At 68.9% G+C, this 55,949-nt stretch carries 53 protein-coding genes and 2 tRNA genes (1 of these 55 running past the window's edge); 33 read left to right on the top strand and 22 right to left on the bottom strand.

Features of this window, described 5'->3' with window-relative positions; genetic code table 11:
* Positions 1–567, bottom strand: partial view of a phosphate signaling complex protein PhoU gene (phoU, locus tag BLW00_RS00410; protein ID WP_092547685.1) — the 5' portion only. It extends 90 nt beyond the left edge of the window; 567 of the gene's 657 nt are visible here — the first part of the coding sequence; the start codon lies at positions 565–567; its stop codon lies off the left edge, out of view.
* A 223-nt stretch (positions 568–790) separates the two neighbouring features.
* Between phoU and BLW00_RS00405 the strand changes: the two genes are divergently transcribed.
* Both BLW00_RS00405 and BLW00_RS00400 read left to right on the top strand, forming a co-directional pair.
* On the top strand, positions 791–1,867 hold the full coding sequence (locus BLW00_RS00405) for a sensor histidine kinase (protein ID WP_322788321.1): 1,077 nt from the start codon (positions 791–793) through the stop codon (positions 1,865–1,867).
* Positions 1,864–2,544 (top strand): response regulator transcription factor, encoded by a 681-nt coding sequence (locus tag BLW00_RS00400; protein WP_092547680.1) that lies wholly within the window; start codon positions 1,864–1,866, stop codon positions 2,542–2,544. The genes BLW00_RS00405 and BLW00_RS00400 overlap by 4 nt, the downstream gene beginning before the upstream one ends.
* A 250-nt stretch (positions 2,545–2,794) precedes the next feature.
* On the opposite strand, the gene BLW00_RS00395 is transcribed toward BLW00_RS00400, so the two are convergent.
* Positions 2,795–3,385 (bottom strand): hypothetical protein, encoded by a 591-nt coding sequence (locus BLW00_RS00395; protein WP_092547677.1) that lies wholly within the window; start codon positions 3,383–3,385, stop codon positions 2,795–2,797.
* Between the two features lie 126 nt (positions 3,386–3,511).
* Here BLW00_RS00395 and BLW00_RS00390 point away from each other — a divergent pair, with 126 nt between their 5' ends.
* The 5 genes from BLW00_RS00390 (at position 3,512) to rlmB (ending at position 8,616) form a co-directional block, all read left to right on the top strand.
* The gene (locus BLW00_RS00390; protein WP_066040922.1) at positions 3,512–3,994 is read left to right on the top strand and encodes a CarD family transcriptional regulator; all 483 of its coding nucleotides are present in this window, start codon (positions 3,512–3,514) and stop codon (positions 3,992–3,994) included.
* Between the two features lie 34 nt (positions 3,995–4,028).
* Positions 4,029–5,210, top strand: a complete 1,182-nt coding sequence (ispD, locus tag BLW00_RS00385; protein ID WP_175494067.1) for a 2-C-methyl-D-erythritol 4-phosphate cytidylyltransferase — start codon at positions 4,029–4,031, stop codon at positions 5,208–5,210.
* Positions 5,211–5,256: 46 nt separating this feature from the next.
* A complete protein-coding gene (locus BLW00_RS00380) occupies positions 5,257–6,093 on the top strand; it encodes an alpha/beta fold hydrolase (protein WP_092547675.1) in 837 nt (278 codons plus the stop codon).
* A 62-nt stretch (positions 6,094–6,155) separates the two neighbouring features.
* Positions 6,156–7,589 (top strand): cysteine--tRNA ligase, encoded by a 1,434-nt coding sequence (gene cysS, locus BLW00_RS00375; RefSeq protein WP_092547674.1) that lies wholly within the window; start codon positions 6,156–6,158, stop codon positions 7,587–7,589.
* Positions 7,582–8,616, top strand: coding sequence for a 23S rRNA (guanosine(2251)-2'-O)-methyltransferase RlmB (rlmB, locus tag BLW00_RS00370; RefSeq protein ID WP_092547672.1), 1,035 nt, complete (start codon positions 7,582–7,584; stop codon positions 8,614–8,616). Before cysS ends, rlmB begins: the two co-directional genes overlap by 8 nt.
* A 93-nt stretch (positions 8,617–8,709) precedes the next feature.
* On the opposite strand, the gene BLW00_RS00365 is transcribed toward rlmB, so the two are convergent.
* Both BLW00_RS00365 and BLW00_RS00360 read right to left on the bottom strand, forming a co-directional pair.
* Entirely contained in the window at positions 8,710–9,990 is a 1,281-nt protein-coding gene (locus tag BLW00_RS00365) for a DUF4032 domain-containing protein (RefSeq protein ID WP_092547670.1), read from the bottom strand.
* Positions 9,991–10,083: 93 nt separating this feature from the next.
* Positions 10,084–11,184 carry an ABC transporter ATP-binding protein gene (locus BLW00_RS00360; protein ID WP_092547667.1) on the bottom strand — a complete coding sequence of 367 codons (1,101 nt, stop codon included), beginning with the start codon at positions 11,182–11,184 and terminating at the stop codon, positions 10,084–10,086.
* Between the two features lie 278 nt (positions 11,185–11,462).
* Here BLW00_RS00360 and BLW00_RS00355 point away from each other — a divergent pair, with 278 nt between their 5' ends.
* Both BLW00_RS00355 and BLW00_RS00350 read left to right on the top strand, forming a co-directional pair.
* Positions 11,463–12,374: a DsbA family protein gene (locus tag BLW00_RS00355; RefSeq protein ID WP_092547659.1), complete on the top strand. Its 912-nt coding sequence runs from the start codon at positions 11,463–11,465 to the stop codon at positions 12,372–12,374.
* Positions 12,375–12,434: 60 nt separating this feature from the next.
* Positions 12,435–12,510 (top strand) — tRNA-Thr (locus BLW00_RS00350).
* A 117-nt stretch (positions 12,511–12,627) separates the two neighbouring features.
* Here BLW00_RS00350 and BLW00_RS00345 read toward each other — a convergent pair.
* From BLW00_RS00345 to sigJ, 4 genes are all read right to left on the bottom strand, one after another.
* A complete protein-coding gene (locus tag BLW00_RS00345; protein ID WP_217634258.1) occupies positions 12,628–12,921 on the bottom strand; it encodes a TM2 domain-containing protein in 294 nt (97 codons plus the stop codon).
* Positions 12,922–12,983: 62 nt separating this feature from the next.
* Complete coding sequence (locus tag BLW00_RS00340) at positions 12,984–13,448, bottom strand: GNAT family N-acetyltransferase (RefSeq protein ID WP_092547657.1); 465 nt, start codon at positions 13,446–13,448, stop codon at positions 12,984–12,986.
* Between the two features lie 9 nt (positions 13,449–13,457).
* A complete protein-coding gene (locus BLW00_RS00335) occupies positions 13,458–14,669 on the bottom strand; it encodes an MFS transporter (RefSeq protein ID WP_245741386.1) in 1,212 nt (403 codons plus the stop codon).
* Between the two features lie 133 nt (positions 14,670–14,802).
* Positions 14,803–15,723, bottom strand: a complete 921-nt coding sequence (sigJ, locus tag BLW00_RS00330) for an RNA polymerase sigma factor SigJ (RefSeq protein WP_092547655.1) — start codon at positions 15,721–15,723, stop codon at positions 14,803–14,805.
* Positions 15,724–15,848: 125 nt separating this feature from the next.
* Between sigJ and BLW00_RS00325 the strand changes: the two genes are divergently transcribed.
* Both BLW00_RS00325 and BLW00_RS00320 read left to right on the top strand, forming a co-directional pair.
* Entirely contained in the window at positions 15,849–16,364 is a 516-nt protein-coding gene (locus BLW00_RS00325; RefSeq protein ID WP_175494066.1) for a hypothetical protein, read from the top strand.
* An 8-nt stretch (positions 16,365–16,372) separates the two neighbouring features.
* A complete protein-coding gene (locus BLW00_RS00320) occupies positions 16,373–17,152 on the top strand; it encodes an SDR family oxidoreductase (protein WP_322788320.1) in 780 nt (259 codons plus the stop codon).
* 92 nt (positions 17,153–17,244) lie between these two features.
* Here the strand turns inward: BLW00_RS00320 and BLW00_RS00315 are convergent, their stop codons facing one another.
* Both BLW00_RS00315 and msrB read right to left on the bottom strand, forming a co-directional pair.
* Positions 17,245–17,775 carry a nitroreductase family protein gene (locus tag BLW00_RS00315; protein WP_092551711.1) on the bottom strand — a complete coding sequence of 177 codons (531 nt, stop codon included), beginning with the start codon at positions 17,773–17,775 and terminating at the stop codon, positions 17,245–17,247.
* A 23-nt stretch (positions 17,776–17,798) separates the two neighbouring features.
* The gene (msrB, locus tag BLW00_RS00310; RefSeq protein ID WP_092547649.1) at positions 17,799–18,200 is read right to left on the bottom strand and encodes a peptide-methionine (R)-S-oxide reductase MsrB; all 402 of its coding nucleotides are present in this window, start codon (positions 18,198–18,200) and stop codon (positions 17,799–17,801) included.
* 59 nt (positions 18,201–18,259) lie between these two features.
* On the opposite strand from msrB, the gene BLW00_RS00305 reads away from it, so the two are divergent.
* From BLW00_RS00305 to groL, 6 genes are all read left to right on the top strand, one after another.
* Entirely contained in the window at positions 18,260–18,733 is a 474-nt protein-coding gene (locus BLW00_RS00305) for a GNAT family N-acetyltransferase (RefSeq protein WP_092547646.1), read from the top strand.
* A 104-nt stretch (positions 18,734–18,837) separates the two neighbouring features.
* Positions 18,838–19,128 carry a DUF3263 domain-containing protein gene (locus BLW00_RS00300; RefSeq protein ID WP_092547643.1) on the top strand — a complete coding sequence of 97 codons (291 nt, stop codon included), beginning with the start codon at positions 18,838–18,840 and terminating at the stop codon, positions 19,126–19,128.
* Positions 19,129–19,143: 15 nt separating this feature from the next.
* Positions 19,144–19,752 (top strand): LytR C-terminal domain-containing protein, encoded by a 609-nt coding sequence (locus BLW00_RS00295; RefSeq protein ID WP_092547641.1) that lies wholly within the window; start codon positions 19,144–19,146, stop codon positions 19,750–19,752.
* 186 nt (positions 19,753–19,938) lie between these two features.
* On the top strand, positions 19,939–20,142 hold the full coding sequence (locus BLW00_RS00290) for a cold-shock protein (RefSeq protein WP_092547639.1): 204 nt from the start codon (positions 19,939–19,941) through the stop codon (positions 20,140–20,142).
* A 72-nt stretch (positions 20,143–20,214) separates the two neighbouring features.
* A complete protein-coding gene (locus tag BLW00_RS00285; RefSeq protein WP_175494065.1) occupies positions 20,215–21,279 on the top strand; it encodes a DUF3048 domain-containing protein in 1,065 nt (354 codons plus the stop codon).
* A 111-nt stretch (positions 21,280–21,390) separates the two neighbouring features.
* Positions 21,391–23,010 (top strand): chaperonin GroEL, encoded by a 1,620-nt coding sequence (groL, locus tag BLW00_RS00280; protein ID WP_092547635.1) that lies wholly within the window; start codon positions 21,391–21,393, stop codon positions 23,008–23,010.
* Between the two features lies 1 nt (position 23,011).
* On the opposite strand, the gene BLW00_RS23900 is transcribed toward groL, so the two are convergent.
* Positions 23,012–23,335: a DUF6194 family protein gene (locus BLW00_RS23900; RefSeq protein ID WP_245741385.1), complete on the bottom strand. Its 324-nt coding sequence runs from the start codon at positions 23,333–23,335 to the stop codon at positions 23,012–23,014.
* Between the two features lie 32 nt (positions 23,336–23,367).
* On the opposite strand from BLW00_RS23900, the gene BLW00_RS23220 reads away from it, so the two are divergent.
* Positions 23,368–23,523, top strand: coding sequence for a hypothetical protein (locus BLW00_RS23220; RefSeq protein WP_175494064.1), 156 nt, complete (start codon positions 23,368–23,370; stop codon positions 23,521–23,523).
* Between the two features lie 168 nt (positions 23,524–23,691).
* Here BLW00_RS23220 and BLW00_RS00275 read toward each other — a convergent pair whose 3' ends face one another.
* The 5 genes from BLW00_RS00275 to BLW00_RS00255 all read right to left on the bottom strand — a co-directional run bounded on the left by BLW00_RS00275 (position 23,692) and on the right by BLW00_RS00255 (position 30,237).
* The gene (locus BLW00_RS00275; protein ID WP_092547631.1) at positions 23,692–25,440 is read right to left on the bottom strand and encodes a sensor histidine kinase; all 1,749 of its coding nucleotides are present in this window, start codon (positions 25,438–25,440) and stop codon (positions 23,692–23,694) included.
* A 12-nt stretch (positions 25,441–25,452) separates the two neighbouring features.
* Positions 25,453–26,142 carry a response regulator transcription factor gene (locus BLW00_RS00270; RefSeq protein ID WP_022897448.1) on the bottom strand — a complete coding sequence of 230 codons (690 nt, stop codon included), beginning with the start codon at positions 26,140–26,142 and terminating at the stop codon, positions 25,453–25,455.
* A gap of 98 nt (positions 26,143–26,240) precedes the next feature.
* Positions 26,241–27,881: a DNA repair helicase XPB gene (locus BLW00_RS00265; RefSeq protein ID WP_092547628.1), complete on the bottom strand. Its 1,641-nt coding sequence runs from the start codon at positions 27,879–27,881 to the stop codon at positions 26,241–26,243.
* A 35-nt stretch (positions 27,882–27,916) separates the two neighbouring features.
* A complete protein-coding gene (locus tag BLW00_RS00260) occupies positions 27,917–29,977 on the bottom strand; it encodes a helicase-associated domain-containing protein (protein WP_092547625.1) in 2,061 nt (686 codons plus the stop codon).
* Positions 29,974–30,237, bottom strand: coding sequence for a hypothetical protein (locus BLW00_RS00255; protein WP_092547623.1), 264 nt, complete (start codon positions 30,235–30,237; stop codon positions 29,974–29,976). The genes BLW00_RS00260 and BLW00_RS00255 overlap by 4 nt, the downstream gene beginning before the upstream one ends.
* A 79-nt stretch (positions 30,238–30,316) precedes the next feature.
* Here BLW00_RS00255 and BLW00_RS00250 point away from each other — a divergent pair, with 79 nt between their 5' ends.
* Both BLW00_RS00250 and BLW00_RS00245 read left to right on the top strand, forming a co-directional pair.
* The gene (locus BLW00_RS00250) at positions 30,317–30,697 is read left to right on the top strand and encodes a cold-shock protein (RefSeq protein ID WP_092547621.1); all 381 of its coding nucleotides are present in this window, start codon (positions 30,317–30,319) and stop codon (positions 30,695–30,697) included.
* Positions 30,697–31,392, top strand: coding sequence for a DUF3027 domain-containing protein (locus tag BLW00_RS00245; protein ID WP_245741169.1), 696 nt, complete (start codon positions 30,697–30,699; stop codon positions 31,390–31,392). Before BLW00_RS00250 ends, BLW00_RS00245 begins: the two co-directional genes overlap by 1 nt.
* Before the next feature lie 84 nt (positions 31,393–31,476).
* Here the strand turns inward: BLW00_RS00245 and serC are convergent, their stop codons facing one another.
* Positions 31,477–32,595 (bottom strand): phosphoserine transaminase, encoded by a 1,119-nt coding sequence (serC, locus tag BLW00_RS00240; RefSeq protein ID WP_092547619.1) that lies wholly within the window; start codon positions 32,593–32,595, stop codon positions 31,477–31,479.
* A 91-nt stretch (positions 32,596–32,686) separates the two neighbouring features.
* Between serC and BLW00_RS00235 the strand changes: the two genes are divergently transcribed.
* From BLW00_RS00235 to BLW00_RS00220, 4 genes are all read left to right on the top strand, one after another.
* The gene (locus BLW00_RS00235) at positions 32,687–33,379 is read left to right on the top strand and encodes a metal-dependent transcriptional regulator (protein ID WP_092547617.1); all 693 of its coding nucleotides are present in this window, start codon (positions 32,687–32,689) and stop codon (positions 33,377–33,379) included.
* A 374-nt stretch (positions 33,380–33,753) separates the two neighbouring features.
* The gene (locus BLW00_RS00230) at positions 33,754–34,677 is read left to right on the top strand and encodes a C40 family peptidase (RefSeq protein WP_092547608.1); all 924 of its coding nucleotides are present in this window, start codon (positions 33,754–33,756) and stop codon (positions 34,675–34,677) included.
* A 331-nt stretch (positions 34,678–35,008) separates the two neighbouring features.
* Positions 35,009–35,506, top strand: a complete 498-nt coding sequence (locus tag BLW00_RS00225) for an HNH endonuclease (RefSeq protein WP_092547605.1) — start codon at positions 35,009–35,011, stop codon at positions 35,504–35,506.
* A gap of 33 nt (positions 35,507–35,539) precedes the next feature.
* A tRNA-Arg gene (locus BLW00_RS00220) sits at positions 35,540–35,611 on the top strand.
* Between the two features lie 25 nt (positions 35,612–35,636).
* Here BLW00_RS00220 and BLW00_RS00215 read toward each other — a convergent pair.
* On the bottom strand, positions 35,637–36,143 hold the full coding sequence (locus tag BLW00_RS00215) for an Lrp/AsnC family transcriptional regulator (RefSeq protein ID WP_092547602.1): 507 nt from the start codon (positions 36,141–36,143) through the stop codon (positions 35,637–35,639).
* A gap of 97 nt (positions 36,144–36,240) precedes the next feature.
* Here BLW00_RS00215 and BLW00_RS00210 point away from each other — a divergent pair, with 97 nt between their 5' ends.
* Positions 36,241–38,580: a transketolase-like TK C-terminal-containing protein gene (locus BLW00_RS00210; RefSeq protein ID WP_217634257.1), complete on the top strand. Its 2,340-nt coding sequence runs from the start codon at positions 36,241–36,243 to the stop codon at positions 38,578–38,580.
* Between the two features lie 49 nt (positions 38,581–38,629).
* Positions 38,630–38,914 carry a GNAT family N-acetyltransferase gene (locus BLW00_RS00205; RefSeq protein WP_092547596.1) on the top strand — a complete coding sequence of 95 codons (285 nt, stop codon included), beginning with the start codon at positions 38,630–38,632 and terminating at the stop codon, positions 38,912–38,914.
* 98 nt (positions 38,915–39,012) lie between these two features.
* On the opposite strand, the gene BLW00_RS00200 is transcribed toward BLW00_RS00205, so the two are convergent.
* Positions 39,013–39,435, bottom strand: coding sequence for a nitroreductase family deazaflavin-dependent oxidoreductase (locus BLW00_RS00200; RefSeq protein WP_092551705.1), 423 nt, complete (start codon positions 39,433–39,435; stop codon positions 39,013–39,015).
* A 43-nt stretch (positions 39,436–39,478) separates the two neighbouring features.
* Here BLW00_RS00200 and BLW00_RS00195 point away from each other — a divergent pair, with 43 nt between their 5' ends.
* Complete coding sequence (locus BLW00_RS00195) at positions 39,479–40,765, top strand: GNAT family N-acetyltransferase (protein ID WP_092547585.1); 1,287 nt, start codon at positions 39,479–39,481, stop codon at positions 40,763–40,765.
* 165 nt (positions 40,766–40,930) lie between these two features.
* Here the strand turns inward: BLW00_RS00195 and BLW00_RS00190 are convergent, their stop codons facing one another.
* The gene (locus tag BLW00_RS00190) at positions 40,931–41,515 is read right to left on the bottom strand and encodes a TetR/AcrR family transcriptional regulator (RefSeq protein WP_092547580.1); all 585 of its coding nucleotides are present in this window, start codon (positions 41,513–41,515) and stop codon (positions 40,931–40,933) included.
* 217 nt (positions 41,516–41,732) lie between these two features.
* On the opposite strand from BLW00_RS00190, the gene BLW00_RS00185 reads away from it, so the two are divergent.
* Positions 41,733–45,680, top strand: a complete 3,948-nt coding sequence (locus tag BLW00_RS00185; RefSeq protein WP_092551702.1) for a Pls/PosA family non-ribosomal peptide synthetase — start codon at positions 41,733–41,735, stop codon at positions 45,678–45,680.
* Positions 45,681–45,688: 8 nt separating this feature from the next.
* Positions 45,689–47,020 carry a M1 family metallopeptidase gene (locus tag BLW00_RS00180; RefSeq protein WP_092547578.1) on the top strand — a complete coding sequence of 444 codons (1,332 nt, stop codon included), beginning with the start codon at positions 45,689–45,691 and terminating at the stop codon, positions 47,018–47,020.
* A 37-nt stretch (positions 47,021–47,057) separates the two neighbouring features.
* Here BLW00_RS00180 and BLW00_RS00175 read toward each other — a convergent pair whose 3' ends face one another.
* Entirely contained in the window at positions 47,058–47,774 is a 717-nt protein-coding gene (locus BLW00_RS00175) for a 4'-phosphopantetheinyl transferase family protein (protein ID WP_092547576.1), read from the bottom strand.
* Positions 47,775–47,883: 109 nt separating this feature from the next.
* Here BLW00_RS00175 and BLW00_RS00170 point away from each other — a divergent pair, with 109 nt between their 5' ends.
* Positions 47,884–49,698 (top strand): cell wall-binding repeat-containing protein, encoded by a 1,815-nt coding sequence (locus BLW00_RS00170; protein WP_092547574.1) that lies wholly within the window; start codon positions 47,884–47,886, stop codon positions 49,696–49,698.
* 58 nt (positions 49,699–49,756) lie between these two features.
* Positions 49,757–50,491 (top strand): VIT1/CCC1 transporter family protein, encoded by a 735-nt coding sequence (locus BLW00_RS00165; RefSeq protein ID WP_092547572.1) that lies wholly within the window; start codon positions 49,757–49,759, stop codon positions 50,489–50,491.
* A 103-nt stretch (positions 50,492–50,594) separates the two neighbouring features.
* Here the strand turns inward: BLW00_RS00165 and BLW00_RS00160 are convergent, their stop codons facing one another.
* Entirely contained in the window at positions 50,595–51,692 is a 1,098-nt protein-coding gene (locus BLW00_RS00160; protein ID WP_092547570.1) for an LLM class flavin-dependent oxidoreductase, read from the bottom strand.
* 247 nt (positions 51,693–51,939) lie between these two features.
* Here BLW00_RS00160 and BLW00_RS23715 point away from each other — a divergent pair, with 247 nt between their 5' ends.
* Positions 51,940–54,174 (top strand): purple acid phosphatase family protein, encoded by a 2,235-nt coding sequence (locus tag BLW00_RS23715; protein ID WP_217634255.1) that lies wholly within the window; start codon positions 51,940–51,942, stop codon positions 54,172–54,174.
* 62 nt (positions 54,175–54,236) lie between these two features.
* Positions 54,237–55,949, top strand: a 1,713-nt coding sequence (locus BLW00_RS00145) for a purple acid phosphatase family protein (protein WP_175494063.1), incomplete at its 3' end; no start/stop codon positions are given.

Genomic DNA, 55,949 nt, shown 5'->3' with positions numbered 1-55,949 from the left:
GTAGCGGCTGGCCAGCGTGACGTCGACCGTGTCGACCGCCTCGCCCTTCCAGTGCGAACCGAGCACCGCGTCGAAGACGCTCACGTGCAGCTCGTCGATCTTGTCGTCGTCGTTGCGCATCTCGTCGGCGAGAGCGATGTCCTCGGTCTGCAGCAGCACCGTGAGCTTCTTCGCGATCTCGACGTCGAGACGGCCCATCTCGGCGAAGGTCTGGCGCAGGCTCTTCTTCACGACCTTGTCGGGGTAGCGGTAGCGTGCGAGCTGGGCGATGTGCTCGGCGATGTCGCCCATCCGCTCGAGGGAGGAGCTCACCCGAAGGGCCGTCACCACGATGCGCAGGTCGCGGGCGACCGGCTGCTGCAGGGCGAGGATGTTGATCGCCAACTCGTCGAGGCTCGACGCGAGGGCGTCGATCTTCGAGTCCTCGGCGATCACCATCTCGGCGAGGGTGACGTTGGACTCGTTGAACGCCTCGGTGGCGTTCGTGATGGCCACGGTGACGAGTTCGGAGATCTCGACGAGACGCTCCTGGACTTCGCGCAGCTCTTGCTGGAATACCTCACGCATGCGTGCAGGGTCCTTTCTTCGGTGATGCAATCCTTCCCGGGGCAGGTTAACGCGAGGTGCCGGGAAGTTGAACAGTCCAGGAAGCAACGGCTCCGCCATGGGATACCGGGCCTCGGGCCCAGGGGGACTCACTAGTGTAGTGGCTATGGAAACAGGCTGGTTGGTGCTGTTGTCTGTGGCACTCGGCCTCGCTGTGGGAGCGGGATTCGTCATCTTGCTCCACATGGCTGAACGGCGGGGAAACAACGCGGTCACCGTCGTCTCCTCCGCGGTGCCCGACGGGGTGGATCAGGTGATCGACGCCCTCGACTCCGCCGGCCTCGTGCTCGACCCGTCGAACAACGTGGTCAAGTCCTCGGCGAAGGCCTATACCTACGGACTCGTGGTGAACCAGCTGCTGGTGCACGAGGAGATCCTCGAGATCGTGGCCCGCGTGCGCAGCACCGGCGAGTCGGTGAGCGAGGAGGTGACGCTCGCCCGGGGACCGTTCGGCGAGGCGAGCATCCATCTCGACGTGCAGGCCGCGCGGCTCGGCAGCCGTTACGTGCTCGTGCTGGCGGAGGACCGCACCGATGCCTACCGCCTCGAAGAGGTGCGCCGTGACTTCATCGCGAACATCAGTCACGAGCTGAAGACGCCGATCGGCGCCATCGCCCTGCTCGCCGAGGCTCTCGACCCGGCCTCCGACGACCCGGAGCAGGTGCGTCGCTTCGCGAAGCGGATGGGCACCGAGGCCACCCGCCTCTCGCAGATCACCCGGGAGATCATCGAGCTCTCGCGACTGCAGTCCACCGACATCCTGGCGGCGGCCGTGCGCATCGACCTCGACGAGGTGGTGGCCTCCGCCGTCGACCAGAACCACGTGGTGGCGGACGCGCGGGGGATGACGCTCGCCGTCGGCGGCGCCAAGCACGTGCAGGTGATGGGCGACGAAGCGCTGCTCACCCTCGCCATCAACAACCTGATCGCCAACGCCGTGCAGTACTCGCCCGACGGATCGCGCGTCGGCATCGGCGTGCACCACGACGAGGGTGTCGTGGAGCTCGTGGTGACCGACCAGGGGATCGGCATCCCCGACGAAGATCTCCCGCGCGTGTTCGAGCGGTTCTTCCGCGTCGACCAGGCGCGGTCGCGCAACACGGGTGGAACCGGACTCGGGCTCAGCATCGTGAAGCACGTCGTGCAGAACCACGGTGGAGACATCCGCGCCTGGTCGCAGATCGGCCAGGGCTCGACGTTCACCATCCGGCTTCCGGAGGCGCCCCCCGCCTCGGCACTTCCTCAAGGAGAGAAACGATGACCCACATCCTGCTGGTCGAAGACGAAGCCGCGCTGAGCGAACCGCTCAGCTACCTGCTCCGCCGCGAGGGCTACGGCGTGACCGTTGCGCCCGACGGGCCGAGCGCCATCAGCGAGTTCGACCGCGGCGGGGTCGACATCATCCTGCTCGACCTGATGATCCCGGGCATCCCCGGCACGGAAGTGTGCCGCGAGATCCGCACCCGGTCGTCGGTGCCGATCATCATGCTCACCGCCAAGGACTCCGAGATCGACATCGTGGTGGGCCTCGAGCTCGGCGCCGACGACTACGTCACGAAGCCGTATTCGACGCGCGAGCTGCTCGCGCGGATCCGGGCCGTGCTGCGGCGTCAGCTGGAGGTGCTGGATGCCGCCGAGCCGCAGCTCGTGGCCGGTCCGGTGTCGATGGACGTCGAGCGGCACACCGTGGCCGTGAACGGCAAAGAGGTGGCCATGCCTCTGAAGGAATTCGAACTGCTCGAGCTGCTGCTGCGGAACGCGGGGCGTGTGCTGACCCGCGGTCAGCTGATCGACCGGGTCTGGGGTTCCGACTACTTCGGCGACACCAAGACCCTCGACGTGCACATCAAGCGCATCCGCTCGAAGATCGAGAAGCTGCCCTCGGAGCCCACCCTGCTGGTGACGGTGCGGGGGTTGGGGTACCGCTTCGAAGGCTGAGTGAAGCACGGCGGTATCGCCGAAACAGGCGTACCGCCATCTCGTTTCCCGACGACTTAGGTGCGGCACCGCACGCAACAGGCCTTTGTCGACGACCCAGGGTGAGCGCGAGGCCGCGAAGCGACCTCACGCGAACATGTCGCGCGGCGCCGGGCAAGGACCGGCGACGCCCGAGGAGGCCGCGCGAAGCACGGCCCCCTCGGCAGCCAGCACAGCTCGGTTGCCGGGCCCGAGCAACGGGCGGAATCTCTTAGCCGGCGGGAGTCTCGGTGGGAGTCGGCTCGCCGGTGGACGGCGCCTGGCCGTCGTGAGGCGTCTCGACGAGCGTCGGCGGCGGCGACTGGAGGAGCGTCATGGTGGGGGTCGGTGTCGGCGCCAGGCCGTCATACTCCGGCAGGCTCGTGTTGAGCACGGGCACGAGCACCTGCTTGCCCTCGACGTCGCCGTACTGGAAGTAGACCGGGAAGAGGCTGCCCGGCTTCGAGACGTTGTTGAGCAGGATCTGCTCGCCGCCGTCGGCGCCGAAGCTCGTGATGGCGCTCTCGCCGGGCACGGTGACCTGCTGGCTGGCGCGCTCGCCGGTGGCGCCGTCTTCATACTGCACGGTGAGCTTCTGGCTGTCGTCGCCGGAGTTCACGAATGACACGAGCATGCTCGCGAGGGTGCCGTCTTCGCTGATCAGTGTGGCGTTGCGCACGTGGACCTGCCCGATCGTGGCGTTGACGCCGTCGGAGGTCTCGACGATGTTCGTGGTGGCCTGCGGGGTGATGAACGCACACCCGGCAGTGCCGAAGCCGACGAGGGCGACCACCAGAACGGATGCCGCGAACCGAGCTCTCACAAGACCCTCCAGAGTCGTAAACGCTTTGGCTCGAGCTTACAACGAGCGGGCCTCCGTGGGCTGGTTAGGACACCCTAACTACATACCCCCTGTGGTATCCTGGTAGCCACGGAAGGACATCCATTCATGCTTTTTGAGGTTGGCGAAACAGTCGTTTACCCCCACCACGGAGCCGCAACGATTTCCGAGGTGAAGACCCGGGTCATCAAGGGCGAAGAGAAAATCTACCTCAAACTCCGTGTGACGCAGGGTGACCTGACGATCGAGGTACCCGCCGACAACGTCGACCTGGTCGGCGTGCGTGACGTCATCGGCCGCGAGGGCCTCGACAAGGTGTTCGAAGTGCTGCGCGCCCCCTTCACAGAAGAGCCCACGAACTGGTCGCGCCGCTACAAGGCGAACCTCGAGAAGCTCGCGTCGGGCGACGTCATCAAGGTGAGCGAGGTCGTGCGCGACCTGTGGCGCCGCGACCAAGACCGCGGTCTCTCCGCCGGTGAGAAGCGCATGCTCGCGAAGGCCCGTCAGATCCTGATCTCCGAGCTCGCTCTCGCCGAGAAGACCGACGAGGAGAAGGCCTCGCTGGTGCTCGACGAGGTGCTGGCCTCCTAGCCCGCTCCGTCTCGTCATCGGTTCCGGTTCTGCCGTGGAGCAGCGCCCCTCGGCGGCCCCCGCTTCGGTGGGGGTGATCGTGGTCGCCGCCGGGTCGGGCAGCCGTCTCGGCCGCCCCGAACCGAAGGCGTTCGTCGAGATCGGCGGCCGGAGCATCCTGTCGCGATCGATGGATGCCGTTCGCGGCATGTCCGAGGAGGCGGCCCTCGTGGTCGTCGTTCCGGCGGCCCTCGTGAGCGCGGCATCCGCTCAGCTCGACGAGCTGCGCATGCCCGCGGTCGTGGTGGCCGGCGGGGACACGCGTCAGCGCTCGGTCGCTGCGGGCCTCGAGGTGCTCCCGCCCGAGGTGGAGGTCGTGCTCGTGCACGACGCCGCCCGGGTGTTCACTCCGCCCGACGTCTTTGACCGCGTGGTGGCGGCCGTTCGCGACCTGGGCCACGGGGTCATCCCGGGTCTCCCGGTCACCGACACCATCAAGGGCGTGGCCGGCGACGGCACCGTGCGCGACACGATCGACCGCTCGAAGCTCACCGCGGTGCAGACCCCCCAGGGTTTTCCGCGGACGCATCTCGTCGAGGCCTACGCGCTGGCCGCCGCCGACTTCACCGACGACGCCGCGCTGGTGCGCGAGGCCGGGCATCCTGTGGGCGTCGTGGCCGGGTCGGCGCTCGCGTTCAAGATCACCACGGCCGACGACCTGGAGCGGGCAGAAGACGTGCTGCGGCGTCAGGGCTCCTTCGGCCGAGCGCCCCTGCCGCGCACCGGCGTCGGCGTCGACGCGCACGCCTTCGACCCCGAGGCGGAGCTCTGGCTCGCCGGCCTGCACTGGCCCGGCGAACCGGGCCTCGCCGGTCACAGCGACGGCGACGTCGTGGCCCACGCCATCTGCGACGCCCTGCTCGGCGCCGCCGGTCTCGGCGACCTGGGCAGCCGCTTCGGCACCGCCGACCCCGAGTTGGCCGGCGCTCACGGCGACGTCTTCCTGGCGCGCACCCGCGACATCCTCTCCGCCGCCGGATTCCGCATCGGCAATGTCTCGGTGCAGCTCATCGGCAACCGCCCCCGCTTCGCCCCCCGCAAGGTGGAGGCGGATGCGCTGCTCACGTCGATCCTCGGCGCACCCGTCTCGGTGTCGGCCACGACCACCGACGGCCTGGGTTTCCCGGGTCGGGGAGAGGGTCTGACGGCCATAGCCACCTGTCTCGTCTCCGTCTAGGCTGGTCGCACACAAAGGTGGGGCGACAGGCAAACGGAGAGTGATCATGGCGTTCGTAACGACTGACGATGGCACGGAGATCTTCTACAAGGACTGGGGCAACCGCGACGCCCAGCCCATCATGTTCCACCACGGATGGCCCCTCTCCGCGGATGACTGGGACGCCCAGATGCTCTTCTTCCTCGGGCACGGCTACCGTGTGATCGCCAGCGATCGGCGCGGTCACGGACGGTCCTCCCAGACCGCGACCGGCAACGACATGGACCACTACGCCAGCGATGCCTCGGCGGTGGTCGAGCACCTCGATCTGCGCAACGCCATCCACATCGGGCACTCCACCGGCGGCGGTCAGGTCGCGCGCTACGTCGCCCAGTACGGCGAACCGCAGGGGCGAGTGGCGAAAGCCGTCCTCGTGTCCTCCGTGCCTCCGCTGATGGTGCAGACCGACGCCAACCCCGAGGGGCTGCCCATCTCGGTGTTCGACGACTTCCGTGCCGCGCTGGCCGCGAACCGGGCCGAATTCTTCCAGGCCGTGGCATCCGGGCCGTTCTACGGATTCAACCGCCCCGGCGTCACGGTGTCCGAGCCCGTGGTCGCCAACTGGTGGCGCCAGGGCATGATGGGGAGCGCTCTGGCCCACTACGAGGGCATCAAGGCGTTCTCCGAGACCGACCAGACCGATGATCTGAAGGCGATCTCCGTTCCGGTCCTGGTCACGCAGGGCGACGACGACCAGATCGTGCCCTACAAGGACGCTTCGCTCAAGCAGCACGAGCTGCTCAGCAACTCCACCCTCAAGATCTACGAGGGCTTTCCGCACGGCATGCTCACGACGCACGCTGACACCCTCAACCCCGACCTCCTCGCCTTCATCCAGCAGTAGCACCGGGTTCCGGCTGGTGCCGCGGAGCCTGCTCTGCGGCACCAGCACAGTAAACTAACGCAGTGACTCTGCGACTCCATGATTCCAAGGCCCGCGCGCTCACCGACTTCACGCCTCTCGTCCCGGGCCAGGTCGGGATCTACGTCTGCGGGCCCACCGTGCAGTCGTCTCCGCACATCGGCCACCTCCGTTCCGCGCTGGTCTACGACCAGTTGCGCCGCTGGCTCTCCTACAGCGGCTACGCCGTTACCTTCGTGCGCAACGTCACCGACATCGACGACAAGATCCTCATCAACGCCGCCGAGAGCGCCGCGGCCGGCAGCCCTGAGGAATGGTGGGCGCTGGCCTATCGCATCGAGCTCGAGTTCACGGCCGCCTACACCGCGATCGGCGTGCTTCCCCCCACTTACGAGCCGCGCGCGACCGCGAGCATCCCGGAGATGCAGGCCATCATCCAGCGCCTCATCGACGCCGGGCACGCCTACGCCACCGACGACGGCACCGGCGACGTGTACTTCGACACCGCGAGCTGGCCCGACTACGGCGAGCTGACGCATCAGAAGCTCGACGACATGGCGCCCGCCACCGACTCCGATTCGCGCGGCAAGAAGGATGTGCGCGACTTCGCGCTCTGGAAGGGCCACAAGCCGGGCGAACCCGAATCGGCGGCGTTCCCGAGCCCCTGGGGTCGCGGGCGGCCGGGCTGGCACATCGAGTGCTCCGCGATGTCGACCAAGTACCTCGGTGCGCAATTCGACATCCACGGCGGCGGGCTCGATCTGCGCTTCCCGCACCACGAGAACGAGGTGGCGCAATCGCACGCGGCCGGTGATCCGTTCGCCAATCTCTGGATCCACAACGGCCTCGTCGCCGTGACCGGTCAGAAGATGTCGAAGTCGCTCGGCAACTCGATCTTCGCCTCCGAGCTGATCGGGTCGGCGCGCCCCGTCGTGCTGCGCTACTACCTCGGCGCGGCGCACTACCGCTCGACGCTCGAGTTCCACGACGGCGCGCTGGCCGAGGCCGAGGCCGCGGTGTCGCGCATCGAGGGCTTCCTCGAGCGCGCCGAGCGGCGACTGGCCGGCACCCGGTTCGCGGGCACCTCCGAGCTCGTCATCCCCGCCGAGTTCCGTGAGGCGATGGATGACGACCTGAGCGTTCCGCAGGCCATCGCCGTCATCCACGAGACGGTGCGCCGCGGCAACGCCGCGCTCGACGACGAAGACCTCGCCGAGACCGCGACGCTCCTCGGCCAGGTGCTCGCCATGACCGAGGTCCTCGGCATCAACCCGCTCTCGCCCGAATGGGCCACCGGCGGGGACGCCGCCGCCGAGCGGGCACTGGGTACTCTGGTCGAGAGCCTCATCTCCGATCGGGAGACGGCGCGCACCAACCGCGACTTCGCAACCGCGGATCGCATCCGGGACGAACTCGGACAAGCCGGAATATCAATTGAAGACACGCCGAACGGCGCGCACTGGAGTCTCGATGGCTAAATCAGGAACGGGCCGCCCCTCGAGGGCCGGCGCCGTACGCAGGGGCACCAAGGGCAGCAAGGCCGTCGGATCGGGCGGTCAGGGTCGCCAGGCTCTCGAGGGCAAGAAGCCCACGCCGAAGGCCGAAGACCGGCCCTACCACCCCGCGGGCAAGGCGAAGGCGGCGCGCGAGCGCTACGCGGCCGCTTCCGGCGGAAAGCGTCCGCCCGGCACCCGGTCGTCGAACGAGCGGGGTCAGGATGCGCCACGCACCGCTCCCGCCCGTCGCGTGAAGAAGGCGGATGACAGCGAGATCGTCACCGGCCGCAACTCGGTCGTGGAGGCGCTGCGCGCGCACATCCCCGCGACAGCGCTCTACGTGGCCTTCCGGGTGGAGGTCGACGAGCGTGTCAAGGAGGCGCTGTCGCTGGCCAACAAGCGCGGCATCCCGGTGATGGAGGTCATGCGCCCCGAGCTCGACCGCCTCTCCGGCCACGACTCGGTGCACCAGGGGCTCGCGCTGAAGGTTCCGCCCTACGAGTACGCGCATCCGGAGACCCTGCTCGACGAGGTGCTCGCGAAGCACAAGACGCCGCTGTTCGTGGCGCTCGACGGCATCACCGATCCGCGCAACCTCGGTGCCATCATCCGCTCGACCGCCGCATTCGGCGGACACGGCGTGATCGTGCCGCAGCGTCGCTCGGTGGGCGTGACGGCGTCGGCGTGGAAGACCTCGGCGGGTGCCGCCGCGCGCACCCCCGTGGCCATGGCGTCGAACCTCACGCAGACGCTCAAGGCCTTCAAGGCCCGCGGTGTCTTCGTGATCGGCCTCGACGGCGACGGCGACGTCAGCCTCCCCGGGCTCGATTTCGCCGAGGGCCCGATCGTGGTCGTGGTGGGCAACGAAGGCAAGGGCCTGAGCCGTCTCGTGACCGAGACCTGCGATGCGGTCGTCTCCATCCCGATCTCTTCGGGCACGGAGTCGCTGAACGCCGGTATCGCGGCCTCGGTCACCCTCTACGAGATCGCCCGTCAGCGCTCCTCGTAACCCTCGCGACCCTCGCACTCAATCCTCGCGACCCGCCAAAATCCGCCCTGATATCGCCGGTCGAGGGGCGGATTTTGGCGGGTCGCGAGGAGGTCAGACGTTCTGGCGCCAGTCGGCTTCGCCGTCGGCCAGCGGGATGGCCAGGGTGAAGGTGCCGGTGGGCGGGTCGATCACGGTGGCCTCGTCGCGACGGTGCCGGAGCACCGTGTCGATGTAGGAGGAGAGCGCTTCGGCCAGCGGCACGTCGCGGTTCTGGTCCTGGCTCATGAACCAGCGGTGCTCGAGCAGCTGGTGGAAGACCTCCGCCGGCTCGAGCTTGCCCTTCAGATCGCGCGGGATGGCGCGGATGACGGGCTCGAACACCTTGGCCAGCCATTCGTGCGCCACCATCTCCTCGTCATAGTCCTTGCGGCCATACTTCGCCGTGTAGGAGTCGAGGTCGTTGAGCAGTCGCCGCGCCTGGTTCTCCTGGGCGTCGAGCCCGGTGAGGCGCAGCAGGCGACGCTGGTGGTGCCCGGCATCCACCACCTTCGGCTGGATGCGCACCGTGGTGCCGCCCTCGGTGGTCTTGATGGCGAGCTCCTCGATGTCGAAGCCGAGATCGTTGAGGCGGTCGACGCGCTCGTTGATGCGCCACCGCTCCGAGGAGCTGAACGACTCGGAGCCCGTCAGCTCCTTCCAGAGCGAGCGGTAGGCCGCGACGATGCCGTCGGAGAGCTTGATCGGGTCGAGTTCCTCGTCGACGCGGCCGCCGGCTTCGAGGTCCATCAACTCGCCGGCGATGTTGACGCGGGCGATCTCGAGGTCGTTTTCGCGCTGGCCGTTCGAGAGGCCGTCGTAGAGCTGACCCGTCTCGGCGTCGACGAGGTAGGCCGCGAAGGCGCCGGCGTCGCGCCGGAAGAGCGTGTTGGAGAGCGAGACGTCACCCCAGAAGAAGCCGATGACGTGCAGGCGCACGAGCAGCACCGCGAGGGCGTCGACCAGACGGGTGGCCGTGTCGGGGCGCAGCTGCTGCGAGAACAGGGCCCGATAGGGGAGGGAGAACTTGAGGTGCCGGGTGACCAGCACCGAGTTCAGGGGCTCGCCCGCGTCATCCGCTCGGTTGGTGATGACGGCGAGCGGATCGACGCAGGGCACGTCGAGGCGCTGCAGGGTGCGCAGCATGTCGTATTCGCGCTTGGCCATCTCGTCAGTCGTCTCCTTGATGGCGATGACGTGGCCGGAGAGGTGGGCGAAGCGCACGAGGTGGCGCGAGATGCCTTTGGGGAGGGCCGCGATGTAGCGGTCTGGCCATTCGTCCAGCGGCATGTTCCAGGGCAGGTCGAGTAGACCGGGGTCGGCGGTGGCCGACGTGATGTTCAGGGAGGCGCTCATGGGTTCATCCAGGTGCTGATCGCGGCGATCGTGTGCGGAAACGACTCTGCCGTGGCCTTCGAGGGGCCACGGCAGAGTCTAGAACGGTTGCTGTCAGCTGACGACGGCCTTGTTTCCCAGGCGCTCGCCCGACTCGAGGTCGAAGAGGTGAACGTGGTTGGGAGCAGCGGTGAGGTAGACCTTGTCGCCCACGAAGGGGTGCGAGCGGCCGTCGACGCGGGTGACGATGTCAGTGCGCTTGCCGTCGATCTCGGAGTGGCCGTAGAGGTAGCCGTCGGCGCCGAGCTCCTCGATCAGGTCGACCGTGACCTCGAGACCCTCGCCCGGGGTGGAGGAGAGCACGATGTCTTCGGGGCGAACGCCGATGGTGGCGCTGGTGCCGGTGGTCGAGGCGAGGGTCTCGCGGTCGACCGGAACGATCGAGGTGCCGAACTTCACACCGGTGTCGGCCAGGTCGGCGTGGAACAGGTTCATCGCGGGGGAGCCGATGAAGCCGGCCACGAACACGTTGTTCGGCTTCTCGTAGAGGTCGCGGGGCGAGCCGACCTGCTGGAGCAGACCGTCTTTCAGCACGGCGATGCGGTCGCCCATGGTGAGCGCCTCGGTCTGGTCGTGGGTCACGTAGACGGTGGTGACACCGAGACGACGCTGGAGGCTCGCGATCTGGGTGCGGGTCTGCACGCGCAGCTTGGCGTCGAGGTTCGAGAGCGGCTCGTCCATGAGGAACACCTGCGGCTGACGCACGATGGCGCGGCCCATCGCGACGCGCTGACGCTGACCACCGGAGAGGGCCTTGGGCTTGCGCGAGAGGTAGGGCTCGAGGTCGAGGAGCTTGGCGGCCTCGAGAACGCGGGCGGCGCGTTCGTCCTTGTTGACGCCGGCGATCTTGAGCGCGAAGCCCATGTTCTCGGCCACGGTCATGTGCGGGTAGAGCGCGTAGTTCTGGAAGACCATCGCGATGTCGCGATCCTTCGGCGGGATGTCGGTGACGTCGCGGTCACCGATCAGGATGCGGCCCTCGTTGACCTCTTCGAGGCCGGCCAGCATGCGCAGGGAGGTCGACTTTCCACAACCCGAGGGGCCGACCAGAACGAGGAACTCGCCGTCGGCGACCTGGAGGTCGAGCTTGTCGACAGATGCTCGCGTGGACCCCGGGTAGATGCGGGATGCCTTGTCGAACGTGACTGATGCCATGGTTCTATTACTCCTTCACCGGCAGGTACGTGCCGGACGATCCGTTGTGATGGATTAACGGGCCTGCTCCGTCGAAGACCCAGGGGCAATTATGGCACGACCCGGACACGCCCGCCGACGCGGAATTCACCTCTGCATTCAGCTGGCCTGTGGCGATCTCCCAGACTCCCTTCCTACTATCATTGAGAAGTTGTGTCCCATCGGGAAAGCCGCCCGATCGAGGCGACCACGGTCCAACTCAGAACACGGCCAACTCAGAACACACGGAGCATCCACGAATGACCACTGGCGGACCAGACGACTCGCGTCTTTCGAAGAATCAGCGACGCGAGGCTGCGCGTGAGAAGGCGAAGCAGCTCCGTGAGGAGCAGCGCAAGAAAGACATCCGCAACCGGGTCATCCTGATCTCCTCGCTCAGCGTCGTCGTGATCGCCATCGTCGTGGGCATCACGCTCGTCATCACCTCCACGCTGAAGCCAGCCGGTCCTGGCCCGCTCAACATGGCCAGCGACGGCATCACCATCGGCACCGATTTCACCGCCGTCACCACGCCCGCGCTCGCCGCCGGCGAAGACCCCGTGCCCACCACGCCCGACACGTCCTCCGGTGTCGTCGACATCCGGATGTACGTCGACTACATGTGCCCCTTCTGCGGCCAGTTCGAGAGCACCAACAACGCCCAGATCGGCGACTGGGTGAAATCGGGGGTCGCGACCGTCGAGATCCACCCGCTCTCCATCCTCGACCGCTCGTCGCTCGGCTCGAAGTACTCCACCCGCGCCGCGAACGCGGCCGCCTGCGTGGCGAACTACTCGCCCGACCAGTTCTGGGCGTTCAACGGCCTGCTCTACTCGAACCAGCCGGCCGAGAACACCGAGGGCCTCGACGACGACACCCTGAAAGACCTCGTGAAGCAGGCCGGGGTGACGGCGCAGGGCGACATCGACACCTGCATCGACGACACCCAGTTCAAGGGCTGGGTGGCGGATGCGACCTCCCGCGCCCTGCAGGGTCCGCTGCCGAACACCACTGAGCAGGCCGTCACCGGTACCCCGACCGTTCTGGTGAACGGCCAGAAGTACACCGGTTCGCTCACCGACGCCGATGCCTTCTCGAGCTTCGTGCTGCAGGTCTCGGGCGACGACTCCTCCACTGCGACGCCGACGCCCACGCCCACCGCGGCGGGCTGATCGGATCGGCCGGTGACCGGATCGGCCTCCGTGCCGTGGCTAGAATGAGGTGTTCAGCCAGCCGGCTTGGCGCAATTGGTAGCGCACCGCTCTTGTAAAGCGGGGGTTGCGGGTTCGAGTCCCGCAGCCGGCCCCACACACCGCCCTGAGTCATCCGCGTGGCCGGGTCGGGTGACGCACGACGCGATGCGTCGTGGGGTTCGAGTCCCGCAGCCGGCCCCACACACCGCGTGCTCAGCGGATGCCGAAGGGATCAGCGGATGCCGACCGCCCGGCGCGCGTTGATGGTCTTCGTCTGCGACGGCAGCGTGAACAGGTCGATGACCGTGCCGATGCCCAGCAGTCCGAAGGTGAGCACCCAGAGGATGCCGCGACCGATCTTGCCCAGATAGAAGTGCTGGATGCCCGCCACACCGACGAGGGTGAAGAGCATGAAGGCGTAGGCGGCCGCCGTCGACTTGGGCGGCAGGGCCGGCCCGTGCACCGTCTGGCCGTACTGCGGAGCGGGCGGCATGACGTAGGGCTGCGGTGCGTTCGGGTCGGTCATGATTCCTCCTCGGAAACGTTGCCTGATGCTATCGCCCGGCTCCCCGCGCCGGAAGGGTCCGGTCAGCTCAGGGGGAGCTCGTAATGTAGGTACTCCTCGTCGCGCATCCAGCCGAGCGACTCGTAAAGGCGCTGCGCCGACGTGTTCGTGTGGGCGGTGGAGAGCTCGAGTCGCGCGGCACCGGCGTCGAGCCCGAGCTGCCGGGCCGCATCGAGCAGGGCGGTCGCGACTCCCCGGCCCCGCGCATCCGGGTGCACGAAGAGGTCGTAGAGCACGAAGATCGGAGCGAGCTCGAGCGAGCAGAACGAGGGGTAGAGCTGCGTGAACCCGTCGAAAGGCGCGGCCGCTCCGGGATCGGCCGACGCGACCAGCACGATCGACTCACCGCGGCTCATCCGGTCGCCGAGGTAGGCCCGAGCGGCGGCTGAGGTGCCGGAATCGCCGGGAAGACCGTAGAACTCGCGGTAGGCGTCGAAGAGCGGGGCGACGGCGTCGAGGTCGTCGAGGGTGGCGCGGCGCACGGGCATGCCCACACCCTAGTGGGCGGCGCGCGCCCGACGACGGTCGATGCCGAGTGAGAGCACCAGCACGGCGAGGCCCACTGCCGCGAGCCCTACGCCCACGACGGCCGGCGAGAGATAGCCGAACCCGGCCGCGATGGCCAGGCCGCCGAGGAAGGCGCCGACGCTGTTGCCGATGTTGAGCGAGGAGTGGTTGAGTGCGGCCGCGATCGACTGGGCGTTGTGCGAGACATCCATCAGCCGGGTCTGGATGGCGGGGGAGCAGGCTCCTGCGCAGGCGCCGATCAAGAAGATGAAGATCAACAGGCCTGGGGTCGTGTTCGCGAACAAGGCGAATCCGAGGGCTGAGAGCCCGAGGGCGCTCAGGCTGGCCAGCAGGGTGCGGCTCACCGAACGGTCGGCGAGCCAGCCGCTCAGGAAGTTGCCGCCCGTCATGCCCACGCCGAACATCACGAGCACCCAGGGCACCACGCCGCTCGCGAGACCGGCGACGTCGGTGACCACGGGGGCGATGAAGGTGTACACGGCGAACACGCCGCCGAAACCGATCGACGCCAGCACCAGGGTGAGCCACACCTGCAACCGGCTGAAGACGCGCAGTTCATTCCGCATCGTGGCGCTCGGGTCGCCCGGGCGGAACGGCACGGCCGCGAGGATGGCCACGAGCGTCAGCGCGAAGATGACGGTGACCATGAGATAGGCGCTGCGCCATCCGAGCTCCTGGCCGATGAAGGTGCCCGCGGGCACGCCGACGACGTTGGCGATGGCGAGACCGGCGAGCACGAACGAGACTCCCCGCGCCCGCTTGCCCGGGCCCATCAGCGACGCCGCGACGAGCGAGGCGATGCCGAAATAGGCGCCATGTGGCAGTCCGCTGAGGAAGCGCGCCGCGAGCACGAGACCGAAGGAGGGCAGCACGGCCGAGAGCAGGTTGCCCGCCACGAACACCGACACGAGCACCACGAGCAGGCGCTTGCGCGGCCAGCGGGCGGCCGCGGCGGCGATGGTCGGAGCGCCGATCACGACACCGAGGGCGTAGGCCGAGACGAGGTAGCCGGCCGAAGCGTTGGCCGATGCCGGGTCGACCGAGTAGGTGCCGGGCAGCAGGTCTCGGGCGATATTCGGCAGCAGCCCCATCGTCACGAACTCGGTCACGCCGATGCCGAAGCCGCCGAGTGCGAGCGCCACGATGGCCAGCCAGCGGCGCACGACGCCCACGTCGCGGATGGGCGCGGGCCCGGCGTCCGTGTCTTGGGCGGGGCCGACCGGGGCTGAGGGGGAGTCTTCGTCGACTGGAGCGGAATCCAGTTCAGTCACCGGACAATCGTAGGCCACGCCCGCCCGGCTGCCGACCGCTGTGTCAGTTCCAGAGCGACAGTTTGTCGGGGTTGACGACGATCCACAGATCGGCGACCGCGCCGTCGACCACGTTCAACGTCACGACGCCGACGATGCGGCCCTCCTCCCAGATGGCATAGCCGAGGCCGTCGGGCGTCTCCTGCTCCACCACCTCGAGTCCGGGGCGCTTCGACAGCAGGCCGAAGAGGAAACGGGCCACGTTGTCGGCACCCCGCACGGGATGGCGGGCGGCCGACACGATGCCACCGCCGTCGGAGCGCAGCACGACGTCGGGATCGAGCACCGCGATGAGGGCCGAGAAGTCGCCCGTGCGGCTCGCTGCCGAGAACGCGCGCACCACCTCATCGTGCTGCGCCCGGCTCACCTGCCGGGCACGACTCGCCGACACCCGGTGACGAGCGGATGCCGCGAGCTTGCGCACGGCCGCGGGTGAACGCCCCACCGTCTCCGCGATCTCGTCGAACGGCACCGCGAACACGTCGTGCAGCACGAAGCTCACCCGCTCGGCCGGCGTCATCGCTTCGAGCACGACGAGCAAGGCGGTGCTGACCGAGTCGTCGAGAGTCACCCGGTCGAGCGGATCCTCCGATCCGGATGCCCCGCCGCTGCCGAGCGCGCCGGCGAAGGTGTCGGAGGGCACGGGCTCGGGCAGCCAGGGGCCGATGTAGCGCTCGCGACGCACCCGCGCCGAGGCGAGCACGTCGAGGCAGATCCTGCTGCACACCCGGGTGAGCCATCCTCGGGGCGCCTCGATCGCGTCGCGTTCGGCCGGCGACATCCGGTACCAGCGCGTGTAGGTCTCCTGCACCGCGTCCTCGGCCTCGGCGACCGTGCCGAGCATCCGATAGGCCAGGCTCATCAGGTGCCGGCGCTCGCCGATGACCTCGGCGTCGACCGTGGGGCGGTCGTCGGGTCCGCTCATCCGTCACTCCCTCGCTACGCCCATCATCCCGCGTCGGCGGCGCTCCGTCACCTGTTCAGACGAGGTCGGGCGGCCGGATGTGAGGTGCGGTTCACATTCCGGGCCCGCGTCTCGTCTTGACGGGTATGAACAGCACACCTCGACGCATCCTGCTCGCCGCCACGGCGATCCTCGGTGCTTACGTCGGCCTCTGGGCCGCCTTCTTGCCCGAGTCGTTCTACGACGCCTTCCCGGGGCTCGGCCTCACCTGGATCTCGGCCGACGGGCCCTTCAACGAGCACCTCATCCGCGACGTCGGCGGGCTCTACCTCGGGCTGACCGCCGCGAGCGTGGCCGCCGTTTTCACGCGCACGGCGGCGCCGGGGCGGGTCGTCGGGCTCGGCTGGGCCGTATTCGGCGCGATCCACTTCGACTACCACCTGCTGCACCTCGAAGGCTCGGCGATCGACGTCGTGGGCAACGTGGTGAGTCTCGGCATCAGTCTCGCGCTCGGTGTGCTGCTGGCGCTGCCCGCCCGGCCCGTGGTGGTGACGCCGGTCGGCGCGGGGGGAGGTGGCGCGGCCGGCGCTGCGGATGCGGTCGTGAACGCGGATGACGGCGCCGACGAAGCGCGCCCCACGGGTGTGGGGGCCGAACGATGAGGGTCGCGGTGGCCGGCGGCACCGGCGCGGTGGGGCGGCACGTCGTGGAGCTGCTCGGCGCGGCGGGGCACGCTGCCGTGGTGCTGACCCGCTCCACGGGCCACGATCTGAGTGCCCAGGATGCAGCGACCGCCGGGGTGACGGAGGGGGCCGCGGCGTCGGGTGCGCCGCGAGGGCTGACCGTCGTGCTCGCCGGGTGTGCGGCAGTGATCGACGTCTCCTCCATCGCCACGACCTCGGCGGCGACGTCGACCGCGTTCTTCGGCGCCGTCACTCGCAACCTTCTGGCCGCCGAGCGTGCGGCCGGGGTTCCGCACCACGTGGCGCTGTCGATCGTGGGGGCGGCCGCGGCGCCGTCGGCTTACTATGCGGGCAAGAAGGTGCAGGAAGACCTGGTCATGGCCGAGCCCGTCGGGTGGAGCATCCTGCGCGCCACCCAGTTCCACGAATTCGCCGTGCAGATCGCGGAGCAGGGGCGGATGGGGCCGCTGCAGCTCGTGCCCACCATGCGGTCGCAGCCGGTCGCGGCAGTCGAGGTGGCGGAGGCGCTCGTGGAGATCGCGCTCGGCGATCCGCGCGGGCTCGACCGCGACCTCGGCGGTCCGCGTGAGGAGAACATGGCCGAAATGGTGCGGCGCTACCTCGCAGCCACCGGGCAGAAGCGCCCGGTGCTGCAGGTGCCGCTGCCCGGCGCGTGGGGCCGGGCCTTGCGCGACGGCACCCTGCTCACCGCTCGGGGTGCCCGGCTGGGCCGCCAGACATTCGCCGAGTGGCTCGCCGCTCTCTGACCTTGGCGCGTTTCGGGAGGAGGACAGCCGAACCTCCCGCGATTGCGGGCGAGGTTCGCTTCAGCTCCTCCCGAAACAGAGCGTGTGGGCGCTCAGAGGCTGGAGAGGTGCTCCGCGAGACGGATGCGCCCCTTCGGCCGCTCCTTCTTGCCGCGGTCGGGCAGGCCGCCGACGTAGAGCCAGCCGAGCAGTTCCTCGTGCTTGCCGAGCCGGTGCGCCGCTCGCACGGGCTCGGTGCGGGTCAGCTCGCCGGTGCGCCAGAACACGCCCCAGCCCTCGTCGTCGAGCAGCAGTGAGAGTCCGTGCGCCACCCCGGACGCCACGGCCTCCTGCTCCCAGCGCGGCACCTTGTGGCTCGGCTTGAACGAGGCAACGACGGCCAGCACGAGCGGGGCGCGGTGGGCCTTGCCACGGAACTTCTCGGCATCCTTCCCCTTTGCGCCGTCAGCCTTGGCCAGCGCGCCGCCCAAGACGTCGCGAGCGTCGCCGCGGATCTCGATGATGCGCCACGGTCGCAGTCCGCTGTGGTCGGCGAGCTGGCCGGCCGCGTCGACGAACGAGGCGATCTCGGCGTGGCTGGGCGCGACATCCGTCACCTTCGACGACGAACGCCGGGCGAGCATCGCCTCCTTGACGCCGGGCACTCCTACTCGGCCGCTTCGAAGCTGAGCGAGATCGAGTTCATGCAGTAGCGGTCGCCCGTGGGCGTCTGCGGTGCGTCGTCGAAGAGGTGACCGAGGTGCGACCCGCAGTTCGAGCAGCGCACCTCGGTGCGCACCATGCCGAGCGAACGGTCTTCGATCAGTTCCACCGCGTCTGAACCGGTCGGGTCGTAGAAGCTCGGCCAGCCGCAGTGCGAGTCGAACTTCGTGGTGCTGCGGAACAGCTCCTGACCGCAGGCCTTGCACTTGTAGACGCCCTCGCGGTTCTCGTCGAGCAGCTCACCCGTCCAGGGGCGTTCGGTGGCGGCCTCGCGCAGCACGGCGAACTCTTCGCTGGAGAGTTCTTCGCGCCAGGCGTCGTCGGACTTCTGTACCTCGTAGGTCATGGTGCTCCTGCAAATGATTCGGGCGGACGATCGTCAATCATCCCAGTAAACTCTGGCAGGTGGCTGCCCATTCCCCCGTTCAGAAGCGCTGGACCGAGCTGACGACCGCCGAGCTCTACGCCTTCTTGAAGCTCCGCACCGACGTCTTCTTCGTGGAGCAGAAGGTCGACGAGACCGAGCTCGACTGGCGCGACGCCGAGCCCGAGACCTTGCACTACTGGATCGCCGAGGGCGGGCAGACGGTCGCCTACCTGCGGGTGCTGACGGATGCGGAGCCCGAGCACGAAGACGCGCGCCGGCTGATCGGACGGGTCGTCGTGCATCCGGATTTCCGGGGGCAGGGTCTGGCGCAGGTGCTGATCGCCCAGGTGCTCGACCAGTTCGGCGACGAATCGATGCTGCTCCATGCGCAGAGCTACATCGCTCCGCTCTACGCCCGGTTCGGCTTCGTGGCCTTCGGCGACGAGTTCGTGGAGGCGGGCATCCCGCATCTCTCCATGTTCCGGCCCGGAAACGACGACAGCGCCGACTGAGCGCTGCGGGGCAGCCGATGATCGCGCGGCCCGCCGCCGCTATCGGCGAGCGTTGAGGCGCGCGCGAATATGATGACGACAGAATTCGAGAAGGAAGGAGCGGGATGGCCGCCGCCGAAGAACTGCCGCAGCCGGGTGTGCCCGCTCCTCTCAACGACCGCGACGCCCGCATCCTCGCCTTCGAGCGCGCGTGGTGGAAGCACGCCGGCGCGAAGGAGCAGGCCATCCGCAAGGAGTTCGGTCTCTCCTCGGCCCGGTACTATCAACTTCTCGGTGCGCTGATCGACTCCCCGGCCGCTCTCGCGCACGATCCGATGCTCATCAAGAGGCTTCAGCGGGTGCGGGATGCGCGAATGGCCGCGCGTTCCGCTCGATTGCTGTCGCGCGACGACTAGGACCTCACTCACCCCATGGCCCGTTTCCCCGAGGACAGCTTCGACCACCTGCCCGCCCACCGCGAACGCGTGGGCGCCCATCGCGGACCCCGGCCACGCGGCCGCGGCTGGATCGTGGTGGCCTGGGCCGCCCTCGCCACCGCTCTCCTAGTGGGCGGCGGCGTCACCTACCTCGCCGTGATCAACAACAACATCCAGTTCACGGATGCGTTCGGCGGCACCAGCACAGCAGCGCCATCCGACACCCCCACTCCGACTCCGACGATCACGCCGGTGACCGACGGCACCCTCGCGGTGACCGTGCTGAACGGAACCGACAACGTGGGGCTCGCCGGCCGCGTGGGGCAGGCCGCCATCGCCGGCGGCTGGAACGTCGGCACCATGGCCAACGCGAGCTCGACCGACTTCGCCACCACCACCGTCTACTACGAAGACCCGGCGAACGAGGGGGCGGCCCTGGGCCTCGCGCAGTTGCTCGGCAATGCCGCCACCGAGCAGTCCTCCACCTTCCAGGGAGCCGCGCTCACGGTGGTGCTCGGCACCGACTACGCCGGCCCCGGCCTGGACGCCGGAACCGGTGAGGTGCCCGCCGATCCGCCGGCCGACGAGACCGGTGCGCTGTAGCCACCGGCGGCGAGAGCCGTTTTCGGCGCGCAATATTACGCGCGTGTTTCAGTCGTGTTGAGTTGCGGTCACGATCTGACGTTTTCGCCGTTCGAGCCATTGTGCGACGAATCTGCCCGATTAGGATTTGGAATCGGTGGTGGCAACTGTGTCACTTCTGCAGAAACACAGCACTTGGGAGTAACCATGGCGAATGGAACCGTTAAGTGGTTCAACGCTGAAAAGGGCTACGGCTTCATCACGGTCGACGACGGAGGACAGGACGTGTTCGTCCACTACTCCGCCATCGACATGGCGGGCTACAAGGTCCTCGAAGAAGGTCAGCAGGTCGTCTTCGAAGTCGGCACCGGATCCAAGGGGCCGCAGGCCGAGTCCGTCCGGCTTGCCTGATTTCCCTCCGGGGTTCCGCGGCGCACGACGGAGTGTGTTCGTGGTGAAGACCCGCGGCATTAGTCTGTGGGCGTGACCAGCCGACGTCGGAGTGCCGTGCGCAACGCATCCGCTGCCGCCCTGGCGGTCACGGTGTCGGCGCTCGCGGCCTGCACCGCACAGCCGGTGCTGCCCGCGCCCTCCGTGACGCCGACGGCCGCGTACTCCTCCGACTACCGGACGCCCGCGCCCACGGCGCCGGCGCCGTTGCGTGGAACGCTCGTGGCGGCGGATTCCCTGAGGAATCCCTCGCTGGCGGCGAAGATCGACAACCACGAAGACGCCCGTCCGCAGATCGGGCTCGACCGCACCGACATCGTGTTCGAGGAGCTGGTCGAAGGCGGGATCACGCGGTACGTCGCGATCTGGCAGTCCGACGTGCCCGATCTGATCGGCCCGGTGCGGTCGATCCGGCCGATGGATCCCGACATCCTGTCGTCGTTCGGCGGCATCGTCGCGTTCTCGGGCGGTCAGGAGCAGTTCGTCGACATGATGCGTGCGGCTCCCGTCTACAGCGCCATCCACGGGCAGAGCGACACGGAATCGACGTTCTACCGGATGGACGGCCGCGACAGCCCGCATGACGTGGTGGTGAAGGCGGCCGACCTGGTGGAGGAGCACTCCGATCTCGCGGCGCCCGGGCAGCAGTTCGCCTACTCCTTCGACGTGGCCACCTCGACCGCTGCGCTCGACGGAACGCCCACGGGCTCCCTCGACCTGGTCTTCTCGGATGCCCGTTTCCCCAGCTGGACGTGGGATGCGCCCTCCGCGAAATTCCTGCGCCTGCAGGAGGGATCGCCCGATCTCGACGACTCCGGAACGCAGCTCTCGGCCACCAACGTGGTGACCCTCCGGGTCGACGAGGTCTACGACTACGACGCCGAGGTGCCGCGGGCTGTGATGGTCGCCTCGGGTGAGGCGTGGGTGTCGACCGGCGGAAAGACGGTGCACGCGAGCTGGGCGAAGGATGCCCCGACCTCCCCGATCCGGCTCCTCGACGACCTCGGTGCCACCGTGCGGCTGGCCCCCGGCAACACCTGGGTGGAACTGGTTCCGCTCGACCAGGGCAGCGTCACGGTCGTGCCTCCCGCAGTGTGAGCTCACTTGCACTCCCACCCATCGAGTGCCAGTATTGCTTTAGCACTCGTGAACTCTGAGTGCTAACACACCTGAATCTTTGAATACGTCCAGGGAGGACGAGAAACACACATGGCAAAGATCATTGCTTTCGATGAAGAGGCCCGTCGCGGCCTCGAGCGCGGCCTCAACATCCTCGCCGACGCCGTCAAGGTGACGCTCGGCCCGCGCGGCCGCAACGTCGTGCTCGAGAAGAAGTGGGGCGCCCCCACGATCACCAACGACGGCGTGTCCATCGCCAAGGAGATCGAGCTCGACGACCCGTACGAGAAGATCGGCGCGGAACTCGTCAAAGAGGTCGCCAAGAAGACCGACGACGTCGCGGGCGACGGAACCACCACCGCCACCGTTCTCGCTCAGGCCCTGGTCAAGGAAGGCCTCCGCAACGTGGCCGCCGGCGCCGACCCGATCAGCCTCAAGAAGGGCATCGAGAAGGCCGTCGCGGCTGTCTCGGCCGAGCTGATCAAGAACGCCAAGGAGATCGAGACCAAGGAAGAGATCGCTGCGACCGCTTCCATCTCGGCCGCCGACCCCGAGATCGGCGCCATCATCGCCGAGGCCATCGACAAGGTGGGCAAGGAAGGCGTCGTCACCGTCGAGGAGTCGAACACCTTCGGCACCGAGCTCGAGCTGACCGAGGGCATGCGCTTCGACAAGGGTTACCTGTCGGCCTACTTCGTCACCGACCCGGAGCGTCAGGAAGCGGTCTTCGAAGACCCCTACATCCTGATCGTGAACAGCAAGGTCTCGAACATCAAGGACCTGCTGCCGATCGTCGACAAGGTCATCCAGACCGGCAAGCAGCTCCTCATCATCGCGGAAGACGTCGATGGCGAGGCCCTGGCCACGCTCGTCGTGAACAAGATCCGCGGCATCTTCAAGTCGGTCGCGGTCAAGGCTCCCGGCTTCGGCGACCGTCGCAAGGCTCAGCTGCAGGACATCGCGATCCTCACCGGCGGCCAGGTCATCTCCGAGGAGGTCGGTCTCAAGCTCGAGAACGTCACCCTCGACCTGCTCGGTCAGGCCCGCAAGGTCGTCATCACGAAGGATGAGACCACGATCGTCGAGGGCGCCGGCGACGGTGAGGCCATCGCCGGACGCGTCGCTCAGATCCGTGCCGAGATCGAGAACACCGACAGCGACTACGACCGCGAGAAGCTCCAGGAGCGCCTCGCGAAGCTCGCCGGTGGTGTCGCGGTCATCAAGGCCGGTGCAGCGACCGAGGTCGAGCTGAAGGAGCGCAAGCACCGCATCGAAGACGCCGTGCGCAACGCCAAGGCAGCCGTCGAAGAGGGCATCGTCGCCGGTGGTGGCGTGGCCCTCATCCAGGCCGGCAAGACCGCTTTCGCGAACCTCGAGCTCACGGGCGACGAGGCGACCGGTGCGAACATCGTCAAGGTGGCCATCGAGGCTCCCCTGAAGCAGATCGCCTTCAACGCAGGGCTCGAGCCGGGTGTCGTCGCCGCCAAGGTGCGCGACCTCGACTACGGCTGGGGCCTCAACGCCGCAACCGGTGAGTACGTCGACCTCCTGGCCGCCGGCATCATCGACCCGGCCAAGGTCACGCGCTCGGCCCTGCAGAACGCGGCGTCGATCGCCGGTCTGTTCCTGACGACCGAGGTCGTCGTGGCCGACAAGCCCGAGAAGAACGCGGCTCCGGTCGGCGACCCCACGGGTGGCATGGACTTCTGAGCTAGCTGCAACAAAGCGCCCTCCGCCTTCGGCGGGGGGCGTTTTGCTGTTCGCGCCGCCGCTTCTGCGGCGCGAAGCGACATGTTCGAGTGAGGTCGCTCCGCGGCCTCGCGCTCACCCTGGGTCGTCGGGTGGGGCCCGTTGCGATGCGATCAGGGTGGTGGCGGTTCGTGCGGGCGCGAGCTGCGCTGTGCGCTGCTCTCAGCAGGTCGAGTACGCGGGTCATCGTGGTGGCGGGGTTCACCACCGAGACCCAGGTGAGGGGGCCGTGGACCGGGTGGGGGAAGAACACGTCCGTCGCCGCGAAGTCGCGCGGGAGGGCCAGGTGGCTGGGCTCTTCCCCCGTGAGTTCAGCGGGTGCGCGATGTGGAACGGCTCGGCGTGATCGGCGGTGACGCGGAGTCCGCTGGTCCGGCCATGTCCATCACCGAGCTGGCGGCCGTTCTCGGGGTGCACGTGTCGATGCGTCCCCTGTTCGCGCCGAGACCGCAGATGCCCTCGATGAGCAGGTGACCGCCCTCGCCGCACGGTCGGTTGCACTCCTCGAGGCCGGTGCCGATGTGGCCGCCGTCATCCGCAGTCTGCCCGTGACGACGTGACCGCATCCGACGTCCATTGATCCGCACGTTGTGGCGCTTCCGTGGGGCCGATGAGCGCAAAAGCCTGCGGATGAGGGCAGGCTCAGGCCGGGATGGGCTTCGTGGGCGGAGGCGTGGGGGCCGCACCGACGGGCATGAGGGGGAGGGTGACGCGGAAGGTCGCGCCACCACCCGGCGTCTCGAGCGCCTCGACGGTGCCGTGGTGCGCCGCGACGATCGACGAGACGATGGCGAGCCCGAGGCCCGATCCGCCGGTCTCCCGGGTGCGCGAGGAGTCGGCGCGGTAGAAGCGCTGGAAGATCTTCTCGCGGATCTGCGGCGGGATGCCCTCGCCGTGGTCGATCACGTCGATCGTGGCCACACGGCGGCCCTCGTCGACCTGCAACGACAGCTCGATGGGGCTGTCGGCATCGGTGAAGCGCAACGCATTGCCGATGAGGTTGGTCAGCACCTGCCGGATCTTGTTCTCCTCGGCGAGCACCACGGGCTGCATCTCGGGGATCGCGACGAGGGGTGCGCTCTCCGCGGGCGGGCCTGCCGCCAGCTCGGGAACGGGCCCGGTGAGATTTCCCGATGCCGCGGCCGACCCGGCCCCGGACCTCGGCCGGCGACGGAGACGGGCGAGGGTGGCGTTCGCGAAGGCGATGGGGCGTGTGGCGGTGGAGGGGGTACGGGGCGCACCCGGCGCATCCGGATCCTGGGGAAGTCCCTCGATGCCGGGGGCGAACGACACCGGCGTCTGCCCCTGCGGGAGGATGGCCGACACGATTCGGCCCGGGCTCGCGGCGCGTGCATCCATCGCCGCGTCGAGGGTGAGCGGCACGAGGTCGACCGGGGCGAGTTGCAGCGGGCGGGTCTCGTCGAGACGGGCCAGCTCGAGGAGGTCTTCGACGAGCGTGCCCATCCGGATCGCCTCCTTCTCGATGCGATCCATCGCCTGGGCCACGTCTTCGGGGGTCTGCAGCGCGCCCATGCGGTAGAGCTCGGCATAGCCGCGCACCGAGACCAGCGGCGTGCGCAGCTCATGGGAAGCGTCGCCCACGAAGCGGCGCATCTGGTCGATCGTCTTCGCTCGGTCGGCGAAGGCCGAGTCGATGCGCGAGAGCATCGTGTTGAGCGAGCGGTTGAGCCGCCCGACCTCGGTGTTGGGGGTGGCATCCGACATGCGGCGGCTGTAGTCGCCGCCGTCGGCGATGGCCGCGGCCGTGCGTTCCACCTCGCGGAGGGGGCCGAAGGTCGACGTGACGAGCAGGCGCGTCAGCATCGCGCCCAGGATGACGACACCCACGCCGAAGGCGAGGAAGATCGAGAGGTAGGTCGCCGTGGTCTTCTCGGTCTCGGCCAGCGATTTCGCGATCACCACGGTGCCGAGCGATCCGTCGCCGCCGAAGAGGTACACCGTGGTGGCGATCGCGTGCCATTCGGTGCGCTGGTCGATCGAGTCGACGCTGAACACCTTGCCGCCCAGCAGGTTCGAGGTGTCGAGCGACACTTGCGAGTTCGGCATGGTGTTCTCGTCGCGGTCGCCCCAGTTCGACACGATCAGGTTGCCCGAGGCGTCGAGCAGGCCCACGAAGTAGTCGGTGGGTGCCGAGGTGATGTCTTCGATGCGGAACTGCTCGGTCGTGGCATCCGGCCCGAGGAAGGGCGACGGGTCTTTACTCGCCGAATCGAGCTGGCTGTCGACCTGTTGCAAGAGATAGGTGCGGAGCACGATCATCGTTCCGACGCCCGACACGACGAGACCGAAGGTGAGCATCAACACCGTCACCCCGGTGATCTTGGAGCGCAGTGAGATCGAGTTCCACTGCTTCAGGATGGCGTTGAGCATGCTCCGGAAAGGCTACGCCTTGCTCACCTTCAGCATGTACCCGAAGCCGCGCTTGGTCTGGATGAGCGACTCCTCGGTGTGGGCGTCGAGCTTGCGGCGCAGGTAGGAGATGTAGCTCTCCACGATGCCGGCGTCGCCGTTGAAGTCGTATTCCCAGACGTGGTCGAGGATCTGGGCCTTCGACAGCACGCGGTTGGGGTTCAGCATCAGGTAGCGCAGCAGCTTGAACTCGGTGGGGGAGAGCTCGATCGCGGCGTCGCCCACGAAGACCTCGTGCGTGTCCTGATCCATGGTGAGTTCGCCGGCTCGGATGATCGCATCCTCGTCGGCCTGCATGGTGCGGCGCAGGATGGCCTTGATGCGCGCCACGATCTCGTCGAGGCTGAAGGGCTTCGTGACGTAGTCGTCGCCGCCGACCGTGAGACCCGTGATCTTGTCTTCGGTGTCGTCTTTGGCCGTGAGGAAGAGGATGGGGGCGGTGTAGCCCGCCGCCCGCAGCCGCTTGGTGACGCCGAAGCCGTTCATGTCGGGCAGCATCACGTCGAGGATGATGAGGTCGGGCTCCTCCTCCAGCACGGCGGAGATGGTCTGGGCGCCGTTCGAGACAGCACGCACCGCGAAGCCGGCGAAGCGCAGGCTCGTGGTGAGGAGGTCGCGGATGTTGGGTTCGTCGTCGACGATCAAGATGCGGGGGCCGGTCATGCGTCCATTATCTGCGGGTTCGCTGAGGGAAGTCTGAGAACATCTGGGATGATTTCCGGCAGGTTCCCTTGCGCATTCACCGGTCGGGGATGCCGGTCTCAGGCCGCGAGCGAATCGGCATCCACGATGCTGTAGGCGTAGCCCTGCTCGGCCAGGAAGCGCTGGCGGTTCTGCGCGAACTCCTGGTCGACGGTGTCGCGGGCGACCAGGGTGTAGAAGCTCGCGGGCAGTCCCGACTCCTTGGGCCGCAACAGGCGGCCGAGGCGCTGCGCTTCCTCCTGACGGGAGCCGAACGATCCGGAGACCTGGATGGCCACGCTCGCCTCGGGCAGATCGATCGAGAAGTTCGCCACCTTCGACACCACGAGGATCTTCTCCTCGCCCTCGCGGAAGGCCTGGAACAGCCGCTCCCGCTCGGGTACCGGGGTCGCGCCCGTGATCTCCGGGGCGCCGAGTTCGCGCGAGAGCTCGTCGAGCTGATCGAGGTACTGCCCGATCACGAGGATGCGCTCGCCGCGGTGATGCTCGATCAGCTGCCGCGTCGCCTCCAGCTTCGCCGGGGCGGTGGCGGCGAGCCGGTAACGCTCGTCGTCGGCCGCGGCCGCGTAGGTCATCCGCTCGTGGAAGGGAAGGTCGACGCGCACCTCGTAGCAGTTCGCGGGTGCGATGTAGCCCTGCGCCTCGATCTCCTTCCACGGGGCGTCGAAGCGCTTGGGTCCGATCAGGCTGAACACGTCGGATTCGCGGCCGTCCTCGCGCACGAGCGTCGCGGTGAGGCCGAGGCGTCGGCGGGCCTGCAGGTCGGCGGTGAGCTTGAACACCGGGGCGGGCAGCAGGTGCACCTCGTCGTAGACCACCAGGCCCCAGTCGAGGGCGTCGAGGAGTTCGAGGTGCGCGTACTTGCCGCTGCGCTTGGAGGTGAGGATCTGATAGGTCGCGATGGTGACCGGCTTGATCTCCTTCACGAGGCCGGAGTACTCGCCGATCTCGTCTTCGGTCAACGTCGTGCGCTTCAGGAGCTCGGCCCGCCACTGCCGGGCCGACACGGTGTTGGTGACGAGGATGAGCGTGTTCGTCTTGACGGTGGCCATCGCGCCCGCACCCACGAGCGTCTTGCCGGCGCCGCAGGGCAGCACCACGACACCCGATCCATGGGCGGAGAAGTTGTCGATGGCCTTCTGCTGGTAGTCGCGCAGGTGCCACTCGGTGAGGTCGAGATCGATCTCGTGGGGAGTGCCGGGCGTGAAGCCGGCCAGGTCGTCGGCCGGCCAGCCGAGCTTGATGAGCTCCTGCTTCAGCTGCCCGCGGGCCCAGGGCTCGATGCTCCAGGTGCCGTCGTCGAGCTTCTGGGTGAGCAGCGGCGCCACCTTCTTGCCGCGGGTGATCTCGGCGAGCACTGCGGGGTCGGTGGAGCGCAGGACGAGCGGCCCTTCGCTCTGGCGCTCGATCACGAGTTTGCCGTAGCGGCCGATGGTCTCGACGATCTCGATCGTCACCGTCTGCGGCACCGCGAACTTCGAGAAGCGGTCGAGCGTGGCCAGGATCTCCTCGGCCGAGTGACCGGCCGCGCGGGCGTTCCAGAGCCCGAGCCGGGTGATGCGGTAGGTGTGCACGTGCTCGGGGGCGCGTTCGAGTTCGGCGAAGACCGCGAGCTCGTGTCGTGCGGATTCGGCATCCGGATGCGCGACCTCGAGCAGCACGGTGCGGTCGCTTTGGACGATGAGAGGGCCGTCGGGCATAACAGACAAGCTTACGGCGGCTTGCTGCGGGCCGGTCACTCGGGCGAGGTGATGAGCTGGATGTTCGCCACGGGCACCGTACGCTCGATGCCGGCCCGCACGTCGACGCAGCGCAGGCGGCCGTTCGAGAGGCTGAGCGGAGTGACGTCGAGGCGCACGCTGCTGCCGTCGGGCATCCGCACCTCGATGGTCACCGGCGTGCGGGAGCGCACGGCCTTGTCGAGCTGGCGGGCCACCCAGGCGCTCTCGTCGGCGGGAGCCGAACGGGCGGAGGACTCGCGCAGGCGCTGCACGAACTCGGCGACGGCCGCGGGGGAGCGGGGCCCGCTCGTGGCCGGAGCGGACGGCGTCGTGGCGACGCGGGCACGGCGCATCACGAGTTCGCGACCCTCGGCGTCTTCGGCGAGCACCGGGTAACGTGCGTCGACCAGCAACCAGTAGGCGGCCGTGGCGTCGACGCGGCTGGAGAGCGATCCGTCGTCGTCGCGGCGCAAGCCCAGCGGAGCGAGCGACTGGTCGACGGCGATCGCGCCGAGGAGCGCCCGGTCGGCGGTGCGGATGAGGGTGCGGGAACCATAGGGAGAGGAGGTGGGCGCACCGCCGTCGGCGCGCGGGGCCTCGCCGAGTCGGCGCACGCGCACGAGACCGTGCCGCCGCCCGCCCTCGGCGAGCAGGTAGTCGAGCGCCTGGGGGAGGCCGGTGAGCGAGGTGGCCGCGAGGAACTCACGCAGCGACTCTTCGGTCTCTCCCGAAGCGAGCGCCCGATCGATGGTCGGCTGTGAGATGCGGTAGGTGGATGCGACCCCGCGGTTCTCGAGATCGGCGAGCAGACGGATGCGCGCGTCGACGGGAGGAACCAGCGGGCCCGGCGCGATGACCGAGAGGTCGTGCTGCAGGTAGACCTGGGTCACCTCGGGGGGCAGCGCCTCGGTGAGGGCCTCGAGGTCGGCCGCGTCTGTGCTCGCGCTGGCGTCGGCTGCGCCCGCGGTGGTCGCCGCGGCGGAGTCGGGCGTGGTCCACTTCGCGGCGGCCGCGGGAGTGCTCGCGCTCGCAGCGAGGGCCGCGTGACCGAAGAGGGTGCTGCGTCCGTCGACCGTGAGGCCGAGGAGTTCGGCGATGGCGTCCACCTGCGCGAGTGCGGCGCGCATGGCCTCGTCGGCCGCGGGGAACAGCGCCGCGTAGGTGGAGTGGAGAGCCGCGCCGCTGATCCACTCGCCCGCCGCCTCGCCTTCCGTCGGAGTGCGCGGCGAGGGTGGGGTGGCGGACGCGGCCTGCTGTGCGTCGGTGGGCGTCGTGGTGTGGAGTGCGCGGCGCACCGGCTCGTCGAGGCTGTCGATCCAGGCCGTGGCCAGCGCGAGCCAGCGCTCGGCGCTCGGCAGCAGGCTCCACTCGTCGGCCCGCGTCGTGGAGAGCAGGGTGTCGGTGTCGACCGTCACCAGGCAGGCAGCCGTGGCCACCTCGACCAGGGCGCCGATCGTGGCGGGTTCGACGGCGAGCAGGGCGCCCAGGCGCTTCTCCTCACCGGACGAGAGCCCGCCGCGGGCGAGCAGGCGCATCGGCGCGGCGCGGAGCTGCTGGCCGAGCTCGGAGATGGCCGAGAGGGCGATGAAGGCTCGTTCGCTCGCCAGGGCGTCGACCGACGGGGCGGCGGCCACGGGAGCCTGTGCGGTCGGCTCGCCCGGCGCATCCGGGAGGCCGCCGGCTGCGGCTTCCCGAGCCGTCGAAGGAGCGTCTGCGGTCTCCGAAGGCGCTTCGGCCAACACCGCGGCGGCCACCTCGGCCACTGCTGCGAATGCGCGGAACCGGTGCGGCGCATCCGGTGCCGATTCGGCCAGACCGAGCTCGATCAGGGTCTGGGCGGTCTTCTCCGGTGCATCCGTCGCTCCGGAGGAGGCGTCGTCGGCCAGTGCGGCGATCGTCGCCCGGTCGAGCGGGCGCAGGGCCAGGCGCACGGATGCCGGGTCGAGCAGGGCGTCGGCGAGGTCGAAGAAGTCGCGCACGTCGCGTGACGGGACGTGCCGGATCACCAGGAGAGCGGTTAGCGCGTCGTCATCGAGGGCGCTGAGCCGCCGGGCGAGGGGGAGCGAATCGCTCATCGACTCCCGCGAGCGTCGCGCAGCCGTCGACGCGTGCTGAGCACGAGCAGGATGATCATGAGCACGAGTCCGATCGGCAGACCGATCAGCGGCAGGAAGATGATGGTGGGCCAGACGCCCGAACCGAAGTCGCGCACCCCGAGCAGTGTGCCGATGATGACGGCCAGGAACGCGAGCACCGACAGGCCGATGGTCGCCGCGACCATGAAGGCCAGCGACCGCTCTGCGCGGCTCGTCGGCGTCTTCTCTTCTTCACTCACGTCACTAAGGATACGTGCACCGGTAGGCTGGTCAGTGGCCACGAGAGGTATTCGGGCCGATTACACGAGGAGATTCACGATGCCTACCGGCAAGGTCAAGTTCTACGACGACGAGAAGGGCTTCGGCTTCATCAGTTCCGATGACGGCCAGGAAGTGTTCTTGCACGCGTCAGCCCTGCCCGCCGGTGTCACGGTGAAGGCGGGCTCGAAGCTCGAGTTCGGCATCGCCGACGGCAAGCGCGGAGCCCAGGCGCTCTCGGTGCGGGTGCTCGAGGCGCCCCCGAGTCTGCAGAAGCTGGCGCGCAAGCCGGCCGATGACATGGCGGTGATCATCGAAGACCTGGTGAAGGTGCTCGACTCCATCGGCGGAAACCTCAAGCGCGGGCGCTACCCCGACAACGCCCACAGCCGCAAGATCGCCGCTCTGCTCCGCAAGGTCGCAGACGAGCTGGACGCCTAGTGGCGACCGACGACTCCGTCGACGAAGAGCAGGTCGAGCACGACGAGCTGAACGACGGCCAGATCGGCGAGCCCGCTGACGCGGTCGAGGAGAAGCCGGCGCCGGTCGTCGACGAGGTGCTGCTCGCATCCGTCGACCTGGCTCGCACGGCGCTGCTCGAGATCACGCCGGCGGCCACGATCGGCGAGGTGGTCGGATCGATCGCCGACGAGGATCACGTGCTCAGCCTGCACTTCGAGTCGAAGCTGCCGGGCTACCCGGGCTGGCACTGGACGGTGACGCTGTCGCGCATTGACGAGTCCTCCGTGCCCACGGTGCTCGAGATCGAGATGCTGCCCGGCGAGAGTGCCCTCATCGCCCCCGACTGGGTGCCGTGGTCGGAGCGTCTGGCCGAGTACACGCTCGCTCAGGAGCTCGCCGAGGCGACTACGGCCGACGACGAGGACGAGGAGTCGGATGAGGATGCCCTCGACGACGAAGACTCCGACGAGGACGATGACGACCACGATCTCGACGACGGGCTCGACCTCGACAACGGCATCGACATCGACGACCACGTCACCGACGACGACGAGCTCGAGGCGGCGGCCGAGGCCGGGGAATCGGGCGCAGCTGCTGACGATTCGGATGAGGACGAGTCGGATGACGACTACGACGAGGACCCACACGCGGAAGGCCCCTGGTCGGGTCGCTGACCGTTCAGAAACGCAAACGTCGCTCGAACCGGCGCCCCTACGGGCTGGGTTCGAGCGACGTTTGCGTTTCTGAACGCGAGCGGGCTACGAAGCCAGGCGCTCCACCACGTATTCGATCGAGGAGATGAGCGCGCGCACGTCGTCGGGCTCGATCGACACGAAGGTCGCCACGCGCAACTGGTTGCGGCCGAGCTTGCGGTAGGGCTCCGTGTCGACGATCCCGTTCGATCGAAGCGCCTTGGCCACGGCCGCCGCGTCGACCGCGTCGTCGAAGTCGATGGTGACGACCACCTGCGAGCGGTGCGCCGGGTCGGCCACGAACGGCGTCGCGTACGAGACGCCCGACGCCCAGTCGTAGAGCGCCGACGACGACTCCGCGGTGCGCGCGGAGGCCCACTCGAGTCCGCCGTTGCCGTTGATCCAGTCGATCTGGTTCTCCAGCAGCACCAGTGTGGCGATGGCCGGGGTGTTCAGCGTCTGGTTGAGCCGCGAGTTGTCGACCGCGTTCTTGAGGCTCAGGAACTCCGGGATGTAACGACCGGATGCGGCGACCCGCTCCACGCGCTCGAGCGCGGCGGGCGAGAACAGGGCGAACCAGAGTCCGCCGTCGCTGGCGAAGTTCTTCTGCGGGGCGAAGTAGTAGACGTCGGTCTCGGAGGCGTCGAAGGAGACTCCGCCGGCCGCGCTCGTGGCATCGATCACGGTGAGGGCGCCGGCGTCGCCGTGCACGCGCGTCACCGGAGCCATGACCCCCGTGCTCGTCTCGTTGTGCGGCCAGGCGTAGACATCCACGCCCTCGACCACCTCGATCGAGCCGCGGCTGCCGGCCTCCGACTTCACGACGTGCGGTGCTTCGAGCCACGGAGCCGCAGCGGCAGCCGCGAACTTCGAGCCGAACTCGCCGAACGAGAGGTTCTCGGCGCGCTTCTCGATGAGACCGAAGGCCGCGGCGTCCCAGAACGCGGTCGACCCGCCGTTGCCGAGCACCACTTCGTAGCCTTCGGGCAGGGAGAACAGGGTCGAGAGCCCGGAACGCACGGAGCCCACGAGGTTCTTCACGGGCGCCTGACGATGGCTGGTGCCGAGCAGGGAGGCGCCCCGCGTCACCAGGTCTTCGAGCTGTGCGGCCCTGACCTTGGAAGGCCCGCAGCCGAAACGGCCGTCGGTGGGCAGGCGATCGGTGGGAATCTGGATCTCGGCCATGGGGTCAATAGTATCGACGCGCAAGGGCCCGGGTTGCACGCCGAAACAGTAGGCTGGGTTAGGTACGCCTCACAAGGCCTAGGAGCATTCATTGGCAGATCTCATCGACACCACCGAGATGTATCTCCGCACGATCCTCGAGCTCGAGGAGGAGAACATCAATCCTCTTCGTGCCCGCATCTCGGAGCGTCTCGGCCACTCGGGCCCCACCGTGTCGCAGACCGTCGGCCGGATGGAGCGCGACGGCCTCGTCGTGGTCTCGCTCGACCGCCACCTCGAACTCACCGAGGTCGGGCGCCGCAAGGCCATCTCCGTGATGCGCAAACACCGTCTCGCCGAGCGCCTCCTGAGCGACGTCATCGGACTCGAGTGGGAGCTCGTGCACGAAGAGGCATGCCGCTGGGAGCATGTGATGAGCGAGCAGGTGGAGCGGCGCATTCTCGACATGCTCGACCACCCGACCGAGTCGCCCTACGGCAACCCGATCCCGGGCCTCGACGCCTTCGGCGAGGCCGCGGCCATCCCCTTCACCAAGGGCGTGGTGAACATCGTGACGCTGGTGCACGGGGCCGTCGGCCCGCAGACGAAGACCATCCGTCGTCTCGGCGAACCGGCGCAGGTCGATCCCGAACTCCTGCTGCAGCTGAAGCAGTCGGGCATCGTCCCGGGGGCCACGGCGGCCTTCACGTCGGTCGGTTCCTACGTTCTAGTCGAGGTTGAAGGTTACGGCGAAGGCCTCGAACTGCCCAACGAGGTCGCGAGCCATATATTCGTTGGTATCTAAATCTCTCGAGCGGATGCAGCGTTACGGAATTGTTAAAAAAGGCGGGTTGCGAAGTGACAAACCCCGAACCCTCCCGTATTCTCTAACGAGTCCCAGCACCACCTGACGGTCAGGGACGCGGGCCAAGACACCTCGATTCCCGTCTCTTGGTCATTGACTACGCACGCAATTCGGTGTGGACGGGAGCAGTGCCCTAGCTGCGAGAGGTGCCGGAGGATTATATTTTGGCCCCATATGGTGAGTCGCCCGATTCCGAGCGAAACCCCGAAAACCCGAATAGACCCGAGACACCTTCAGCAGCCACTCCCTCCCAGCCGCTCTCGCGGCGCGAGTGGCGTGAAGCTGAGGCACGTGCTCGCGAGACCGCCGCGTCGGTGACGCCGGAGGCCTCGCCCGGCACCGATCTCGTGCTCGCGAAGGTCGCGCCGCCCTCGTCGGCCGCTTCCACGGCGCCCGCGGCCGGCGACATCGCCCGCGCCCCGGAGGCCGTGAAGGCCCTCGAGCTCGCGCTCCCGACGGCTCCGGCAGCTGTGGACAAGGCATCGACCGTTCCGGTCAAGCGCGGTCCGAGCATCCGGATGCCCCGCGTCAAGAAGCCGACGAAGAAGGGCGCCGTCAGCGTGGTCGTGATGACCTTCGCCGCCGCCCTCGTCGCCACCATGGCCCTCCCGGCCTACGCCTTCGGCGGTGGCGGCAACTTCGACAGCGGCGTGGCCACGGATGCCTCGCTGAGCGGTGCACAGACGCTCGAGGTGCCCGACGCCTCCGCCGCCCTCGCGATCAGCCGCGACAACTACAAGGCCCCCACCACCGAAGAGCTCGCCGCCTCCCGCGAGGCCGCTGCAGCCGCGGTGGCCGCGACCGAGGCCGCGAACCGTGCCGCTGACGCCGCCGCAGCCAAGGGCGCCACGGCGAGCGGCTCCGGCGCGTTCACGGTCAACCCGCCCTCGGGCTCCTACAGCGGCGCCGCGATCGTGGCCTTCGCCGAGCAGTTCGTGGGCGTCGTGCCCTACGGCAGCGGTGCGAGCCCCGACACGAGCTTCGGCTGCGACGGACTCACCCAGTACGTCTTCGGCGCGTTCGGCATCTACCTGCCACGCACGGTGAGCAACCAGGCCGCCATGGGCATCCCGATCGCTCCCGAAGACGCGCAGGCCGGAGACCTCATGGTGTATCCGATCGGTCACATCGGCATCTACGCCGGCGACGGAACGATGATCGACTCGCCCGACTGGGGCCGTTACGTCGAGCACCGGCCCGTCTGGGGAAGCTATTACTTCGTTCGGATCGTCGCCTAGCGGCGTGTAAACACTTCGTTACCGAGACATGAATCGGCGTGCCACGAATATGTGGCACGCCGATTGTGTCGTAACCTGTTGCTCTGATCGTCCTCGAGATCTGGAGAGCCTGATGACACAGGGTAGGAGCATCCGCACCACGGATCGCCTCCTGCTGCTCGTGCGCAGGCACACGAGTGGACTGAGTCAGAGCCAGATACTTGACTCTGTGAGTAAGGCGCTGTCATTGTGACGGCGCCTTTTTTGTTGCCCATTCGTCTCCCGATCCCGTCGTCGACATGTGAATCATCGAACACCTGGAAGCCGTCCAGGTCTCTTCGAAAGGGAGAGCATGCGAACACTGGTACTCAACGCAGGATATGAACCGCTGGGAGTCGTCTCGTTCAAGCGGGCGCTCGTTCTCGTCTTGAACGAGAAGGCGCGCGTGCTCGCGAGCGACGACGAGCATCCGGTCTTCGGCACGTCCGGTGCCTACGAGCGGCCCGCGGTCATCCTGCTCACCCGCTACGTGCGGGTGCCCATGAACCGGATGATGCCGGTGTCCCGTCGCGGAGTGCTGCGCCGAGACAATCAGCGCTGCGGCTACTGCGGATCGTCTGCCACGACGATCGATCACGTGCAGCCGCGCTCCCGAGGGGGCAAGGACACCTGGGAGAACCTGGTGGCCTGCTGTCTGCGCTGCAACAACGTGAAGGGCGACCGCACCCCGGCCGAGATGGGCTGGTCGTTGCGCTTCTCGCCCCGGATGCCGCACCAGGCCGGCTGGTCGATCAAGGGTGCCGAGCGGGCAGAGCCGCAGTGGGAGACCTTCCTCGAGGCGGCGGCGTGAGTTCGATGCGCACCCGCTAAACTCGACGGGTCAGCCTCTGTAGCTCAATGGAAGAGCGACTCCGTCCTAAGGAGCAGGTTGGGGGTTCGAGTCCCTCCAGGGGCACCGTCGGTGCTCAGGCCGCCGCTGATCAGTGCTCGTCGAGCAGCTGGGTGACGCGGTAGCCCACCAGCTCTTGCATCACCAGGCCCGTGTTCGTGCGCTTCACGCCATCGATGGCGAGGATGCGGCCGGTCACCCGGTAGAGATCTTCGGCGTCGCGCGACACCACGTGCACGAGGAGGTCGGCGACTCCGGACAGGCCGCTGACCTCCAGCACCTCGGGGATGCCGGCCAGGGCTTCGGCGACCGAGGTGAGTTTGCGTTGGGTCACTTTCGTGATGACATGGGCGTGCAGGGGATAGCCCAGGAACGCCGGATCGATCCGGCGTTCGAACGACTTCAGGGCGCCGCCGGCCCGATAGCGGGCGAGCCGTGCGCGCACCGTGTTGCGGGCCAGACCGGTGCTCTCGGCCAGGGCGAGAGTCGTGACATCCGGATCGTCGCTGAGGCGGCGCAGGATGGCGGCATCGATCGCATCGGCGGTGCGACCGGGGGTGCGGCCGGCGGCGACCTCGTTCGTGTTCAGCGTGGCCATCCGGATGCCTTCCGATCGCTCTCGAATTGCGCAATCTGCGTCAATTTCCTCCCTTCTATTGTGCCTTCTGCGCCGTGGTGGTGCCATGGGGGTCACCATGAGCACATCCGCGCGGGAGAACACCGCCCCCACCCTGGCCGCCCTCGAGAGCATCGAACGCCGCGTGCTGTGGCTGGCCACCTCGATGATCCATCACGCCAACCGGGTGCGGCCGAATCCGTCGGGCATCAAGGTCGGCGGGCATCAGGCTTCCAGCGCGTCGATGGTGTCGATCATGACCTCGCTCTGGTTCGGCCAACTCCGGCCCGAAGACCGCGTGTCGGTGAAGCCACACGCCTCGCCCGTGCTGCACGCCATCAACTACCTGCTCGGTGAGCTCGACGAGCATCACCTCACCACGTTGCGCGAGTTCGGCGGGCTGCAGAGCTACCCGAGCCGCACGAAAGACCCCGATCCGGTCGACTACTCCACCGGCTCGGTCGGCATCGGTGCGACGGCCCCGATCTGGGGCGCCGTCTCGCGCCGCTATGTCGGGAGCCTCAGCGACGCCGCGGGTCGCGGGCGGCAGTACTCCTTGGTGGGCGACGCGGAGCTCGACGAAGGAGCGGTGTGGGAGGCGGTGCTCGACCAGGGTGTCGCCGGACTGGGCGAGGTCGTCTGGATCGTCGACCTCAACCGGCAGTCGCTCGACCGTGTGGTGCCCAACATCGCGGCCGGCAAGCTCGAGCGCCTGTTCCAGGCGGCCGGTTGGCAGGTGATCACGGTGCGCTTCGGGCGGCTGCTCGAGAACGTACTCGCGCGGCCGGGCGGGCAGGCGCTGCGGCGCCGCATCCTGGAGATGCCGAACCCGGAGTTCCAGCGACTGCTGCGCTGTTCCGCCGCCGAACTGCGCGACCGGCTGCCGGGTTCGGGGGAGCGTTCGGCGTCGATCGCGGAGCTCATCGGCGGCATCGACGACGAACTGCTGCTCGCCGCCATTCGCAATCTCGGCGGCCACGACCTCGACGCGCTTCGCGAGGCCTACGCGCAGATCGACGACGACCGGCCCACCGCCATCCTCGCCTACACCATCAAGGGGTACGGATTGCCGCTCGAGGGACATCCGCAGAACCACTCCTCCCTGCTCACCGATGTGCAGTACGGCGAGCTGGCGGTGAAGCTGCGGGAAGACGCGGATGCGCCCTGGTCGCGCTTCGACCCCTCGAGCGCGGCGGGCCTGGTGTGCGCCGACACGGCACGGCGGCTGCACCGCGAACCTGTCGCGCTCGCCGAGCCTCCGGCCGTGCCTGCCGACTTCGGGCGCACGCCCGCGGGCACCGCCACGACCCAGGCCGCGCTCGGCCGGGCGCTGCTCGACCTCACGCGTGCGGCTCCCGAAGCGGCGCGACGCGTCGTGAGCGTGAGCCCCGACGTGAGCTCGAGCACCAACCTCGCCGGCTGGCTCAACAAGGTGGGGGTGTGGTCGATCGAAGACCGGCCCGACTGGTTCAGCGACGACGCCGAGACCACCGTGCACTGGCGCGAGCAGCCCACCGGACAGCACATCGAACTCGGCATCGCCGAAGTCAACCTGGTGAGCCTGATCGGCGAGCTCGGCGCCACGTGGAGCCGCTGGGGCGAACCGTTGTTCCCGATCGGCGTGCTCTATGATCCCTTCGTCGGGCGGGCGCTCGAACCGTGGTCGTACGGCATCTACGCGGGCGGCCAGTCGATCCTCGTCGGCACGCCGTCGGGCGTGACCCTCTCCTACGAGGGTGGTGCGCACCAGTCGATCACCACACCCTCGATCGGTCTGGAGCAGCCGGGAGTCGTGAGCTACGAGCCCGCTTTCGCGATCGACGTGGAGTGGACGCTGTTGGCATCCCTCGCCCGGCTCGGGCGGCCGAACGGCACCTCGGCGTATCTGCGGCTCTCGACGAAGCCCGTGGATCAGCGCTTGTGCGCGGTGCCGACCGACCCTGCGGCGCGGGAGCGGCGCCGGCGGCAGGTGGTGGCGGGCGGCTACGTGCTGCGGGAAGCAGGCCCCGGAGCTGATCCGGGTGTCGGAGCTGCTGTCACTCTCGTCGCCATGGGCGCGTTGGTGCCCGACGCCCTCGTGGCCGCCGAGCGGCTGGAGGCACTCGGCGTGCCCGTCGACGTGGTCTGCGTCACGAGCCCCGGACTCCTCTTCGACGCCGTTCAGGCACGTGACGGACTGGCGGATGCGCCCGACTGGATCCTCGGCCAGCTCTTCCCGGCGGCCCGCGCCCGCCCCATGGTCACCGTGCTCGACGGGCATCCGCACACCCTCGCCTTCCTGGCCGGCATCAACCGGGTGCCGGCCCGGCATCTCGGAGTGAGCCACTTCGGGCAGGTGGGTGGGCTCGAGGAGGTCTACCGTCACCACGGCATCGACGTGGAGTCGATCGTGAGCGCGGCACTCGACGTCGTGCGCTGAGCCGTCCCGTTCCGACCATCGCGCCTCGAAGCGGACGTAGGGTGGAAGCATGGCACGCGAATTCAGTCATGACGCCGACCAGCACCGCTACACCCTCCGGGTCGACGGGGCCATGGCGAGCGCCGTCGACTACGTCGTGAACGACAACACCATCTCGTTCACCCACACCTTCACCGATCCGAAGAAGCGCGGACAGGGCTTGGCCGGCGAGATCGTGAGCTACGCCGTCGACGACGTCGAGGCCACGACGCCGTATCGGGTGGTGCCGATGTGCTGGTACGTCGGGCAGTGGTTCGACCGGCATCCGGAGCGCGCGGGTCTGCTCAGCCGGTGACGACGTCATTCGCCGTTCACCCGGCGGACTTGCTAGACTCCTGCGTGGGGAGGGCTTCGGCCCTCTCCACCATTCGTTAACGGGGCTTTCGGCCGACGCTAGCGGGGGCTGAGGCGAACCACCGCGATGATGCGGCCGCCGGCTCTCGCCTCGTACTGTGCGAAGCCGGGCGAGCGGTCGAGGAACTGCTGCCAGCCCGCATCGCGCTCATCGGGGCTCAGCACCTCGGCGTGCACGGGGGCGGTCTCGACGCGCGATCCGTCGCCGGTCTCGATGGAGACATCCGGATGCGCGCGCAGGTTGCCGAGCCAGGCCGGGTCGTCTGGTGCCCCGGCCTTCGACGCGGCGATGAGGATGCTGCCGTCGCCCTGGGGGATGCCGAGCACCGGGCTCACCCGCTCGACGCCTGACTTGGCGCCGATGTGATGCAGCAGCACGAGCCCTGTTCCGAACCCGCCTGACTCGACCCGACCGCCGTTGGCGCGGAATTCGTCGATGATGCCTTGGTTGAAGTCGCTCACAGCCACACGTTAGCGCGTCGGTGGCATCGCGTAGCGTTGCACCATGGGTTCCATCACCGAATACGACTTCCGTACGTTCGCCGCCGCTTCCGAGGGCGAGGGCGGCGAAGCCACCCGGGCGTGGCTCCAGGCCGAGACGCAGGGCTTCCACGAGCCGCGCCTCGACGACAAGGCGCTCGCACGGGCATCCGCCGACATGGTGAACGACGGGCAGATGCTCACGGGGGCATACGCCCGCACGCGGCCGCACGCGTCGCTCGGTGGCGAGGTGCCGGTGGCGACGTTCGCCACGTTCGAGCGCACCATCAACGTGGGCGGCGAAGCCCCGCTCCCGGCGCACCTCATCTCGGCGGTCACCGTGCGGCCGACGCATCGCCGCAACGGCATACTCCGCCACATGATGGAGGCCGATCTCGATCGGGCCGTCGCCGACGGCTATGCCATCGCCGCGCTCACGGTGTCGGAGGCCACGATCTACCGGCGGTTCGGCTTCGGTGTCGCCACGACGGTGCACTCGATCTCGGTGGCGACCGACCAGCGGTTCCGCCTGCTCGCGACGCCGCGGGGGCGATGCGAACTGATCGACGCCCGCGAGATCGCGACGCTCGGCCCGGGCGTCTTCGCCGGGTTCCACGAGGGGCGGGTCGGATCGGTCGATCGCCACACGAAGTACTGGGGGCGTGTGTCGGGACTCGACGGCGAGAAGGGTGAAGAAGACCGGTCGGTTCGCGGGGCCCTCCACTACGACGAGTCGGGCGTGATCGACGGCTACGTGACCTACCGGTTCTCGGGGTGGGAGTCCGATCCGCAGATCGTCGAGGTCGTCGACCTCGTGGCGCAGAACGCCGACGCCTACCTCGGGCTCTGGCAGTTCCTCGCGTCGCTCGATCTGGTGACCACGGTGACCTACGGTGCCGCGCCGGCCGACGACCCGCTGCGCTGGGCGCTCGCCGACTGGCGGCTGGTCTCGGTGAAGAGTGTGAACGACTGGCTCTGGATGCGCATCCTCGACGTCGTGGCGGCGTTCGAAGCACGCGGCTACGTGAACGAGGGGTCGATCGTGTTCGGGGTGTCCGACCCCCTCGGGCACGCGACGGGGCGGTACCGGATGCGCGTGGAGGGCGGGCGGGCGAGCGTCGCCCGCGATGACGCGGCGGCTCCCGACCTCGAACTCGACGCCTCGGCGCTGGGCTCGGTGTACCTCGGCGGCGTCGACCCGCGGGTGCTGGCGGCGGCCGGTCAGCTCGCCGAGCAGGTGCCGGGCGCGGCGGCGTCCCTCGCCCGCCTGCTCGCGCCGGTCGAGCAGCCCTACGGCATCACCCACTTCTGACCCGGCCCGGGGTGCGTCCGTCGCCGGGGAGGACATCCGCGGCGGTTTTACGTTCGGGAGGACCCTCAGTCCTCCCGAACGACCTCAGTCCTCCCGAACGAGCCTGCGCGGTCGGGAGACGGGAGGGGGAGCGGAAGGGGGGAGGGGGAGCGGAAGGGGGAGGGGCTAGAGGCCGGCGAGGGCGTGCGCCGTGGCCACGAAGACCGGGCGCGCCACCTCGACACCGTCGAGGTAGGCGCCGACCAGGGCGGCGTCGCGCAGCATCACGAGCGAACCCGCCACGGTTTCGGCGTCCGCGACGCCCGCATCCACGAGCGCGTCGCGGAGCGTCGAACGGAACCACTCGCGGTGCCGCTCGATGATGCGGCGCACCTCGCTCGTCGCGTCGGGGTATTCCGCCGCCGCATTGATGAACGGACAGCCGCGGGTGTGGTAGCGGCCGATGTCGTCGGCGATCCCGTCGATGACGAGCCGCACCAGCTCGGCCGGTGCCGGGTCGCCGTCGGTGCTGAAGTAGCCGCGGATCACCGCGTCCTCGCGCTCGAGGTAGGCGGCCACCAGGGCCTCCTTGCCCGAGAAGTGGCGGTACATGGTGGCGCGGGTGACGCTGGCCTCGGCCAGGATGCGATCCATGCCGACGCTGTGGATGCCCTCGCGGTAGAACAGCTCCGAGGCCACCCGCACCAGACGCTCGCGCGCCTCGGACACCTTCGGCGGTGTTGCGGCGGTGGCGGTTGCGGCGGTGGACATGCTCCGAGAATACCAGAACATTCGTTCTCCCAGTCGCGTCACCGTCTGTTCACCTGCGAGTCACCTCCGCTCCCTAGGCTCGGCACGCGTACGGTGAGGAGTGAGTCGGACGCCGACCCGGAGAGGTACTCGAGTGACTGACGACAACGCCGATCTACAGCGCGTGCTCGATGCCGGGGCGCGGGCCACGCCCGTGCGCACGTTGATCGACATCCTGATGCAGACCGCGGTGGAGAACCCGGATGCGCTCGCCCTGGATTCGCCCGAGGGTGCGGTGAGCTACCGCCGGCTGCTGCGCCTCGTGAACGCTCAGGCGGCCGTGCTCAGTCGCTCCGGGGTGCGGCGGGGCGACAAGGTAGGCATCCGGATTCCATCGGGAACACGGGAGCTGTACGTCTCGATCCTCGCCGTGCTGGCGGTGGGTGCCGCCTACGTGCCGGTCGATGCCGACGACCCCGAAGAGCGGGCGCAGCTCGTGTTCGGCGAGGCGCGCGTGGTGGGCGTGGTGGGCGTCGGGGGCGTCTTCGCCCCGCGTGCCGCTGCGGCGGAATCAGCGGATGCGCCGGGCGCGGCCACCGCGGGCGCTGTGGATGCCCCCGTCGACGTGGTCGGCGGCGAGGGGATCTCCGCCGTCGACCACGATGACTCCGTCGACGATCTCCCGCCGGACGCGACGCCGTCGCTCGCCACCCCCACCGGCACGATCCCGGCCGTCGGCGGCCCGACGCCCGACGACGACGCCTGGGTCATCTTCACCTCCGGCTCGACCGGCGTGCCCAAGGGCGTCGCCGTCACACATCGCTCGGCCGCGGCCTTCGTCGACGCCGAGGCGCGCCTCTTCCTCCAGCAGTCGCCGATCGGCCCCGGCGACCGGGTGCTGGCGGGTCTTTCGGTGGCCTTCGACGCCTCCTGCGAGGAGATGTGGCTGGCCTGGCGCAACGGCGCCTGCCTGGTGCCCGCCCCGCGCTCGCTCGTGCGCTCGGGGGTCGACCTCGGCCCCTGGCTCATCGCTCACGGCATCACCGTGGTCTCCACGGTGCCGACCCTGGCCGCACTCTGGCCCGAGGAATCGCTCGAGCTCGTGCGACTGGTCATCTTCGGCGGTGAGGCCTGTCCGCCCGAATTGGTGGCGCGCATCGCCGCGCGCGGTCGAGAGGTCTGGAACACCTACGGCCCGACCGAGGCCACCGTCGTCGCCTGCGCGTCACTGCTCGGCAGCGGTCCGGTGCGCATCGGCCTTCCGTTGGACGGGTGGATGCTCGCCGTCGTCGACGCCTCGGGAGCCCGCGTCGCCGAGGGGGAGACCGGCGAGCTCATCATCGGGGGAGTGGGGCTCGCCCGCTACCTCGATCCGGCGAAGGACGCCGAGAAGTACGCGCCCTTCCCGAGCCTCGGCTGGGAGCGCGCGTACCGCTCCGGCGACCTGGTGCGCTTCGAAGAGGCCGGACTGATCTTCGTGGGCCGCGCCGACGACCAGGTCAAGCTCGGCGGCCGCCGCATCGAGCTCGGCGAAGTGGATGCGGCGCTGCAAGGCCTCGAGGGAGTGGCCGGCGCCGCCTCCGTGGTGAAGACCACGGCCGCGGGCAACCAGGTTCTCGTGGGCTACCTGGCGCTCGCCGACGGCGCGGAATTCGATCGCGACGCGGCGAACGCCCGCCTGCGCGAAGAGCTGCCCGCAGCGCTCGTGCCGCTGCTCGCCGTGGTCGAGTCGCTGCCGACGCGTACCTCGGGCAAGGTCGACCGGGCGGCCCTGCCCTGGCCGCTGCCCGCATCCGGAGACGGGAACGCCGCGAACGCCGACCTCTCGCCCACCGCCGCCTGGCTCGCCGAACGCTGGTCGGCCATCCTCGGTGTGCCGGTGGAGAGTCCCGACGACGACTTCTTCGCCCACGGCGGTGGCTCGCTCTCGGCGGCGCAACTCGTGTCCGCCATCCGTGAGCACTTCGCGGACACCCGGGTCTCCGACATCTACGACCACCCCCGCATCGGCTCGCTCGCCGAGGAGCTGGACAGCCGGGCCCCGGCCGGCAGCGGCTCCGGTCGAGGAGCGGACCGGCCTGTGCTCGTGACGCCGGCATCCAGCCGCATCGCGCAGACGCTGCTCGGCATCCCCCTGCACGTCATCGTGGGGCTGCGCTGGTTCGTCTATCTCTCGGCGGCCAACAACCTGCTCTCGGCCGCCGGAGCGCACACCTTCTTTCCCACGGTCTCGTGGTGGTGGGTGCTGGTGGGCTTCGTGCTCTTCGTGACGCCACCCGGCAAGATGGCGATCTCGGTGGTCGCCGCGCGGCTCCTGCTCACCGGTCTGCGAGCCGGCGACTATCCGCGCGGCGGCACCGTGCACCTGCGCGTCTGGCTGGCCGAGCAGGTGCAGCAGCTGGCGGGATCGGTGAGTCTCGCGGGAGCCCCTTGGATCAGCTACTACGCCCGCGCGCTCGGCGCGAAGATCGGCCGCGGGGTCGACCTGCACACCCTGCCCCCGGTCACCGGGATGATCTCGATCGGCGCGGGTGCCGCGATCGAACCCGAGGTCGACCTGGCGGGCTACTGGCTCGACGGCGACACCTTCCGGGTGGGGCGCATCCACATCGGCGCCGACGCCACCATCGGTTCGCGCAGCACCCTGCTGGGCGGCGCGAACATCGGCCGCGGAGCCGAGGTCGAGGCCGGCGCCGCCGTGTCGGGCCGGGTGCCGAGCGGCGAACGCTGGGCCGGCTCGCCCGCCACCCGCGTGGGCTCCGCCCGGCGACCCTGGCCGGCGGCGCGACCGTTGCCCGCCAAGCGCTGGCTCATCGCCTACGCACTGGGTTCGCTCGGCATGTCGGCGCTGCCGGCCGTCTCGGTGCTGCTCGGCGCCCTCGTGGTCGGTGCCATGATCGGCGACCCCGCGACGCTCGGCGAAGCGGCGGCCCGGGCGGCACTGGCGACGCCGCTCGCCGTGATCGTGGCCGGCGCGGCCTACGCGCTGCTCGTGGTGGGCTCGGTGCGCCTGCTCGGCATCGGGCTGCGCGAGGGCTACTACCCGGTGCGCAGTCGCATCGGCTGGCAGGCATGGTCGACCGAGCGCATCCTCGACAGCGCCCGCACCCTGCTCTTCCCGATCTACTCCAGCCTCGCCACCCCGTGGTGGCTCCGGATGCTCGGGGCGAAGGTGGGCCGCAACGTCGAGGCTTCGACGGTGCTGCTGCTGCCCGCGCTCACCACCATCGCTCCGGGCGCGTTCCTGGCCGACGACACCATGGTGGCCTCCTACGAACTCGGCGGCGGCTGGCTGCGCATCGGCAAGGCGAAGATCGGCCGTCGTGCGTTCCTCGGCAACAGCGGTATCGCGGGGCCGGGCCGCAGCGTGCCCCGGAACGGCCTGGTGGCCGTGCTCTCCTCGGCGCCGAAGAACGGGAAGCGCGGTTCCTCCTGGCTCGGCAATCCGGCCGTGCGGCTGCGGCGCACGGTCTCCGACTTCGACGAGGCCCGCACCTTCCGCCCGCCGGCCTCGCTCAAGCTCGCCCGCGCGGTCTGGGAGATCCTGCGGATCGTGCCCGTCGTCGTGACCGCCTGGATCGCCCTCGGCATCCTCGTCACCCTGGAATGGCTGTGGACCGAGATCGGTCTCGGCTGGGCGATCCTGCTCTCCGGCGTCGTGATGCTCGCCGCGGGAGCCGTCGCCGCGCTCGTCTCGACCGCCGCGAAGTGGCTGCTGGTGGGGCGGATCGTGGTGAGCGAGCATCCGCTCTGGTCGTCGTTCGTGTGGCGCAACGAGCTCTCCGACACCTTCGTCGAGACCGTGGCGCGCCCCTGGTTCGCGGCCAACGCCTCCGGCACCCCGGCGCTCGCCGTGTGGCTGCGCACACTCGGAGCGCGCATCGGGCGCGGGGTCTGGTGCGAGTCGTACTGGCTGCCCGAGGCCGATCTGATCACCCTCGGCGACGGATCGACCGTGAACCGCGGATGCGTCGTGCAGACCCACCTCTTCCATGACCGCATCATGCAACTGGACTCCGTCGTGCTGGGCGAGGGCGCAACCCTCGGTCCGCACAGCGTCATCCTGCCGGCGGCCGCGGTCGACCGCAACGCCAGCGTGGGCCCGGCGTCGTTGGTGATGCGCGGCGAGCGGGTGCCGAGCGGATCGCTCTGGGCGGGCAATCCGATCGCACCGTGGCAGACTTGACCGCATCCATGGCAGCCAATCCACCATCATCCTCTCTGGGGGCCGCGTCGGCGGGTGACGACTACCTTCCGACGAGTGGCAACGGTGGCTACTCCGTGCTCGAATACGACCTCGATCTCGACTACCGGGTGGCCACGAACCGGCTGAACGGGGTCGCGATCATCCGCGCCCGGGCCACCATGCCGCTGGAGCGCTTCAGCCTCGATTTCGCCGGCCTCAGCGTGGTGAAGGTGACCGTCGACGGGGAGCGGCCGCGCAAGCTCGCCGAGACGCCGCGCAAGCTCGTGATCACGCCCGAACGGCCGCTGGCCGACGGGATCGAGTTCACCGTGGTGGTGCGCTATCGCGGGGCGCCGCATCCGATCCGCAGCCAATGGGGCGAAGTGGGCTGGGAAGAGCTCGCCGACGGCGTGATCGTGGCCGGGCAGCCGAGTGGGGCGGCATCCTGGTTTCCCTGCAACGACCATCCGAGTGACAAGGCGCTCTACCGCATCACCTTGGCCTGCGAGGCCGGGTACACGGTGGTGTCGAACGGCCCGGTGGTGTCGCGCGCGAACCGCTCCGGGCGCACGATCTGGACCTTCGAGATGCGGCAGCCGATGTCGACGTATCTCGCCACGGTGCAGATCGGCCGCTACCGCTCGCGGTCGATCGCGTCGGAGCCCGTGCCGCAGACCCTCTTCTACCCGCAGGCGCTCGAGCGCGAGGTGGCCATCGACTTCGGGCGGGTGCCCGACATGATGGCCCTGTTCTGCGAGCTGTTCGGGCCGTATCCGTTCGATTCCTACGCGGTGGTCGTGACGCCCGACGAGCTGGAGATCCCGCTCGAAGCGCAGGGGCTCGCGATCTTCGGGCGCAACCACGTCGACGGACTCCACGGAACCGACCGGCTCATCGCCCACGAACTCGCGCACCAGTGGTTCGGCAACTGCCTCACGCTGGCACGCTGGCGCGACATCTGGCTGCACGAAGGGTTCGCCTGCTACGCGGAATGGCTTTGGGCCGAGGCCAGCGGCGGCAAGTCGGCCGACGCGAGCGCGGCGGCGCACCGCGCGCAGGTGAACGCGCAGCCGAAGGACATCGTGATCGGCGATCCGGGTCCGCAGTCGATGTTCGACGACCGTGTCTACAAGCGCGGGGCGCTCGCGCTGCACGCCATCCGGCGGGCGCTCGGCGACGACGTGTTCTTCGATTCGCTGCGCTCCTACGTCTCGGAATGCCGCTTCGGGCTGGTGTCGACGGAGGACTTCGTGGAGATCATGGAGGCGCACTCGGGGAGCGATCTCGTGGGGCCGATCGTGGAGCGCTGGGTCTACGGGAAGAGCCTGCCGAAGCTCTAGGGCTGGTTTTCAGCCTTCCGCCTTCAGCATCCAGTGCTCAGACGGTGAACGACGGCGTGACGACGCGGATGCGGGGACGCCGGTCGGCGACGACGGCCAGACAGCCGAGCACCCCGGCCGGCATTCCGGGCAGCACGACCAGGCGCGGCGACCCGCTCCGCAGCGCGACGAGGTCATCGGGACGGTCGAGGTCGAGCGGAACGGTGCGGGGGTCGGCGCGGAGGCCGGTGCCGGCCGCCTTCAGCACGGCTTCCTTCGCCGCCCACGCGAGAGTGCGCATCCGGTCGGCCGCGGCGGGGCCGTGGGTTTCGGCGTGAGCTATCAGCGTGGCTCGTTCGTGGTCGTCGAACGCGACGTCGTCGAAGGCGGCGGTTCGCACGGACGAGAGCGATTCGATGTCGATGCCGACCGGAGCAGCGAGTGTCGCCGCGAGCGCGACCCAGCCGGCGGCGCGGCTGAGGCTGAGGTGCACGGCGGGCACGGGCACGCCGTCGGCCGACACGAGCAGCGGACGGCCGTGGCCGGTGGAGCCGCACGCGGAGCAGTGGTGTGTGATGGCGAAGGTGGTGTCGACTGCGGCGGCCTCGATGCCGGGTTCTTCGCCGGGAAGACGGGAAGCAGAGGCTGAGGCGAGGGGCGCGGCGAGGGCGGCGAGCATCCGCTGGTCTGTCGCCGGGTCGCCTCGATCGGGGTGCAGCGCGACGAGCACATCGACGGGCGACACGACGGGGAGAGCGGATGCGGGGGCTGACATGGTGTGCGCTGGCCTCCTCCGGTCGCCACGAGCGTAGCGCGTGGGAATGCACTGAAAGTTCACCCCCGATGAGTGGGCGACAGCTGTCGATTCCGGTTAGCATCGCGGAATGAAGACGACGTCGCCGCTCAGGAACCCCCTCACCGGATTGCTCGGACTGCTGCTGGCGGTGGGGCTGGTCGCCGGGGGCGCCGTCGGTGCCGTGGCAGCCGAGGAGCAGCCGGTGCCCGCTCCGACCTCGGACCCGGCCCCCGATCCGTCGTCGGAATCGTCGTTCTCCCTCGACGACCAGCTGGTCGCGATTCCGAACGCCGCACCGGTGACGACGAGCTTCCGCGCCGACGACATCATCAGCGACAAGAACATGTACACCGGAACGGCGATGTCGGCGGGTGCCGTGCAGTCCTTCCTGCAGGCCCAGGTTCCCACCTGCCAGCCCGGGTACACGTGCCTCAAGGACTACCGCACCGCCACCCCGTCGATGGCGGGTGACAGCCGGTGCACCGCCTACGCGGGCTCGGGATCGGAGTCGGCCGCCACGATCGTCGCGAGGGTCGGGCAGGCGTGCGGCATCAGCCAGAGGGCGCTGCTCGTGCTCATCCAGAAGGAGTCCCAGCTCGTCGGCGACGACTGGCCCGTCGACAAGCAGTACCAGCAGGCCACCGGGTTCGACTGCTCGGACTCGGCGCCGTGCAATCCCGCTTACGCCGGGTTCTTCAAGCAGGTGTACTGGGCGGCCTGGACCCTGAAGGACTACAAGGTCGACCCCGGCTCGACCCAGTACCAGGTCGGAGTGCCCGTCGTCGTGAAGTACAGCGATGCCGCCGGATGCGACGGCACGGAGCTGACGATCCGCACGCAGGCCACCGCCTCGCTCTACAACTACACGCCCTACCAGCCCGATTCCGACGCCCTGGCGGGCATCGAGGGGAAGTGTGCGAGCTTCGGCAACCTCAACTTCTGGATCATCTATACCGACTGGTTCGGCTACCCGCACATCGACGTCGACCGCATCCAGGCACCCGACCGTTACTCCGAGTCGGTGGCCATCGCCGAGGAAGCCTACCCCGACGGCGCGAAGACGGTCTACCTCGCCACCGGCACAGGCTACGCGGATGCGCTCTCCGCTGGCCCGGCGGCCGTCAAAGACCATGCACCGCTGCTGCTGACCACGACCGATTCGCTGCCCGCGAGCATCGCGGCCGAGTTCACGAAGCTCGACCCCGACGACGTGGTGATCGTGGGCGGACCGAACTCGGTCGGCCCGAGCGTCGCGACGCAGCTCGCTGTACTGCTCCCCGGCGCCACCGTCACCCGCATCAGCGGGGCCGACCGTTTCGAGGTCTCGCGGAAGGTCGCCCAGCGCGCCTTCGGCACCGGCGCGACGGGTGCCTATGTGGCGACCGGCCTCAACTTCCCGGATGCACTGAGCGCCAGCGGGGCGGGCGGGCACAACGGGGAGCCGGTGATCCTGGTGAACGGCGGCGCAGCATCCGTCGACCCGGAAACAGCAGCCCTGCTGACCACGCTGAAGGTGAAGAACGTGACGATCGCAGGCGGACCGAACTCGGTGTCGACCGGCATTCAGTCATCGATCGCGGCTCTGCCGGGCATCCAGACGCAGCGCGTGGCCGGCGCCGACCGGTTCGCGGCCTCGCTCGCGATCAACAAGGATGCGTACGACAACACCGACGGCACGCATCCGAGCGACCGCGTCTTCTTGGCCACCGGACTGAACTTCCCGGATGCGCTCGCCGGGTCGGCCCTGGCCGGCGCGCAAGGCTCGCCGCTGATCGTGGTGCCCGGGACCTGCGTGCCGCAAGACGTGAAGCTGAGCTTCGCCTTCTTCGACAACACCAAGGTCACCTTGTTGGGCGGGCCGAACTCGCTGGGGGCTGGCGTGGAGAGCCTCACGAGCTGCTGAGACGTGGCAGGGACCGCGGGAGTGCCACACCGCTCCTGCAGTGTGGTTGCATGGTGACATGTCTGAGACAGAGTTTCCCGGTGTGGGGGCCCACCCCCATGAGCCCCACGTCGAAGGCCTCGCCGGCCGCCTGAACTGGCTGCGCGCGGGCGTGCTCGGAGCGAACGACGGAATCGTCTCGGTGGCGGCGATCGTGGTGGGGGTCGCCGGGGCGACCTCATCCGTCGCTCCCATCCTCACCGCCGGCATCGCGGGGCTCGTGGGTGGGGCGATCTCGATGGCGCTCGGCGAGTACGTCTCGGTGAGCAGCCAGTCCGACAGCCAGAAATCGCTGATCGCCAAAGAGCGGCGCGAGTTGCACGAGATGCCGGAGGAAGAGCTCGCCGAGCTCGCCGGCATCTACGAGCAGCGCGGGCTGACCTCCGAGACGGCGCGGCAGGTGGCGAAGGAGCTCACGGCACACGACGCCTTGGCCGCGCATCTGTCGGCCGAGCTCAACATCGACCCCGATGACCTCGTGAGCCCGTGGCAGGCGGCGGGCGCGTCGGCTCTCGCGTTCACGGTGGGGGCGCTGCTGCCGTTCCTGTCGATCCTGCTCTTCCCGGCCGAGATCCGGGTGGCCGCGACGTTCGCGGTGGTGATACTCGCCCTGATCCTGACCGGATCGGTGAGCGCGTGGATCGGCGGTGCCCGCATCTGGCGCGCTACGCTGCGCGTCGTGATCGGCGGCGCACTGGCACTCGCAGCCACCTTCGCGATCGGGTCCCTCTTGGGGACGACGGGCGTCGTGTAGTCGGTGCGTGGCGTGTAACGGTGCAAATGCGGTGGAGTGGCACGCCTATACGGCGTCAGTCTCGCTCATGTGCACCTTTACCCGGCCAGGGCGACGCCTCGGCCTAAGCGGCGAGCTCGGGGAATCGGGACGCCAGGAGTTCGAGGGTGCGCTCGCGGGAGGGCGTGGCGTCGAACGGATCGGCGGCCCACGCGCCGCCGGCGGGGGAGACCATGACCTCGTCGACCCCGTACTGCTCGGCGAGCGCGCGGATGCGACGCTCCACCGATTCGGCCGTGCCGATGAGCCAGCGCCGCGACTGCTCCAGCACCAACTCCTGCTCGGCCACGCTGAGGTCGGTCGTGCGCGCCTGGTCGATCGTGAGCTGCGGCGTGAGTGCGCCACCGGTGCGCAGCCGCGCCATCGAGATGAGCTGCGGGAGCGTCACGAGCTGCGCCTCGTCGTCGGTGTCGGCCACGGAGACGTTCACGGTGAGGAAGGTCTTCGGCGCCGCCAGCGCCTCCGACGGCTGGAAGCGGCTGCGGTAGAGCTCGAGCGCCTGCTCGATGCCCGGCTGCCCGAAGTGGTTCGCGAACACGAACGGCATGCCGAGGCTCGCCGCGAGTGTGGCGCTGAAGTTGCTCGATCCGAGCAGCCACATCTCGGGAGCCGTGCGGATGCGCGGAGTCGCCTTCAACTCGTAAGCCCGGGCCCTGATATTGAGGCCGACGGCGGGCTGGTCGTCTTCGCCGAACGGCTCGCTCGCGAGCGAGCGGTCGGAACCGAGCAGCGCGGCCACGGTCTCGACGTCGGTGGGGAAGGTCTCGGCGGGGTCGGCGTCCGTCGTGGTGCGCTGGCCGCGGAGCATGTAGGAGGTGACCGGGTCGGAGCCGGGCGCACGCCCGAGGCCGAGGTCGATGCGCCCGGGATGCATCGCCTCGAGCAGCGCGAACTGCTCGGCGATCGACAGCGGAGCGTGATTCGGGAGCATCACACCGCCCGACCCCAGACGGATGCGTGAGGTCTGCGCCGCGAAATGCGCGATCAGCGTCGACGGGGAGGTGGATGCCACGGCCGGCATGTTGTGGTGCTCGGCCACCCAGAAGCGGGTGAAGCCGAGCCGTTCGGCGGTGCGCACGAGCCCGAGGCTCGCGGCGACGGCATCACCCGACGACTGGCCGGTTCGGACGGGGATCAGGTCGAGTACGGAGAGCTGAGTCATGACCCTCTTCTCAGCAGGGTGGGGTGGCCGATTATTCCCCGCGGAGGCTGTCCCGGAGACGAGACGATCTGTCTCGGCAAACGGACGGTCGGGTTCTCCAGCAGGCGGTAACAGGCAGGTGAACTCTCTCTGATTCCCCCGGGATGGCGCTCACGCGGCCCATAGTGTGATCCGCGTCGCCCGCTGACCCCGCGCGGGCTTTTCTCCTGTCGGCTCCGCCGTCTCCACTCGAAGGACGTTCACCCGTATGAAGAGCGATCAACTCTCGCGCGCACTCACGCGCCTCAAACCCCGCACGGCAGTGGTGGCCGGTGGCATCGTCGCTGCGGTCGCCCTCGCGAGCCTGGGCGGAGGAATCGCCTACGCCGCCGGCGGCCTGAACCCGCCGCCGGTGAATCCCGCGCTCGTGCACGTCGCCTCCGCGGTGCCCGACCGCATCATCCTGACCCCGACCGACGTGCCCTACGCCACACAGAACGTGTCGTGGCGCACCTCGGTCGACGTCACGAACCCGCAGGTGCAGCTCGCGGCGATGACCAAAGGCCCGGTCTCCGCATCGACGACCGTGAACGCCGCGAGCACCACGGAGTTCGCGACGGATCTCGGCTACCGCATCAAATACCACACCGCGACCCTGACCGGCCTCGCCGAGTCCACCGCCTACCTCTACCGGGTCGGCGACGGCGAGACCTGGAGCGAGTGGCTGGAGTTCGAGACGCCGGCCGCCACGGCTGCGCCGTTCTCGTTCATCGTGCAGGGCGACGCTCAGAACGACGTCAAGTCGTATGCGTCGCGCGCCTTCCGTGCCGCGACGGAGGCGCGCCCCTACGCCAAAGCCGTCGTGCACCTCGGCGACCTGATCGACACCGACGTCGCCGACGCCGAGTGGGGCGAGTGGTTCGGCGCGGCCGGCTTCTCGAACGCCTACATGAACATCATCGCGGCGCCCGGCAACCACGAGTACTATCCCGGGCCCGAGCTCACGCGGTATTGGGGTGCTCAGTTCGAGTACCCCCGCAACGGTCCGGCCGACACCGACGCGATCAAGCAGAAGTTCGACGAGAACGTGTACTACACCGACATCCAGGGTGTGCGTTTCGTCACCCTGAACGCCAACATGGCCTACGGCGCCGAGCTGGATGCGCAGACCGCGTGGCTCGACCGGGTGCTCGCCGAGAACCCGGGCAAGTGGAGCGTCATCGCGTTCCACCAGCCGATCTTCTCCGTGACCTCGGGGCGCGACAACGCGTCGATCCGCGAGGCGTGGCTCCCGATCTTCGAGAAGCACAACGTCGACCTGGTGCTGCAGGGTCACGATCACGCCTACGGCCGCGGGAACCTGTTCGCGAACGAGCAGAACCTGCCCGCCGGCGCCGACCCGGCGACCAGCCAGACCGGCCCGGTCTACCTCGTCTCCGTCGCCGGTCCCAAGATGTACGTGCCCGACCCGCTCGAGTCGAACAACTGGATCACCAACGGCGCTGATCTCAAGAGCATGAATCGCGACACCCAGATGTACCAGACGGTCGACGTGGTGGGCGACAAGCTGCACCTCGAGAGCCACACGGTGACGGGCGAGCTCTTCGACGCCTTCACCATCACGAAGTCGGATGACGGCACGAAGCTCGTGACCGATGAGACCGAGGCCTGGGCGAGCGGACCGGGTTCCGCCCGCGCCGACATCGACGCACCCGAGCGGCCCACCCCGGTCGTGCCCGGTGGCGGCACCTCGACCCCCGAGCCCACGCCGACGCCGACGCCGACGCCGACGCCGACTGCGACTCCGGAGCCGACTGCGACTCCGGAGCCGACTGCGACTCCGGAACCCACTGCGACTCCGGAACCCACCGCGACTCCGGAACCGACCGCGACTCCGGAGCCGACTGCGACGCCTGAGCCGACGGCGACGCCGACCCCTGAGCCGACCGCGACCCCGGAACCGACCGCGACTCCGGAGCCGACCGCGACTCCGGAACCGACCGCGACCCCCGAGCCCACGGCGAGCCCGACCCCCTCACCCCAGCCCACCGAGAATCCGACTCAGCCCAAGCCCGAGGCGCACCCCAGCGCCATCCAGCTCTCCGCCACCGGGATCGCTGCGGGCGACTCGCTGAGCATGAAGGGTGACGGCTTCTGGCCGAACGAAGACCTCGAGATCACCCTGCACTCCGACCCGATCGAGCTCGGTTTCCCGAGCGCCGACGCGAACGGGGCCTACTTCTTCACCGCCCACATCCCGGCCGGTGTCACGCCGGGCGCGCACAAGATCGTGGTGCGCGGCCTGGAATCCGGGGCCGTCGCATCCGTCGATCTCACGGTGCTGAAGCCGGGCTCCGAGGCCACCGGGGTGAAGAACCTGGCCGAGACCGGCGTGAACGGCGTCGGCGTCACCATCGCGATCGCCGGCGCGGCGCTGCTGGCCGGTGTGATCGCGCTCGCCTTCGTGTACCTCCGCCGTCGCCGGGCAGGGGATGCGGCATGAGCGCCTTCGCACCCGACTCTTCTACCCCGAGCAGCACGACCGCACCGAAAGGCCGTCAGCCCATGACGAAACACTCCACGCGAACCCGCGGAAGGCGGATGCTCGCGGGCATCGCCACCGCGGCCGTCGCGGCCGCCCTCCTCACCCCGGTGTTCGGGATGGGATCGACCGCCACGGCCGCCACCGTGACCCCGGTGCAGCAGCACGGACCTTCCGTGGTGCCCGACCGCGTCGTTCTCACGCCCTCGGGCGACCTGTCGACCTCGCAGGCCGTCACCTGGCGCACTTCGAAGGGCGTCACCACGGCCAAGGCCGAGTACCGGGTGGCGACGGCCACGCCGTATCCGACCGGCATCCTCACGGTCGACGCCTCGGAGAACACCGACGTGTCGACCGCGAACTACGACGAGGCCTTCCACACCGTGAAATTCACGGGACTCGCCCCGAGCACGCAATACCAGTACCGCGTGGGCGACGGCACCAACTTCAGCGAGTGGCAGCACTTCACGACCGCGGCCGCGACCGCCGAGCCGTTCTCGTTCATCTACCTCGGCGATGTGCAGAACGGCATCAAGAGCGACGCGAGCCGCGTCATCCGCAACGCCTTCCGCGACCGCCCCGACGCGAGCATCGTGCTGCAGGCCGGCGATCTGATCGACGAGGCGAACAACGACTCGCAGTGGGGAGAGGTGTTCGACGCCGCCGGCTACCAGTTCGGCACGCAGAACTTCCTCGCCGCTGCCGGCAACCACGAGTACGAGGGGGCGCAGCTCTCGACGCAGTGGCAGGCGCAGTTCGAGTACCCCGACAACGGGCCCACCGGGTCGGCCGGCATCGAGGCCCTCCTCAAAGGCACCGTGTACTACACCGACTACCAGGGCGTGCGGTTCATCTCGCTGAACTCGAACATCACGGATGCCGCGGCTCTCGCCGTGCAGACCGCCTGGCTCTCGAAGACCCTCGACGAGAACCCCAACAAGTGGACCGTGGTCTACTTCCACCACCCGGTGTTCTCGCTCGACGAGGGGCGCAACAACCGCGCCATCCGCGAGGCCTGGCTGCCGTTGTTCGAGTCGCACAACGTCGACCTCGTGCTGCAGGGCCACGACCACAACTACGGCCGGGGCAACTCGAACGATGCCGAGAAGGGCAACCCGGCCACATGGAACGCCGACCTGAACTACGACGGGCCGGTGTACGCCGTGTCGGTGGTCGGCTCGAAGATGTACTCCAACGCCGGCCCGCGCCTGTGGACCGAGAACGACGCCCACCTGAAGAAGCTGAAGGGCGATGTCGAGCTCTACCAGCTGATCGACGTGGCCGGTGACACACTGCGCTACGAGTCGCGCACCGCCGACGGCCAGTACTTCGACGGGCTCACCATCGTGAAGAACGACTCGGGCAAGGCCGTGACCGACGACGAGGCGCCGCAGAAGATCGACCCCTCGAACCCCGGGCCGTGCCTCGGATGCGAGCCGAACCCCGACCCGGGCGGCCCGACCGATCCCGGCACCCCGACGGGGTCGGTCGACTACGAGGTCACGGGTGCGCTGGATTCGGTGAACAAGTCGAACGCGCAGCTGCCGGCCGGATCGGCGTTCTCGCAGTCGAAGGATCGGCTGTATCTGGGCGACCAGAACAGCCGGAGCATCTTCGAGATGAACGCCGACACCGACGAGGTCACCCGCACGATCACGTTGCCGGAGAACATCCGCGACCTCGGGATCGACGACGAGAAGCAGTTGCTCTACGTGGGTCAGCAGAACCGCAACTGG

This window comes from Herbiconiux ginsengi, from assembly GCF_900107435.1.
Lineage (GTDB): Bacteria > Actinomycetota > Actinomycetes > Actinomycetales > Microbacteriaceae > Herbiconiux > Herbiconiux ginsengi.
The sequence above is the reverse complement of the archived record's forward strand: the minus strand, read 5'-3'. Positions and strand labels throughout refer to the sequence as shown.

Excerpts from the sequence above, each read along its gene's own strand:
- BLW00_RS00405 (WP_322788321.1), top strand. The coding sequence starts at position 791 with ATGGCTGAACGGCGGGGAAACAACGCGGTCACCGTCGTCTCCTCCGCG.
- BLW00_RS00400 (WP_092547680.1), top strand. The coding sequence starts at position 1,864 with ATGACCCACATCCTGCTGGTCGAAGACGAAGCCGCGCTGAGCGAACCG.
- BLW00_RS00390 (WP_066040922.1), top strand. The coding sequence starts at position 3,512 with ATGCTTTTTGAGGTTGGCGAAACAGTCGTTTACCCCCACCACGGAGCC.
- BLW00_RS00380 (WP_092547675.1), top strand. The coding sequence starts at position 5,257 with ATGGCGTTCGTAACGACTGACGATGGCACGGAGATCTTCTACAAGGAC.
- rlmB (WP_092547672.1), top strand. The coding sequence starts at position 7,582 with ATGGCTAAATCAGGAACGGGCCGCCCCTCGAGGGCCGGCGCCGTACGC.
- BLW00_RS00365 (WP_092547670.1), bottom strand. The coding sequence starts at position 9,990 with ATGAGCGCCTCCCTGAACATCACGTCGGCCACCGCCGACCCCGGTCTA.
- BLW00_RS00360 (WP_092547667.1), bottom strand. The coding sequence starts at position 11,184 with ATGGCATCAGTCACGTTCGACAAGGCATCCCGCATCTACCCGGGGTCC.
- BLW00_RS00355 (WP_092547659.1), top strand. The coding sequence starts at position 11,463 with ATGACCACTGGCGGACCAGACGACTCGCGTCTTTCGAAGAATCAGCGA.
- BLW00_RS00345 (WP_217634258.1), bottom strand. The coding sequence starts at position 12,921 with ATGACCGACCCGAACGCACCGCAGCCCTACGTCATGCCGCCCGCTCCG.
- BLW00_RS00340 (WP_092547657.1), bottom strand. The coding sequence starts at position 13,448 with ATGCCCGTGCGCCGCGCCACCCTCGACGACCTCGACGCCGTCGCCCCG.
- sigJ (WP_092547655.1), bottom strand. The coding sequence starts at position 15,723 with ATGAGCGGACCCGACGACCGCCCCACGGTCGACGCCGAGGTCATCGGC.
- BLW00_RS00325 (WP_175494066.1), top strand. The coding sequence starts at position 15,849 with ATGAACAGCACACCTCGACGCATCCTGCTCGCCGCCACGGCGATCCTC.
- BLW00_RS00315 (WP_092551711.1), bottom strand. The coding sequence starts at position 17,775 with ATGCTCGCCCGGCGTTCGTCGTCGAAGGTGACGGATGTCGCGCCCAGC.
- msrB (WP_092547649.1), bottom strand. The coding sequence starts at position 18,200 with ATGACCTACGAGGTACAGAAGTCCGACGACGCCTGGCGCGAAGAACTC.
- BLW00_RS00300 (WP_092547643.1), top strand. The coding sequence starts at position 18,838 with ATGGCCGCCGCCGAAGAACTGCCGCAGCCGGGTGTGCCCGCTCCTCTC.
- BLW00_RS00295 (WP_092547641.1), top strand. The coding sequence starts at position 19,144 with ATGGCCCGTTTCCCCGAGGACAGCTTCGACCACCTGCCCGCCCACCGC.
- BLW00_RS00290 (WP_092547639.1), top strand. The coding sequence starts at position 19,939 with ATGGCGAATGGAACCGTTAAGTGGTTCAACGCTGAAAAGGGCTACGGC.
- groL (WP_092547635.1), top strand. The coding sequence starts at position 21,391 with ATGGCAAAGATCATTGCTTTCGATGAAGAGGCCCGTCGCGGCCTCGAG.
- BLW00_RS00275 (WP_092547631.1), bottom strand. The coding sequence starts at position 25,440 with ATGCTCAACGCCATCCTGAAGCAGTGGAACTCGATCTCACTGCGCTCC.
- BLW00_RS00270 (WP_022897448.1), bottom strand. The coding sequence starts at position 26,142 with ATGACCGGCCCCCGCATCTTGATCGTCGACGACGAACCCAACATCCGC.
- BLW00_RS00265 (WP_092547628.1), bottom strand. The coding sequence starts at position 27,881 with ATGCCCGACGGCCCTCTCATCGTCCAAAGCGACCGCACCGTGCTGCTC.
- BLW00_RS00260 (WP_092547625.1), bottom strand. The coding sequence starts at position 29,977 with ATGAGCGATTCGCTCCCCCTCGCCCGGCGGCTCAGCGCCCTCGATGAC.
- BLW00_RS00250 (WP_092547621.1), top strand. The coding sequence starts at position 30,317 with ATGCCTACCGGCAAGGTCAAGTTCTACGACGACGAGAAGGGCTTCGGC.
- serC (WP_092547619.1), bottom strand. The coding sequence starts at position 32,595 with ATGGCCGAGATCCAGATTCCCACCGATCGCCTGCCCACCGACGGCCGT.
- BLW00_RS00225 (WP_092547605.1), top strand. The coding sequence starts at position 35,009 with ATGCGAACACTGGTACTCAACGCAGGATATGAACCGCTGGGAGTCGTC.
- BLW00_RS00215 (WP_092547602.1), bottom strand. The coding sequence starts at position 36,143 with ATGGCCACGCTGAACACGAACGAGGTCGCCGCCGGCCGCACCCCCGGT.
- BLW00_RS00210 (WP_217634257.1), top strand. The coding sequence starts at position 36,241 with ATGAGCACATCCGCGCGGGAGAACACCGCCCCCACCCTGGCCGCCCTC.
- BLW00_RS00205 (WP_092547596.1), top strand. The coding sequence starts at position 38,630 with ATGGCACGCGAATTCAGTCATGACGCCGACCAGCACCGCTACACCCTC.
- BLW00_RS00195 (WP_092547585.1), top strand. The coding sequence starts at position 39,479 with ATGGGTTCCATCACCGAATACGACTTCCGTACGTTCGCCGCCGCTTCC.
- BLW00_RS00190 (WP_092547580.1), bottom strand. The coding sequence starts at position 41,515 with ATGTCCACCGCCGCAACCGCCACCGCCGCAACACCGCCGAAGGTGTCC.
- BLW00_RS00185 (WP_092551702.1), top strand. The coding sequence starts at position 41,733 with ATGCAGACCGCGGTGGAGAACCCGGATGCGCTCGCCCTGGATTCGCCC.
- BLW00_RS00180 (WP_092547578.1), top strand. The coding sequence starts at position 45,689 with ATGGCAGCCAATCCACCATCATCCTCTCTGGGGGCCGCGTCGGCGGGT.
- BLW00_RS00175 (WP_092547576.1), bottom strand. The coding sequence starts at position 47,774 with ATGTCAGCCCCCGCATCCGCTCTCCCCGTCGTGTCGCCCGTCGATGTG.
- BLW00_RS00170 (WP_092547574.1), top strand. The coding sequence starts at position 47,884 with ATGAAGACGACGTCGCCGCTCAGGAACCCCCTCACCGGATTGCTCGGA.
- BLW00_RS00165 (WP_092547572.1), top strand. The coding sequence starts at position 49,757 with ATGTCTGAGACAGAGTTTCCCGGTGTGGGGGCCCACCCCCATGAGCCC.
- BLW00_RS00160 (WP_092547570.1), bottom strand. The coding sequence starts at position 51,692 with ATGACTCAGCTCTCCGTACTCGACCTGATCCCCGTCCGAACCGGCCAG.
- BLW00_RS23715 (WP_217634255.1), top strand. The coding sequence starts at position 51,940 with ATGAAGAGCGATCAACTCTCGCGCGCACTCACGCGCCTCAAACCCCGC.